This is a genomic window from Kibdelosporangium aridum (assembly GCF_900176515.1).
GTDB classification, from domain to species: Bacteria; Actinomycetota; Actinomycetes; order Mycobacteriales; family Pseudonocardiaceae; genus Kibdelosporangium; species Kibdelosporangium aridum.
Genome location: NZ_FWXV01000001.1, coordinates 916,687 through 971,967, shown reverse-complemented (window position 1 = coordinate 971,967; position 55,281 = coordinate 916,687). Strand labels below are relative to the sequence as shown.

Here is a 55,281-nt window from a genome sequence, read left to right as displayed (position 1 = left end):
CTCACTGCCGCGAGCGTCGTAAAACCACTTGGGAGGCAGGGTTTTCGGGTTCGCGGCCAAGCCGACCCGCGCGTCGGCGGCGAGTGCGCGGGCGGCGTGGTCCTCGGCCAAGTGAACGTCGACCACCGGTTCAGTCATGGTTTCCCTTTGGTCGGGCGCCGAGCGGATGCACGGCGAGCGAAGGCGGCCCCGGGATTGCCGTGGCCGTGACGATGTGGTGATCCGGGACGGGTGTCCAACGCGGATCGGTGTCCCACGGCTCGGACGCGAACACCACCGAGTCCTCGGTGACCAGCGTGACGAGCGAGTGGGTCCAGGCGGTCGCGACGAGCGTCCGCCCATCGGTGAGCATCAGGTTGAGTCGTGAGTCCGGAGCCAGCTCCGCGACCTCCAGCACGGTATTGGCGACGGCGTCGCACGGCCCTTGCCCGTCCCGCAACCGGGCACGGACAAGCGCCCACAGCAGAGCAGCGTCGGTCGGCGCGTCGAGCGTCATCAGATCGGTCACGGGCAAGCCCGCGGCCAACGAGGCGATCGACGACGGCCAACCCCGCACGACTCCGTTGTGGCTGAACAACCACTCACCGTCGGTGAAGGGCGCGGCCGCGGTCTCGACAACCGGCATGCCGACGGTCGCCGAACGCACGGCCGCCAGCACACCCGTCGCCTGAACCGGTTTGAGCAGCCCGGGCAGCGCCGTGTCAGTCCACATCGGACTGGCGCGGCGGTACACGACGGCCCTGTCGCCTGCGAACCACCCAACACCGAAGCCGTCGGCGTTGATCGTGCCGCCGCCGCGCATGTCCGCGGGCGCCCAGCTCTGCCGCAGCAACGAGTGCTGCGGCTCGAGTACCAGACCGGCCACGGACACGGCGGGGCCGAGGTAACCCAGATGGCGGCACACTTCTCAGCGCAGTTCGTCGGGCCTGGGGTCCCGGGCGAGCCGGAATCCACTGAAGATCTGCCTGCGGATCGGGTAGTCCCAGTTGCGGAACGTGCCACGGCAGGCCGCCGCGTCCGCGCCGAACGACCCACCGCGCAGCATCTTGTAGTCCGGACCGAAGAACACTTCGGAGTACTCGCGGTACGGGAACGCCACAAACCCCGGGTAGGCATGGAAGTCGCTGCTCGTCCACTCCCACACGTCACCGATCATCTGCGCCACCCCGAACGCGGACTCACCGTGCGGGTACGCGCCGATCCGTGCCGGACGTAGGTGCGCCTGCCCGAGGTTGGCGTGCTCGGGCCCGGGATCCTCGTCGCCCCACGGGTATCTGCGGGACCGTCCGGTGTCCGGGTCGAAGCGCGCGGCCTTCTCCCATTCCGCTTCGGTGGGCAGCCGCTTGCCCGCCCATGCCGCGAACGCCTCGGCTTCGTAGAAACACACGTGCACAACGGGTTCGTCGAGCACGAGTGGTTCGACCGCGCCGAAACCGTTGCGCAGCCAGCGATCCCCGTCCCGCACCCAGAACCTCGGTGCGGCCAGGTTGGCCTTCTGCCGGTAGGCCCAGCCTTCCTCGCTCCACCACTGCTGCTGGTCGTAGCCGCCAGACGTGACGAACTCCAAGTACATCGCGTTGGTCACCGGGTACTTGTCGATGACGAAGGCGTCCACATGCACCTGATGCGCCGGGCGTTCGTTGTCCAAGGCCCATGGCTCGACCGAGGTCCCCATGGTGAACGGACCCGCGGGCACCAGTATCTCGCGGTTGATCACCGGGCCGGGCGGTGCGGGTGGTAATGGCGCGTGCAGCACCGGGTCGCCGGTTCGCAGCTGATGCGTGGCAAGCATGGTCTCGTTGTGCTGCTGTTCGTGTTGCACGATCATGCCGAACGCGAACGCGTTCTCGACCAGCTTGCGGCCTTCCAGCGGCGTGCTGGCCAGCACGTCCATCACCTTGTCCCGGACCTCACGCACGTACGACCGCGTCTCGACCGGTGACAGCAACGGCAGGGCCGGCCTGTCAGCACGGGGATGCTGGAACGCGTCGTACATGTTGTCGATGTCCTCACGGACCGGCTCCCGGCCGCCGACGTCACGGACGAGCCACAGCTCCTCCTGGTTGCCGATGTGCGCGAAGTCCCACACCAGCGGGGACATCAGTTTCGAGTGCTGACGGACCAGGTCGTGCTCGTCCACCGCGTCGGTCAGTGCGGTACTGCGGGCGCGCGACCGGGCCAGCTGCTGCGCGACCCGATCGCGCATCTTCTCCGTTTCAAGCTCGCTGAACGCGGTCATCCCTGGTTCCTCCCGTCCCGCAACCTGCGTTCGATATCGCTGGTCACCAGCTGCGCGAGATGCGGCGGCAGTCCGGTGACGCCGAGGGCGCCCAGGCCCAGCTCGGCGATCCTGGCGGCAGTACGGGCAAGCTCAGGATCACGCAGCCCGTCGCGCGCCGCGGTCAGCCAGCGGTCCGCGACCGGCATGCAGATGTCGATCACCTCGTCGACCTTGCTGAGCAGGGCGACGAGCAGGGCGGCAGGGGCGAGCCAGCGGTCACCTTCCTGCGCGTCGATGTACCGGACCTCCAGGTAGCCGTGCGCCCGCACGGGCGGGAACAGCGTGGAGATGTGGTACTCCAGATCGGCGATGGTCGGCACCCGGCCGAGGTCGGCCCGCCCGGTGACCCAGTCGGAGAACGTGACAGCGGGCGGCGCGTCCCAGCACTCGTCGTCGCGGCGGACGCATAACAACGGCGTCTCCAGCACGCGACGCGCCCAGTTGGTGGCCGGATCGCCGGTGATCTCACTCGGATACGTGCGGACCGGGTCGGTGCCCAGCACCGTGCGCAGCCGGTTGGACACCCAACCGGTTCGCCGGCCGAGCATCTGGGGCGAGTTGGCGAACAGCGCACTCAACGGCGGACCGAGCACGTGCACGGCCGTCCACCGCGCGGCATGGTCCTGCTGTTCGCCTGCGTCCACACACACCTGGAATCCGGCGGTGCTGCACATCATTGTGACGCCGTCGGTGCCCAGCGGAGCGAACGCCTTCTCCATCGCCTTGTAGCGCGGCGTGCCGAGAATTCGCTGAGGAGTCCGATAGGGATCGATCGCCGACGTGCCCAGCGCGAGGCCATGAGCCGCGAGCAGGCCCGTCAGGTATTCGGTGTCCTGGGTGACGGTGGCGTACAGGTCGGTCAGGGAATCCTCCGGCTGAGCCGAGATCTCGACCTGACCGCCGGGCTCGGCGGTGAGCGGTGAGCCACCTGGCAGGGAAATTTGGGGACTGTCTGCACGCAACGTGGGAGGTGCGTGGTCGCCGAGTGCCTCCCGAAGCACTTGGGCGGTCAGCTGACGCTGGGGATCATCGACGTAGTGGACTGTCCATTCGAGCTCGACGCCGATGAGCCTCGGTGGGCCGTGCTTGAAACAGACGGAAGCGACGTAGGCCTCGGCTTCCACCCGCTCACGCAGCGGGCGAAACTCCGGCCCGTTGATGGGCGTGTCCCGCAATATGGTCACTCTTGCACTCCTTCGCTCAGACCGCCTCCGACGCTACCCCCGGGGTACGACAAAAGCATTGCGAAGAACTTACGAGCGCCCTCGGTCCAGCGGTGATTACTCAGCGCATCAGGAAATCGGCGGTACGGAGCAACGTGTCACGCGGAAAGACCATCCCTGGCCGCATGGTTGCTTGGCCGACCAGTCGCGCGGTGCCCGCGACACGCTGGGAAGCCTTGCGGCGCAACGAATCGTAGCGACGCAGCGCCTGGTCCGTGTCGGACATTGTCGCCAGACAACGGCCCAGCACAGCGCCGTCCTCCAACGCCTGACAAGCGCCCTGCCCGAGGTCGGGAGTCATGGCGTGGGCCGCATCACCCACCAGGGCAACACGATCCCGCACGTACGAGCGCAGTCGTGGCCCGACGTAGTAGAGGTCGTGCCGGATGATGTCCGATTCGTCCGTGGCCGCAAGGATTTGCGGAACCGGGTCACACCACTTGCCGAATATCCGGTGAAGTTCCGGCAAATGCCGGTCGGCATGACGCAAACCAGCGGGTGACCATACCGGAGCGAACCAGTTCGTCCGGCCACCCTCCACGCCGGTGACCCCGAACTTGGCCCCACGGCCCAGAATCTCGCCGCTGGGGCCGTACTCGCCTGGCACGATGCCGCGCCACGCCGAATATCCGGAGTACCGAAGTCCATACGCGTCACCGAAACACGTCTTGCGCACGACGCTGTTGATGCCGTCGGCGCCGACGACGACACCACCGGAGGCGGCCAAACTGTCCACATCAGACACTTCGATCCCGGTTCTCAGCACTTCGGACGGCAATGCATCATGCAGCAACTGGGTGAGCGCGCCGCGGGATATCAGCACAACGGCATTCCGTGGCCGAATTCGGGCAAGCGGACGGCCATCCGGCCGTCGGAACACGGCTTCCGCTTGCACCACACCGATTTGACGGACTTTGTCGCCCAACCCCAGCCCGTCCAGGGCGCGTAAGGCGTTGGGCCACATACCCAGCGCAGTCCCCGCGTCCGCTAACGCGTCACGGCGCTCCAGCACACGTACTGGGCGCCCCGCCTTGGTCAGCGCGACTGCGCACGCCAACCCGCCGATCCCGCCGCCTACCACGGTAATGTCCATGAACCGAGGCTACTACAACCATAGTTCGGCTCGTAGTATGATCTGGGCCATGCGAGCCGAACGCCTGGTCGCCCTGCTGTTCACGCTGCAGAGCAAGCGCAGTGCGACGATCGCCGAGCTGGCCGAGGCGCTGGAGGTGTCGGAGCGGACCATGCACCGCGACATCGCCGCGTTGCAGGCCACCGGCGTGCCCATCTGGACCGAACCAGGTCGCAACGGCGGCGTGCGGCTGGTCGACGGATGGCGCACCAGGCTGGACGGCCTGACCTCGCGGGAGGCCGTGGCGATCTTCGCGATGGGCGTCCCCCGGGCCCTGGCCGAACTGGGCCTGGGCACCGCCGTATCGGCCGCGCACGCCAAAGTGTCGGCCACGCTGCCAGCTCCGCTGCGCGACCATGCGCAGCACGTGGCGCAACGTTTCCACCTCGACGCCCCGGGTTGGTTCAAACGCGAGGAGGAAGCCGAGCACCTCGCCGACGTCGCGCGTGCGGTATGGGAGCAACAGCAGATCCGCATCACCTACGGCGAGCGCAAGGTCGAACGCGTACTCGACCCGCTCGGGCTCGTACTCAAAGCAGGTGTCTGGTACCTCGTCGCCCGCGTCGAGGGCAGCGTCCGGACCTATCGCGTCAGCCGGATCGCCACGGTCGAAGAACTCGACGCACGCTTCGACCGGCCAACGGACTTCGACCTGACGAGCTGGTGGCAACAGTCGTCGGCCCAGTTCGAACGCTCGCTGCAGCAGGTGAAAGTGCGCGTACGGCTCAGCCCGGTCGGTGTCCGCGCGCTGCCGGTCGTCGTCGACCCCGACGTGGCATCGCAGGCGCTGGCCGAGGCCCAGCCACCCGGCCCGGATGGCTGGACCGAGGTCGAACTGGGCCTGGAACGCCCGGACATCGCCGCGGGCCAGCTACTCGCCCTGGGCATCGAGGTGGAGGTGATCGAGCCGCAAGCCGTGCGGGCCGCCTTCGCGGACGCCGCACGGCGGATGTGGGACCGTCACCGGTAACCGGCCGGGTCCGGGTCCTTGCCCAAGTCCTGCACCTCGTCGATGTACCGCCAACAGTCCGGCCTGCTGCCGTCGACGTCGTCGATCTGGTAGATCTTCGCCAGCTGACCGCTGCTGAGCGTCTGACCGGAGAACCGCGTCTTGTCCGGGTCCGCCGCCAACGCCGCGACCGTGCGACCGGTGAACGTCGGCGTCTCCGAGATCACGAAGTACGGCACCTTCTTCGTCGCGTCACGCCAGTTGTCCTCAGTCACGCCGTACGCGTCCAGCATCGCCTCGGACCGCATCCATCCTGGTGTCACGGCGACGACAGTCGTGCCGTATTCCTTGGTCTGGAACGCCTCCCCTTTCACCAACGGATGCGACGTCGCCTTAGCCAAGTAGAAGCCCAACGACCCGTACGCGCGATAGTTGGCGTTGTACTCCTCCGTGCCATCGGTCATCTCCACGACAAGACCACCCGGGTTGCGGATGATCAGCGGGAACAGGTGGTGGCTTGTGATCAGGTGCGCGTCGATTCCCAGCCGGATCATCCGGAGTGTCTCGTTGAGCGGCTGCTCCCAGATCGACTTGCCCCAGCCGAGGTAGGCGTCGCCGCCCCAGATGCCGTCGACGAGGATGTCCAGCCGTCCGTGCTCCCGGTCGATCCGCTGGGCCAGGCCCTCGACCTGGTCACGTTCCAGGTGGTCGACCCGGATGGCCGTGCCCTTGCCACCCGCCTGTTCGATCAGCTCGAGCGTCTGCTCGATCGTCTCCGGACGGTCCACTTCGGAGCGGTTGGTGCCCGAGCTGCGGCCGGTGACATACACGAAAGCGCCGGCACGACCGAGTTCGACAGCGATCGCCCGGCTCGCGCCGCGGGTCCCGCCCGCGACCAACGCCACCTTGCCCTTGAGGTCTGTCATGGCTCCCAAGATGGACACGAACCCTGACAGGTGCTGACATGGTTCACGAAAACTACAAATGCAGTACTATTCACGGGTGCCTACCCGCCGTAACGAGATCCTGATCGGGGCCGTGTCCGTGCTGGCCAGGGGCGGGCCGCGGGCGCTCACCCACCTGTCCGTCGACGCCGCGGCCGAACTGCCCAAAGGCAGCACGTCCAACCACTTCCGCACCCGAGACGCGCTGATCCAAGGCGTGCTCGGGCATCTGGTGAAGACCGAGCAGTCGCTGCTGGGCGACCTGCTCGGCAAGGTCGAAGGCGTGGTCGACCGCGAGGCGTTCGCCCGCAGGCTGACCGACATGGTGCTGTACATGACCGACCAAGCGAGGGAGTTGACGCTGGCGCGGCGCGCGATCTTCCTTGAAGCCGCGTGGCGCCCGGAGATCGCGGATCAGATCCTGGGCTGGTCGGTGCGGTACTGGCAACTCGGTGGTCGCTGGCTGGACCGGCTGGGTTCGCCGGATCCAGAGGGGCATGCCCGGATCCTGCTGGCCTGTTTGGACGGTCTGATCACCGAGGTGCTCACGCGTCCGTTGCCCGCGCTGGACATCCAGCGGGCGACCCGGATCATCGTGGACGGGTTGCTGGACGAGCGCGAGGTTTCCTGAGTGGACTCGCCAGACCCGGTTCGCGCGGGTCCCTGCGACGCGCGGACACCGGGCCTGGCGAAAACTACCGGGTGCTCGGGTGACCGGATCGCCGCCAAGGTCCGGCCACCCGAGCGTCTCAGGTCGAGGCGTTTGACCGTCCCCTCAGGACGGTGTTCGCCCCGCTGTTGGCGACAATCGCGTTCTGGATCACGTCAAGCCCGCTGGACGAGCTGACGCCAGGCAACGTCGCCACGTTCACCGAGTACAGCGTGAACGTGTACGGGTTCGTGCTACCGCCAGGACACGGGCCGAAGTACTTCTGCGAATTCGCTCCGCTGCCCATGGCCTTTTGCTTGGCGCTGCCCTGGTTCGGCACGTTGAAGCCCGCGCCGAGGTTCTCCGGCAACGACTGCGTGGTCGCCGGGATGTCCCAGATGATCCAGTGCCGCTTGTTCCCGTTGTTCACGCGGTCAGAGAACACGATCGCGTAGCTCTTCGCGCTTGCCTCGGTTCCCCATGCCAGTGGCGGCGAGGGGTCCTGGCCCGCCGTGCCGTCGCCCGCGCACGTGTACTTCGCTGGAATCATCGCGTTGTCGGCGAATGCCGGACTGCTCAACGCGAAGTCACTGCCTCCGGTGTACTGGATGTCCACGTGCAGGATCCGGTCGTTGTTGGGGGTGCCGTCCTTGTCGGTCGACGTGGTCAGCCAGATGTCGCCCTGGTGGTCGACTTCGACCGTACGCAACCGGTTGTAGGTGTTCTGGAAGTACGTTTGCTGTTCGACCAGGTTGCTGCTGCTGTCGATGCGCATCCGGTAGACGCGTTGGCCGACCGTGGTCGCGACGAACACGTAGTCGTTGATGATGGTCAGGCCGCTGGGTGAGGCCTGGCTGGTCGACCACGTCTTCTTCGGTGCGATGAACCCGCCGCAGCTGCCTGATGTGCCTTCACAGCTGGGCCAGCCGTAGTTCCCGCCACGGGTGATCAGGTTGACCTCGTCCTGTGTGCTGGCACCGAATTCCGACGACCACAGGCGGCCCTGCGAGTCGAAGTCCAGGCCCTGCGGGTTGCGGTGTCCCTTGCTCCACACCGCGTTGCCGAACGGGTTGTCCGACGGGATCGTGCCGTCGGCGTTGATCCGCAGGATCTTTCCGTTGAGTGAGTTGTTGTTCTGCGCGCGGCTGGTGTCCTGCGCGTCCCCGGCCGTGGCGTAGAGCTTGCCGTCCGGGCCGAAGCGCAGGCGGCCGCCGTTGTGGAAGCGGCTCTTGCCGATGCCCTGCACCAGGATCTGGTACGAGCTCTGCACCAGCTGGCCGTTCTCGTACTTGATCCGGATGATCCGGTTGCCCTCGGACGCCGTGTGGTACACGTACACCCAGTTGTCCTGGGCGAACGTCGGCGAGAGCTCGATGCCGAGCAGGCCGCCTTCGCCACCGGTGCCGACTGCCTGCTCAATCTTGCCGGCCAGCTGTTTGGTTCCGCCTTCGGCGATCCGGTAGATGTTGAACGAGTTGCGCTCGCTGAACAATGCCGAACCGTCCGGCAGGAACGCGATCCCCCAGACGACGTCAACGCCGCTGGCGATCGTGGTCACTGGGCCGGGGTTCGGCACGCCGGTGTTCGGCGGTGCCTGATTTGTCCTTACTGTAACGCTGTTGCTAGCCGGGGACGCGTTGCCCGCAGCGTCCTTAGCCACAACCGTCCAGGTGTATTCGGTGTCGGGCTGCAGGCCGCCGACGTTCGCAGTCAACCCGCTGACTGTCTGTACCGTCTGCCCGTTACGTTGCACGTCGTAGGCGGTGACGGCGATGTTGTCGCTGGCCGCGTCCCACGCGAGCGCGGTCGTGTTATGGGTCTTGCCTGTGGAACGCAGGTTGGGTGGCGCCGTCGGCGGCTCGTTGTCCGGAACGTTCACGATCAGTTTGTCCACGTTCGGCCCGCCGTTGGCGGTCGTGGCCGTGGCGCGGATCTTGTTCTCGCCTGCCGCGAGGGTCGCCCGGGTGGTCTGGGTCTGCCAGGTCGTCCACGCTCCGGTTCCGTTGAACGCCAAGCCCGACGCGACAGCCGTGCCGTTGACCGTGACGTCCATCGGCCGGTTGACCGTCGTGCCGTTTGCGAACCGGAAGGTCAGGTCGACGGCCCCAGGTCCGTTGACCGTCCACTCGACATAACTGCCGGTCTGGTTGTTGTAGTTGACGAAACCACGGCCGGTGAACCCGGCGTGGTTGGACTCGACCACGCCTTGGACGATCGTCGCGTCCTCTGCTTCATAGTCGGCGAGCACGGCGGGCGCGGCAGCGGCGACAGGCGCTAACGCGAGCACCGTGACGCCGGCCGCGACGCAGGACAACGTCCCACGCCATCGGGAACGGGGTGCCACTGAAGCCTCCTACAGGGATTGTCGGGGCGGAGGTACTGCGGCGGAGTTCCTGAATTAGATAAGAAAGTTTCCTATCTATGAGGGGGATCACACACCCTTGGCGGACCCTCTGTCAATCCCTGTTACTCTTTGTAAAACCCCGGAGGTATCAATCCGTACGTACGGATTGCAATAAATACCCAGCACATGGGACGATTGTTCGATGCCACGGGTCAGCCAGGACCACCTCGACGCCCGCCGCCGCCAGATTCTGGACGGCGCGCGGACTTGTTTCGCGCGTTTCGGCTACGAAGGCGCCACCGTACGCAGGCTCGAAGAGGCCACCGGCCTGTCAAGGGGTGCGATCTTCCACCACTTCCGGGACAAGGAGTCCCTTTTCCTCGCGCTGGCCGAGGACGAGGCGCGCCGGATGGCCGACGTGGTCGCCCAACAGGGTCTCGTCCAGGTGATGCGCAACCTCCTGGCGGCGCCTGCCGGGCAGGATCACCCGGCCGACTGGCTGGGCACCCGGTTGGAGGTATCCCGGCGACTGCGCACCGATCCGGAGTTCCGCGGCCGCTGGGCCGAGCGCTCCGAGGCGTTGACCGAGGCGACCCGGCAGCGTCTGCAGCGGCAGCGCGAGGCCGGGAACCTGCGTGACGACGTCGACGTCAAGGTGCTGACCGCGTTCCTCGAGCTCGTGCTCGAAGGCCTGGTGTCGCACCTGGCCATGGGCCTGCCCGCGGACGACCTCGAGCCGGTGCTCGACCTGGTCGAGGAAAGCGTCCGCAGGCACCGGCGCAGCGTGGAGATCTCCGACTAGGCGGCGACCGTGGTCCGCAGTTGGTCCCACCACCAGGCGATTCCCGGTGGCGGAGTGAACGGCCCGACGACGTGGTCCGGATCATCCGTGACCGCGATGGTCGGGCGGTCCGGGCGGCGGTAGCGGGCGGTGTTGACCGACCAGTCGAGGTTTCCCCGGATCCACGCGGAAAGCCCGCCGATGTACCGCATGGTCTCCGGCCCTGCCACGACCTGGTCGCGCAGCCGCAGGAACAGATCCAGCACGGCGTCGCGAAAAGCCACGGCCTCCGGCAAAGCCTCGCCCGGGCTGACCCCGCGTTCGTGTGCGATCACGTCCACGAGGTTGAGTTTGTCGCCGCTGCGTTTGTGTTCCTTGTAATACGAGGCGATGTCGTTGTCCCAGCCGACCAGTGAACACGCCATTTCCATCAGTGCCCGTACGTCGGGCTGGTCGATTTCGTCAGCCGGAACTTCATATCCCTCAGCGATGTCCAGGGTCATCGCACAGACTTCCATGCTGCCGTTGCGAATCCGTGCGACGGCGTACTGGTCGATCGTGGGCATCGTGTTCGTGCTGCGGTACGCCGCTTCCCAGACCTGATACCCCAAATAGCCCTTCATTGCCTGCACCCAGCGAGCCGTCGGCGCGGGCGTGGTCAACGTGTCGAGGCGTTGGCGCAGATCGGCGAGGGCACGGGCGAGCGGGCTCCTCGAAGTGGTGCGGCCGGTCTCGGCGATCCGGATCATCTCGGCGACCAGCATGGCCATTGTGGACGGACTGTGGCTGTACCGGCCTTCGTCGCAGTAGGCGTCGTCGAAGGCGAACAGCCACATCAGGCTGTCGGTCGAGAACTGCGCGCCGGGCGGGTCGACGGAGGTCAGAATCGTCCGTCCGGCCAGCTCACCGGCGATGATGCTGTGCAGCCTGCCCTGTTCGCGTTGTTCACCGTCGAGGTCGAAGCTTTCCATCCAGGCCACCGTGTCGCGTTCCCACTGCCGCCAGTCCGGGTGGATACCGGGCGGCATCGGGCACCACAGCACAGTCGTCTCAGTGATGTCCATAGTGGTCTCTTTCAGTGATCGCGGGATGTGATCATGCGGGCCAGTTCGTGCAACGCGATGGCGGCGTCCTGCTGGCAGTCCGCCAAATTGTCCAGCGCGGCTGCCATTTCCTCATCCGCCTTGGCTCGCGCCCAGTCGCGCCCTCCCGATTGTTCCACCAATCGAGCGGCCCGCGCTGGATCGAAATCCTCGAACTGCTGGTACAGATCGAAAAGCTCCTCCCCCGCCGCCGTTGCGGAGTTCAACGCGGCAACGACGGGCAAGGACTTCTTGCGGCGCACCAAATCGGCGTGCACGGGCTTGCCGGTGACCGCCGGATCGCCCCAGATTCCCAGCAGATCGTCGACGAGCTGGAACGCCATACCGAGGTGACGGCCGAACGACTGCAACTTTCGTGCCCGGCGGCTGTCTCCGCCGCCAAGCAGCGCGCCAAGCGTGCACGCGCACGCGAGCAACGACCCAGTCTTGAAGGACACCATCTTGCAGCACTCGGCCAGCGAAACCCGGTCGCGCTGCTCGAATTCCACGTCCCACGACTGCCCCTGGCACAGCTCGACGACGCACCGGCTGAGCACTTCGACGGCAGGCGCGTTGTGCGAGACGGTCAACGTCGCCAGCGCCAGCATCGCGTCACCGGCCAGGATCGCGTCGGCGACGCCGAACACCGTCCACGCGGTCGGCCGGTGGCGGCGGACCGGGTCGTGATCCATCACATCGTCGTGCAGCAACGAGAAGTTGTGCACAAGTTCGACCCCCACCGCGGCGGGCACAGCCGCGGTGGGGTCTCCGCCGGACGCCTGCGCTGCGAGGAGTGCCAGCGCGGGGCGAACGGCCTTACCGGCGACGGTGCCGGGAGTCGGTGCGCCGGTGGAGTCCCACCAGCCGAAGTGGTATCCGGCGATCCGGCGCATGGACGACGGCAGCTTGGCGACACAGTCACGCAGCGCCGGATCGGTCATTTCCCGGCTCCACGCCAGGACCTCCGTGGCGGAGGACAGCTGAACCGTCCCGTTAGAAGTCATCACGGGCCACCAACCGGACCTTGAGGTCGCGCGGCGTGAGCAGCAGCGACATCCGCTCGAGCGGCCGGATCCGCGTCCCTGCCGGTTCGACACGCCACTTCGCCGCGATCAGTGCGAGCACCAGCGGTGCCTCGACCATGGTGAACGTGTCACCGATGCACTTGCGCGGACCTTCACCGAACGGCACGAACGAGCCCTTGACCGGGCGTTTCGCGTGCCGATCCGGGTCGAACCGGTCCGGGTCGTCGAACAGGTCACTGCGGTTGCCCAGCAGGAACGGGCTGTAGATGACCGTGCTGCCTGCCGGGATGTGCACGCCGCCGAGCATGCTGTCCTTGGTGGTCATCCGGGTCAGCAGCCAGCCAGGCGGGTACATCCGCAGCGACTCGCTGATGATGCCCTTGGCGTAGGGCATCTTCGCGAGATCCTCCAGGGTCGGTGACGGCCCGATGGCGTCGACTTCGGCGTGCAGCCTGTCCTGGATCTCTGGGTGCAGGGCGAGCACGCACAGTGCCCAGCCCAGCGTTGAGGCCACGGTCTCCACGCCACCGAGGAAGAGCGTGACGACCTGGTTGGAGATCTCCTCCTCCGACAACGCACCGCCGTCCTCGTCGCGAGCCAGCAGCATCGACATCAGATCCTGGTGGTCCACACCCGCCGCGCGGTAGTCGCTGATCAATTGATCGGTGATCTCCCGGATTCGTTTTCTCGCGCGGTCGTAGCGGATCTTCGATCGGGTCGGCAGCTTGTCGAGCGGAGGTGGGATGAGCATGCGTTTACCGGCACCGGTCATGATTTCGTTCAGCGCGTCATAAGCGTCTTCGATCAGCGCGGCCGACGCGGGCGCGGCGAACATCGTCCGGGCGGCGATCTTCGTGGTGATGGCCTGCATGGCGGCGTACACATCGAGCACTTGACCGTGTTGCCAGGAATTGGTGACAACGACGGTTTCCGTTTTCATCAACTCCGCGTAGTGGGTGAGCCTATTCGGGTGAAACGCGGGCTGCATGAGCCGTCGCTGCCGCCGGTGTTCTCCCCGTGGGCATGTGGACACGCTTTCCCCGATGAACTCGCGCAGCCGGTCGACGAACGGCCCGCCCTTGTCGAAGACCCGGTCGTTGACCAGGACCTGATGCGTCAGCTCCGCGTTGCAGACCAGGTAGGCCCTGCTGGTGCCGAGCCGGATCCGGACAAGATCTCCCTGATCGGGCAAGGACATCAGGAACCCGCGTGGATCGCGCAGCAACTTGCCGACGTGACCGAGGACCGGCAGCGCGCCTTTTGCCTCGGCGAACGTGAATGGGCTGGTCATTGTGGCCGTCATGGCGCGAGTGTGGACTGGCCGGAATCGCCGGGTCCATGTCTCGTTCTGCCGCACGGAACACGCCGGTCGACCGGCGGTCAACATCCGCTCGCAAAGTGGACAAACGCGCTCTAGGCTCGGCTCGCGACTTTTCTCTCCCTTTCCCGGGTGGTGGAGATGCGACGCGGCAAGAACCGGCAGTCACGACCAGTGGACGGCGGGCGCCTGGCCACCGGGTTGACCGTTGTCGCGGCATTCGGATTCGTTCTGCTGATGCCGCCGTTGCTCTCCGCTTTCAGCACCGGTGGTCAGATTTTCGGTCTTCCGGTGGTGTGGGTCTATCTGTTCGTGGTGTGGGCGGTGATCATCGGGGTGGTCGCCGTACTTGTCGGAAAGTCAGGATGACGTGGTGTTGCAGACCTGGGTCGTGGTCGCGGCCTCGATCGCCTACCTGGGCATTCTGTTCGCGGTGGCGTTCTACGGCGACCGGCGCGCCGACTCCGGCCGCAGCGTGATCAACTCGGGCACAACGTATGCGTTATCCCTGGCGGTTTTCGCCACCTCATGGACGTACTACGGCAGCGTCGGCCGCGCGGCGACCGACGGCTTCGGCTTCCTCACCACGTATCTGGGTCCGACGCTGATGATGGCGTTGGGCTGGCTGGTGTTACGGCGGATCATCCGGATCAGCAAACGCAACCGGATCACCTCGATGGCCGACTTCATCTCCGCGCGCTACGGCAAAAGCAGCTCGCTCGGCGGGCTGGTCACGGTCATCGCGGCGATCGGCATCGTGCCGTACATCGCGCTGCAGCTCAAAGCGGTCTCGGCGACGTTCGAGATCATCAGGGGCCAGCCAACGGCCGGGCACGTGCCGGTGTTCCAGGACACCGCGCTGTACGTGGCACTGTTGCTCGCCGGGTTCACAATCCTGTTCGGCACAAGGCATCTGGACGCCACCGAACGACACGAAGGCATGGTGGCGGCCATCGCGTTCGAGTCGGTGGTCAAGCTGGTCGCGTTCGTCGCGGCCGGCATTTTCGTCACTTTCGGCCTCTACGGCGGCTTCGGCGACCTGTTCAGCCAAGCCGCGCGGGCAAATCTGTCCACATTGTTCACACTCGGCGAACAGACCGGGACGTGGGCGTGGCTGATCGTGTTGGCCGCGTTGGCAAGCCTGTTGCTGCCGAGGCAGTGGCAGATCGGTGTGGTGGAGAACGTCGACGAGCGGCACCTCAAGCGGGCGATGTGGATGTTCCCGCTGTACCTGCTGGTCATCAACATCTTCGTGCTGCCGATCGCCGCGGGAGGGTTGCTACGCCTGGGATCCGAGGTCAACCCGGACACGTACGTGCTGACTCTGCCGATGGACGCCGGACAGGGCGCGTTGACGTTGCTCGTGTTCATCGGCGGGCTCAGCGCGGCCACCGGGATGATCATCGTCGAGATGGTCGCGTTGAGCACGATGGTCTCCAACTCGCTGGTGATGCCGGCCTTGCTGCGCGGCGCGCCGAAGTTCGTGCAGCGCCGCGACCTCGCCAAGCTGATCCTGTTCGTCCGCAGGGCCACGATCGTCCTGGTGATGCTGGCCGGGTACGCGTTCTTCCGCTTCGCCGGTGAGGGCTCGGCGCTGGTGTCGATCGGGTTGGTTTCCTTCGCCGCGATGGCCCAGTTCGCGCCCGCGGTCCTCGGCGGGTTGTTCTGGAAGGGCGGGACACGCGACGGCGCGCTCGTCGGCCTGGTCGCCGGGTTCACGGTGTGGGCGTACACCTTGTTGTTGCCCGCTTGGCTGCCGGACACGTTCCTGCGCGACGGCCCGTTCGGGATTTCCGCGCTGCGTCCGCAGCAGTTGTTCGGCATCAGCGGGATGGACAGCGTCAGCCACGCGATGTTCTGGAGCATGCTCGTGAACATCGGCGGGTACGTGTGTGTTTCGCTGATACAGCGACCGAATGTCGCCGAACGCGCACAGGCTGTGTTGTTCGTCGACGCGCTCGCCGACCCCGCGGAACCCCGGGCATGGCACCGCGCGGTCACGATCGGTGAGTTGCGTTCGTTGTTGGAGCGGTTTGGACGGACAATCGACGGACCGTCGAACGCCGACGCGGATCCCGAGCAGATCCGGCAGGCCGAGACCGAACTGGCCGGGTCGATCGGCATCGCGTCCGCGCGGATCATGATCGCGTCGGTGGCCGGCGAGGAACGGCTGGGCGTCGAGGAGGTGATGGAGATGATCGACGAGGCCTCGCAGGTCGCGACACTGGAGGAACGCCACCGGCTGGCCCGTGAGCTGCACGACTCGGTCTCCCAGGCACTGTTCTCGATGACGCTCTACACCCGCGCGGTCGAACTCGCCGCACAGAAGGAAGGCGCCGACCCCGACGGTCCTGTCGCGCGTGGCCTGGCCGAGCTGCGCAACCTCACCCAGGGCGCGTTGGCGGAGATGCGTGGCGCGTTGTTCCAGCTGCGGCCGGACACGCTGCACGAGGAAGGCCTGGTGTCCGCGATCCGCAAGGGCGCGTCGGCGATCGCGGTACGGGAGAACCTGCGGGTCGAGGTCATCGCGCCGGAGGAACGCCTACCGCTCAGCGCTTTCCGCGAAGAAGAGCTGTTCCGTGTGGTGCAGGAAGCGATGCACAACTGCGTGAAGCACGCCAGCCCGAGCCGGATCGAGGTTCGGCTGTCACTCGACGGCGACCTGCTGATCGAGGTGGCCGACGACGGTACCGGCTTCGACCCGTCCGCACCGCACATCGCCGGGCTCGGCCTGACCGGGATGCGCGAGCGGATGCGCCGGATCGGCGGCCAGCTGGTGATCGACAGCCGTCCGGCCGGACCGACCACTGTCCGTCTGGTGGTGCCGGACGCTGCCAAGCCTGACGCGACGGAGATGCAGGAGCGCGCACGATGAGCCCGATCCGGGTGTTCCTTGTCGACGACCACGCGGTGGTCCGGCGGGGCATGCGCGCGTTCTTCGAGATGCTCGACGACATCGAGGTACAGGGCGAGGCCGCCGACGGCCAGGCGGCCCTTGACCAGCTCGCCATCGCCGCCGCCGCGGGTGATCTGCCTGACGTCGTGCTGATGGACCTGCTCATGCCCCGCCTGGACGGCATCGCGGCGACCAAGGCGATCAAACAGCGGTATCCGGGAGTCGAAGTCGTCGCGTTGACCAGCTTCAGCGAGGCAGAACGCGTCCACGTCGCGCTGGAAGCGGGCGCGGCGGGCTACCTGTTGAAGGACGCCGAGGCAGACCAGGTCGGTGCCGCGGTGCGTGCGGCCAAACGCGGCCAGGTCCACCTCGATCCCGCCGTCGCCCGCACGTTGACCCGGTCGCTGGTCTCGCCACACCGCACGGCGACCGCACTTACCCCACGGGAACGGGAAATCCTCATCCTTGTCGCAAAAGGACAGTCCAATAAGGACATCGCGGACGCCTTGATGATCAGTGAACGCACCGCGCGCACACACGTCAGCAACGTGCTGTCCAAACTGGGCCTGACCTCACGAACCCAGGCCGCTCTATGGGCTGTCCGAGAGGGACTCGTCACAGGGCCATGAGGCCCTAGGATCAGAAGCATGCTCACCGACGAACAAGTGGCGGCTCGTACCGACCGGGCGCGGGACGCCGCGGCCGACGCGGGCCGCGACCTCGGGCTCACGGTCACCGAGCCACAGGTCCTGTACAACGTGTTCTCCGTCATCGTGCACCTGAAGCCCTCACCGGTTGTGGTGCGCGTGCCGACGGTTCTCCCGTCGTGGCAGACGGCTGAGGAGCAGACACGCAGCCAGCAGCGGGAACTGGAGGTGGCCGGGTGGCTGGCGGACAAGGGCCATCCCGTTGTCCCGCCGAGCCCGCTCGTCGCGCGTGAGCCGGTGAGCCGCGACGGGTTCTCCATGACGTTCTGGCAGTTCGTCGAGCAAGCCGAAGGCGTGGAGATCAGCGTGGAGCGATCCGCGCAAGTCTCCGCACAGTTGCACAAGGCGCTCCGGGACTACCCCGGCGACCTGCCGTTCATGGACTTCCTCGACCCGTTCATGGACAAGTCCTTCGAGTTCCTCGCCGACCGGCCCGACCTGGTCGAGCCCGCCGACCTGCAGCGCGCGGTCAAGGAGTGGCAGGCGGTCAAGCCGACAGTCACCGACGAGGCCGCGTTCGCCAAGGAGTTCCCGCAGGCCGAAGTGCGGCCCATCCACGGTGATTCGCCGGTCTACAACCTGATCGCCACACCGCAGGGCGAGCTGTGCTCGGACTTCGAGCTGGTCACCCGCGGCCCGGTCGAGTGGGATATGGCTTTCGTCGGCCCGGAGGCCGAGCAGGCGTACGCCGCGGAGGCCGGAAAGCCTTTGGACGAGCGCTTGCTGCGTCTGATGGAAGGCATCCGGATGCTTCAGCTCGTTGCCTGTTACGCACAGGTCCCGGACATGCCATCGCTCGGCGAGGGCATGCGGCCCGCGTTGGAGATGTGGCGCTCCACGAAGCCGGTCACCGCCTGGATCTAGGTCGCATGCCGGGCCCGGGCGACGATCGGGCCCGGCATGCGCATTACGCGACGCTGGCGCGTTTCGACGCCAGGACAACGGAAGCCGCCCGTGCCGCACGGCGCAGCCGTTCGACGACAGCCTCCGGCTGGAAGCGTCCCGCGGGACCGCTGATCGAGATCGCGGCGATCGCACGGCCCTTCGCGTTCACCAACGGCGCGGCGACACACTTCACTTCAGGATGGGTCTCCCCACGGTCGTAGGCGAGGCCATGCCGCCGCACGGTCGTGAGTTCGGCGGCGAGCCGCAACGGCTGCACGATGGTCGCCGGCGTGAACATCGCCAACTCGGACGTCAGAATCGCCCGCTGCGTCGCCATCGGTGAATACGCCAGCAAAACCTTGCCCAGTGCGGTCGAATGAGCCGGGAGCAGGCCGCCGACCCGCGAGCACACCGGCGCGCGGCGGTGCCCGTAGATCTTCTCCACACAGTGGATGTCCACGCCGTCAAGGACTCCCAAGTGGATGGTCTCGTGCGTCAGCTCGTACAGGTCCTGCAGGAACGGCAGGCTGACCTCGCGCAGGTAGGTCGGGATCCCCGCACTCAGCACGCCGGAGATACCCCGGATCCGGTTGCCTAACCGGTAAGTGCCTGCGAGGCGTTCGACCACGCCTGCCGCTTCGAGGATGCCGAGCAGCCGATGGCTGGTCGACTTGGGCAACCCGGTTCTGCGGGAAAGCTCGGACACACCAAGGGTCTCGCCCCGGTGGTCCCAGCCCTCCAAAATCGTGAACGCCTTCGCGACCACGCCTGTGGCCTGCACTGCTGTGTCGCTCAAAGTCATCGTCTGCACACCTCTGCTTGATCAGGCCGCCTTCGCGGCGGCGAGGCTTGCCTGGCATGCGGCCAAAAGCCGGACGGTGGCGGCACTACTTCCTCCGCCGCAGCGCGGACAACGCATTGCTACGGTCCGCGCCAGTTCGTCGACGGTGACGGTCAAGACCATTGCGCAGTCACGGCACCAGCGGTGACGCGTGACTGGGTGAGCATGCAGTGGCGATGACACACATTGATGGATCCACTTGCCGTGCACATGGCACGTGAGCCGGTCATCAGGGGACAGCCGCTCGGCTCGTTCCGCCTCGTCCTCGGCGGCGAGCCGGCCGGCCAGCGCGGCCGTCACGCCGCCTGCTCGGTCCGGCACGAGGCAGCACGCAGTTCAAGCCTGCGGGCGTGCTCGTAGCTCGCTGCGGCGTACGCACGTTCCTGTGCCGCGTCGTGACCTGCGCATTCGGCGAGCCGTTCGTGCATCCGGCCCTTTGCCCGATACCACTCGGCGACCGTCTCGTCCGGTGCTCCGGGCTGAGGGCGCTGGTAGAACAGCTTGGTCATCTCGATCATCGCGTTCATCTCAGCCTCCCAGCGATGACAGTGCTCCACATCACGCCGGGATACATCGGACAGTCGACCGAACCTGTCCGATCCGTTGCGGCAATGTCGAATATGACTCGTGTCGCGTTCGGGCTACGTCATCTGACGTAGGGCATCAAGCAGGAACTCGGGCACACTCGCCTTGTCGAGGAACCGCGACGCACCCGCGGCCAGGGCACTCTGCCGCACGGCAAGATCAAGACTGATCGCCACAACCGGGACTTTGAGCTCCATGAGCTCACGCAACAGCGCCAACCCGTCGTCGATGCCCGGCAGGTGCATATCGACAACGGCGACATGTGGCGCCAACGTCCGGGCGATCTCCAACGCGGCTGCGGACCCGGCAGCCTCACCGACGACGTCGAATCCGGCATTCGCATCGAGGAAAGCGCGCAGCGCCGACCGGACCCGCAGGTCGTCGTCGACTATCAGCACCCGGATCATCGTTCCCATTTCACGCCCGGGAGCAGACGCCGAACCAGGACCCGATGACCCGGATCGATCGCGACAAATGACGTAGCCACGGAGTCAGCGGTCGGAAAACCCGTCGCTCGCGCCAGTCCCGGAGCTCTACAGTCCCCCGAACTCGATGAAGGAGGCTGTCATGGACGAGGTGTTGTTTTGAGCGGACCAGCAAGCGTCGCCGGGGGTTCCCTCTAGCGAGGCCAGGGTCAAACGCGGCCACCGCGTGGTCGGCGAGGACACTGAGCTGATCGAGAAACTCGGCGGCAAGGACCCGTGTCCTTGTGGCTCAGGGCGGCGGTTTCAGCCGGTGCTGCCGAGCGAGCGGCCGGTTCGACGACACGATGGGCCACTACTACGTCCGTGATTGAAGGGAAGCGGCTGTTGTCTGTGCCCCCGATGAAGAACCTGCTCGTTGCCCACGCTCCTTCGCGGCGGCGTGGTGGGCCTGCCACGCCGTAGCCATCCTCCGAGCAAACGGTTAGCATAGGAAACTATCGTCAGATTTTCGATGCATCGTCAGCGTGAAGAAGATCTCTGTTGCAATCGATTGCCCGTGCAGTAACGTCGGGTTATGCGGGCGATCAGGCTGTTGCAGCTCACAACGTTTGTGAGCACGCTCGACCGGTTCGTGATGCCGCCGATGCTGATCTCCATCGCTGCCGATATGGGTGCTTCACTGTCCGAAGTCGTGCGCGCGGCCAGCGTCTACTTCCTCGTCTACGGGCTGATGCAGCTCGTGTGGGGCACCGTCTCGGACGCGCTGGGGCTGGTCAGGACGATGCGGCTGACGATGCTCGCCGCGGCGGTCTCGACGATTGCCGCGGCTTTCGTCGGCAATCCGCTCTGGCTCGCCATCAGCAGGGGCTTCGCCGGTGGTTTCTTCGGTGCGGCCTACCCGGCGAGCCTGGTCTATCTCGGGGACACGATCCCCGCCAAGGAACGTCAGCCGGAGATCACTCGCTTGATGGTCGGCACTGCCATGGGCATCGGGCTGGCGTCGATCGGTGCGGGCCTGATCGCCGAGCTTCTGTCGTGGCGCGCCGCTTTCGTCGCCACCGGGATCGCGTCCCTCGTTCTGTTCATCCTGCTGCGCAAGCTGCCGCAGCCTCCACTGACCCGCAAAGGCAGCAGTGTCGTCAAGGCGATCGTGTCGGTCGGCCGGACCAAGGCCGCTGTCTTCGTTCTGCTGCTGGCGTTCACCGAAGGCGTTGTGCTGCTTGGCGTTCTGACGTTGCTTCCCCCTGCCGTCGAGCAATCCGGTGCCACGCCGACGATCGCCGGAGCGGTCACCGCGGTGTACGGGATCGCAGTGTTTCTGATGACGCGGGTGGTCGTGAACCTGACCACCCGGTGGCATCCGGCCAAGCTCATCGGCATCGGCGCGGGCGCGGGCGTTCTCGCGTGCGCGTTGCTGTCGATCGAGCAGACACCGTGGATCACGGTCATCGCGGCTGTCCTGTTGGGACTGGCGTGGACCGCGATGCACTCGTCGCTGCAGACGTGGGCGACCGAGGTGGTGCCGGACGCGCGCGCCACCATGATCTCCCTGTTCGCCACCGCGTTGTTCGCGGGCAGCGCTGTCGCCGCCGCCGCGGTCGCCGGACTGGTCGAGGCGGGCGCCTACGGCACGATCTTCTTCATCGCCGCCGCCCTCACTGTCCCCTTGGGACTGTTCGCCACTGTCAGCCGTGCACGGTGGCGTGAACCTTGATCGGCAGCTTGTTCAGGCCACGCAGGTTGATCCGGTTGTTCACCTCAATCTCCCCGTCCAGCGCCAGGTCTGGGAACCGTTGCACCATACGGCCGATCGCGATCTGCCCCTCGAGCCTTGCCAGCGCCGCGCCCAGGCAGTGGTGCGGCCCGCCGCCGAACGACAAGTGATGCCGGGCTTCCTTGCGATCCAGCCGTAGCTTGTCCGCGTCCGGGCCGAACACCTTCTCGTCGCGATTGGCAGCCGCCAGGCACGCGATCACGAACGCACCGCGCGGGATCTGGAGACCACCGGCTTCGTGCGGCGAGATCATGATCCTTCTGGTCTGCTGCACCGGCGAGTCGTAGCGCAGGAACTCCTCAACGGCGTTGGCCGTGAGGTCCGGCCGCTGCCTGAGCAGCGCGTGCTGGTCAGGATTGCGCAGCAGAGCCAAAGTTCCGTTGGCGATCAGGTTGACCGTCGTCTCGTGGCCCGCGACGTACAGCAGGACCACCTGCGAGACCAGCTCGTCCTCGTTGAGCACTTGGCCTTCGTGCTCGGCCGCGATCAACGCGGTCAGCAGGTCGTCAGCCGGGTTGGCCCGCTTCCACGCCACCAGGTCCCTGGTCAGCGTCTGCAGCTCGACCGCAGCGGAGAAGATTGCCTGTGCCGTCTCCTCGTCGGCGACGGGTTCGAGCGAGCGCACCAGAGTCCCGGACAGGTCACGGATCCGCGCGTTGTCGACCGGGGGCAGGCCGAGCATCTCCGAGATCACCGCGAACGGCAGCGGGAACGCCAGCTGCTCGACCAGGTCCGAACTCCCCCGCTCGGCCATCTCGTCGAGTGCGCGGTCGACCAGCTCGGTGATCCGCGGCTCCAGCGCGGAGATCGCCCGTCGGGTGAAAACCTTCGTCACCAGCGCCCGCAGGCGGGTGTGGTCGGGTGGATCGCGGTCGAGCATCGACGCGCTCAACGCCGCGGCACCCGGGCCCGAGTCGAGCGTGGCGCCCGGATGCGCAGGCGGGACGTCGGATATGTTGCGGATCTCGACTGACTGGCCCGCCCGAAGCAGGGCCAGCACGTCGTCGTACCGGCTCAGGAACCAGAAGCCAAGTGGGTGATCTTGGACGGGGTGTTCCTCGGACAACTGCTTGTAGTGCGGGTACGGATCGTTGAAAAACCCAGGTAAGAACGGGTTGAACCAGACCCTCTCCTGCTCAGCCACAGGCCCTCCCACATACGCTCTGTCGGTCACATACACAGCGTATGTCTTATGCTTTGCGCATGTCCAGAGTTGCCAGCCGGCGCGAGCAGTACTCCCAAGCGACAAGGGCGGCACTACTGGCCGCGGCCACCCGCCGGTTCGCCGAACAAGGCTTCGCCAAGACGGCACTCGAGGACATCGCCGCGGACATCCAGGCCACCCGCGGCGCGATCTACCACCACTTCGCCAACAAGACCGCGTTGTTCGAAGCGGTCTTCGAAGAGCTGGAACACACCGCACTGCAGGAGTCCGCTGAGGCCGCCGCGTCGGCGAGCGATCCGTGGGAAGCGGCTTTCCGCGCGCTCGACGTCTTCCTTGAGCACTGCTGCGATCCGGTCTACGGAAAGGTCGTCTGGCAGGAAGGACCGATCGCCCTCGGCTGGCCGCAATGGCTCGCGGCGGAGGAGGCGCTGGCGTACGGCTTCATCCAGCAGTTGCTCAGCGACCTGATGGACACGGGCCAGTTGGAACGGCAGCCGTTGGAGACCACCACCCGGCTGGTCTTCGGCATGCTCACGGCGGCGGGCATGACATTGGCAGACGCGGCGGAATCGGCGAAACCGCAGCTGAAAGCCGAGTACCTGGCCATGATCGGCAAGCTGGTCGGCGCGCTTCGGCCTGCGCCGAACCCGGCATTCGGGTGACCGAGCACTCCAGGGGTGGCCGCGGCTCCGAATAGTCGGCGTGACCACTCAGCAGCCACAACCCGCGCCAGCCACCCGGTGCAAAGAAACTGCAATGGGCCGGGCGAGAATTCCGGACATGACCGGCGACCGATTACCTCCCGTGACAGTGGTGGTCGCCGACCGGAGCCCCATAGTGTCCACAATGGACGGTATCACCGTCGTCGGCAGCGCGCAGACCGGCCCGCAGGCGCTCAGTGCGGTCCTGCGGCACCGACCTGACGTGCTCGTTCTCGATCCCCACGACGCCGGAATGAACACCATCCGAGATGTCGTGCGCGCCGCTCCCGACACCGCGGTGCTCGTGGTATCCACGCTTGACGACGACACGTCGATCCGCACGGCCGTGCAGGCAGGCGCCCGCGGCTACCTGGTCAAAGGCACCGAAAAAGCGAGCATCGTGCCCGCGATCCGTGGCATGGCCGCCGGTGAGGTGATCTTCGGTGCCGGGATCGCCGCCCGGATCGGCTCATTGCTGAGCGGCACGGACGAGTTGACGGCCAGGGAACAGCAGATCATGCGAATGCTGCGGGCAGGGCTCTCCACCGGGGCGATCGCACGCGAACTGCATGTCGCGCCCAAGACCGTCCGCAACAACCTGTCGTGCATCTACGCCAAACTCAGGGTTTCCGGTCGCGCCGAGGCCATCGCCACCATGACCGAGCCGGCTCAGCCGGTGGCGCGGGCGGTGGTTTCGGGCGGCTCGCCCGCCATCGCGCCACAACCTCTTCGACATCCACCCGGCCGACGCGAAGGATGAACGGGCCGGACGGCGCCCGCAGCCACTCGACGATTTCGGCGTTGAGGTCGACGACCAGTTCGCGGACCTCACGTTCGGACCTCAGCTCACGAACGGTTTCCGGGAGCCGCTCGATTTGCTTGCGCAGCCGCAACGGCGTCGGCAGCAGCGTCTCGGCGGTGAGCCCCTCGCGTTTCATGTAGTCCTTGAGCCACCAGTCGTCCTCCACCTGTTTCCCGGCTCCGGGCAACGGCTTGCCGGTGCCGGGCAGGTCGTCGAAGTCGCCGCGTTCCCGCGCCATCCTGACCTGCCGGTCGACCCACGTCTCGAAGGAGATGTCGGACGGCTTGCGTTCGGTCATAACCCCATGTTACGGACGGAACTTGTCGTCGATATCCGGAATCCAGAACGCGACCTCAAGAGTGCGCATCCGCGCCCAGTGACCAAGCATCCGCCCTTGGACGACCAAAGCAATACCGCCGATGAGAAACAGCACGGCACACGTAATGGCGAAGACCGGGCTACGACCGGCGAACAACTCCACGATCGCCGCGACAGCACCGAAAAGGACAGGTGGCGCACAGTTGCGCAGCATCAGTCCGGTGGCACGTACCCGGGAGGCGTCCGCGCCCACTTCCGCGTCCTGCAACTGAATGGCCGCGAGCAGGAGAAACGGATCGGCTTGGACGAATGGGCGGTCCTTGGCGGACGGATTGCGGCGCAGGAATTCCGCGGTGACGTCACGCTTGCGGCGCTTCGGCAGGATCTTGTGCGCGAGCAAGCCGAGAGGATAGGCAAGGTAGCCGAGCAGGTAGCTCAGCAGCACGACGACGATGACCAGCAGGAACGACGGTGACTTGAGCACGGCGGCCAAGTCGATCCATTGCGCCCGGGCCGCGATGTAGGTGAAGAGGGCGACATAGAGCGAACCCGGGATGGCGTAGGTGAACAGCTCGAAGACACCGACTGCGATGGTCACCGGGGCATTCAAACAGAAGCAGCCGCGTGCTCCACAGTGGCGTTGGGCTCCCCTGGATGGCGAGACTGTCGCGTGGGGGTGTCAGAGCGGGTTGGCCGTCGGTGGGCCTGAGTCCGGGGCCGCACCGGGCACGGCGAACCACAACACGAACGTGCTTCCCTGGCCAAGCCTGGAAAATACTGCTACGCGACCACCGTGGGACTCCACGATCTGCCGCACGATCGCCAACCCGAGCCCGGTGTGCCCATCGCCCTTCTGCGGCCCGCGCCAAAACCGGTCGAACACCCGGTTCTGGTCCTCCCCCGCGATCCCCGGGCCGTTGTCCGCCACCGCGATCCACAGCCACGACGCGGAACGCCCGGCACCGATGGTGATGGGCGCTCCCGGAGAAGACAGCCGGATCGCGTTGGACAACAGATTCCCGACCGCGCGCCGCAACCCGTCGTGATCACCGATCATCAACAGCGACGGCTGCACCTGGTAGTCCAGCCGGAGCTGCTTTTCGGCCGCGAGCACCGCGAACTCCTCCCCTGCCTCGAACGCGATCGCACCGAGGTCCACGTCGGCGTCGGCGAGCGATCCCGCGTCGCGCCGGGCGGTGGCGAGCAGGTCCTCGACCAGGCGGGACATTCGCGACGTGGCTCGGTCGATCACCTCGACCGCTCTGGTCTGCTCCGCCGGGCTGGCCTGAGTGGACTTCAGCGACGCGTCGAGATGCGCCCGGATCACCGCCAGCGGCGTGCGCAACTCGTGGGACGCGTCGTCGATGAGCTGGCGTTGTGCCCGGAACGCGCCGTCGAGACGGTCGAGCATCGCGTCGATGGTGTCGGCCAGCTCGCGCAGTTCGTCTTTGGTGCCACCGAGATTGATCCGCCGGGACAGGTCCGTCGCCTGGATGTCCTGTGCCGCGCGGGCGATCGACCGGGCCGGGCGAAGGGCTCGGCCGGACAGGATCCAGCCGATGCCCAGGCTGGCCACGAACAGGCCGCCGAGTGCGTATCCGGAGTACGTCCGCATCGCGTTCAGCGTCCGCAGCGTGATCTCGGACTCGATCTCCTGCACAGACGCCACTTCCATGGTGCCGAGCGGGATCTCGGTGCCGTCGGCCCGCCGTTTGACCAGCTCGGCCTCGTACCGTTTGGTGATCGCCTGTGGATCGGTTGTGCGCTCGACCGCGACGTATGTGACCAGCAGTCCGCCACCGGCGAGTACGAACAGCAGCGTCGAGTACAACACCGTCAGCCGGAACCGGATCGAGCGCACAAACCGCATCACACCTCCTTCAAGCGATATCCCTTGCCCACCACGGTTTCGATCATCGGTGGTTCGACGCCGAGCTTGCGCCGCAACGTCCCCACGGTCACCCGCACGGTCTGCGTGAAGGGGTCGATGTTCTCGTCCCACACGTGTTCCAGCAGGTCCTCTGTGGACACCACGTGCCCTGGCCTGGTCATCAGGTACTCAAGGACAGCGAACTCCTTGGGCGAGATGGCGACCTTTCGTTCGCCGTACCAGACCTCGTGCTTGGCCGTGTCCACGCGAAGCGGACCATGGGTGAGAACCGCTGTGCTGCCACGGGTTTCTCGGCGCAGCACGGCACGGACCCTGGCGAGCAACTCGTCCAGCGCGAACGGCTTGACCAGATAGTCGTCCGCGCCCTGGTCAAGGCCGCGGACACGGTCGGGCAACCCGCCGCGCGCGGTGAGCATCAGCACTCGCAGGTCACGGCCGCCGACAACAGGCATCGAGCCATCCCGGATCGCCTTGCACACCTCGAAACCGTCACCGTCGGGCAACATCAGGTCCAGCAGCAGCATGTCGTACTCGTTGACCGTGAGCCGTTCGTACGCGGCGGCCACGGTTGTCGCGTGGTCCACCGCGTACCCGGCCCGCCGAAGTCCGATCTGCACGGCCTCAGCGAGATCTTCCTCGTCCTCGACGAGCAACAATCGCATGGATCAACTCACCTACTGCTCGAGATGATGCGTTCGGCGACGCTCGCGGCCCGGTCGACCGGGATGGCGAACCCGACCCCGATCGACCCGCCGCCCTCAAACGTGGCGATCGCGGTGTTCACGCCGATCACCTCGCCACGCGAGTTGACCAGCGGCCCACCGGAGTTGCCCGGGTTGATCGACGCGTCGGTCTGCACCGCCGACTGCTGGCTGCCGCCGATGCGAGCCTGCCGGTCGACCGCGCTGACGATGCCCGACGTCACCGAGCCGGCAAGGCCGAGTGGCGAACCGATCGCGAGAACCTGTTCACCGACCCGGACATCGGCCGACCGGCCGAGCACGAGCGGGTGCAGACCCGGGCCTGGTTCGACACGCAGCACAGCTATGTCGCTGCTTGGATCGGTGCCGACAACTGTGGCAGTGCGCCGCGTGCCGTCCGCACCGGTCACGGTCACCGACGACGCCCCGGCGACAACATGGCTGTTGGTGATGATGTGCGCCCGGTCGTCGATCACGAACCCAGAGCCGGTCGCGGTCCGGCCGCCTCGCGGTGCCTGCACGGACACCACGCCCGCCCGGACGTGCTCGGCCACGCTCACCAGGCTGCCGGGCGGCGCATCAGGAGCCGGTGCGGCGCGAGTGACTGTCGCCGTGCCTGGTTCGCCGGAGCCGCCCGCGTACCACCCGGCAAGACCGCCGGTGCCCGCCGACACCGCCACGATCAGCACGCCCGCGCCCACGATCCGGCCCCACCGGCTGGGTGCTTTCGGCCCGGCCAGTGCGGGTGGGATCTGCGGCGGAGGCGCCGCGTGTGGCCCTTCGGCTGACTGGAAATCCGGACCTCGCGGTTCGCCCAGTCCATTGTGGGTAGTGGTCATCCTTGGCCTCCTACGGGATCCGCGAGAACCAGAACATCGACGCCGCGGTCGTGCCCAGTGCGAGCAGCAGCCCGATGCCGATGAACCGGCTGGAGATGTCGCGCTGTTCGGTGTCGTAGCCGACCGAGGAACCGATGTCGGCGTAGACGTCACGCAATTCGGTCGCGGTCGAGGCCTCGTGGTACGTCCCGCCGGTCTGCTCGGCGACTGCACGCAACGTCTCACCGTCAACCGGAACCGCCTGCTGGGTGCCGCCGATCTCGACAGACCCGTTGGCAGTGCCGACCGAGATGGTGTCGACCGGGATGTTCGACTGCGCCGCCTCAGCGGCCGCCTCTTCCGGCTCACGCCCGGTGGTGTTGGCACCATCGGAGAGCACCACCGCACGAGCGGGCGGCGGATCCTGCGCCGCCGAGTCGTCCAGCGACCGCACGGCTTGCAGCGACGCGGTGATCGCCTCGCCGATGGCCGTACCACTCGACCCGGCCGAGCCCAACGTGAGCCGGTCGATCCCCTCCCGCAGTGCCGTCCGGTCAGTCACCGGAGGAACTACGACGGAAGCATTGCCGGCAAAGGCAACCAGACCGACGTTGAAGCCGTCAGGCAACAGCCCGACGAATTCGTGAGCCGCCGCACGGGCAGCCGCCAACCGGTCAGGCGCGACATCCGTAGCGCCCATTGACCGTGACACGTCAACCGCGACGACCACGGTCGCGCGTTCCTTGGGCACCTGGACCGCAGCGGTCGGCTGGGCGAACCCGACGACCAGAACCGCCAACATGGCAAGGAACAACCCGGCAGGAACATGCCTGCGCCAGCCGGGCTTCTTGGGCGCGACCTTGTCCAGCAACGGAAGGTTGGTGAACCGCACCGCGTACTTGCTGCGCCGCCGCTGCACCACGATGTAGGCGACGAGCAAAGCGGCGACGGCGGCCAGCAACCACAACCGGCCCGCTGATAAGAACGTCATCTTCTGCCTCCCAGAGCCAGCCGACGCTGGGCGTGTACGTGCCGCACGATGTCGGCGACCCAGTCCCGTCCGGTGCTGAGCGCCACGTGCGCGGCACCGGCCGACCGCAAACCCTGTTGCACCGCAAGGCGTTGCTCGGCCGCGGCGGCCGCGTACCGTTCCCGCAGCGCACGGCTGCCGGTCGCGATCTCGCGTTTCCTCCCGGTCTCGGGATCGACCACAGTGAGCAGCCCGACGTCCGGCAGCTCCATCTCACGAGGATCGGTCACCTCGATCGCGATCACCTGATGCCGGGTGCCGAGCCTGCGCATCTCCCGCGCCCAGTCGCTCTCGTCAAGGAAATCCGAGACGATCACGACCAGCGCGCGCCGACGCAGAGCCCGATGCAGGCCACGGATCGCGTCCGCCAACGGAACTTGCTGCCCTTCCTGCGCACGCGGCAGCGCAAGCAGTTTGCGCAGCAAGCCGATCAGGTGCACACGGCCTGCCCGTGCCGGATACCGGCGAACGCCTTCGCTGGTGAGAATGCCCGCGCCGAGCCGATTCCCGGCGCCCGCGGTGAGGAATCCGATCGCCGCGACAGCCGCGACGGCCAGCTCCCGTTTCTCCAGCTCGACAGTGCCGAAATCCATGCTCGGCGTGGCATCCACGAGCACATGCGTGGACAACTCGTGCTCTGCCACCGTTTCCCGGATGTGCGGCATGTCAGTACGTGCCGTCACCGCCCAGTCCATGCGGCGTACCTCGTCCTCACCCGGCCGGTACTCACGACTGCCGGCCAGCTCGCTGCCCGCACCGGGCAACAAGCCCGCGTACTCGCCGCGCAGTAATCCGTCGAGCCTGCGGGTGATGGTCAGCTCCAACTGCCGGATCCGGCGATCCGGCATCAGCTGGCTGACGCTGGTCATGCCACGCTCGCCTGCATCGGGGTGATCTGCGGAACCGGCACGCTGGCAACGATGTGCCGCACCACGGACTCCGCGGAGACACCGTCGGCCAGCGCGTCGAACGTCAGCACAAGGCGATGTGCCAGAACGTCGACAGCCAGCTCCTGGATGTCCGCCGGGAGCACGTAATCACGCCCGCGCAACAACGCCAGAGCCCGCGCGGCAGCGGCCAGGCCCAGAGTCGCACGTGGACTGCCACCGAAAGCGATCTTGTCGGCGAGCCCGACCCGTTCCGGCTGACGCGAGGTCAGCACGAGCCGCACGATGTACTCGGCGAGAGCGTGGTGGATGTAGACATCCCTGACCTGCTCCTGCAGCCCGAGAAGGGTCTGCGGATCGAGCACCTTGCGCGGTACGGGCCTGCGCACGCCCATCCGGTACAGGATCGCCAACTCGTCCGACTCGGTCGGGTAGTCGACGATCACCTTCATCAGGAACCGGTCCCGCTGAGCCTCCGGCAGGGCGTAGACCCCTTCGGACTCAATGGGGTTCTGCGTGGCCAGCACCAGGAACGGCTTCGGCACCTGGTAGGAGTGGTCACCGATGGAGACCTGGCGCTCGGCCATGGCCTCCAGCAACGCCGACTGGACACGCGCGGGTGCCCGGTTGATCTCGTCCGCGACCACGATGTTCGCCATGATCGGGCCGAGTTCGACGTCGAACTCCTCGCGGGAGGCCCGGTAGATCCTGGTGCCCACGATGTCCGATGGCACCAGGTCCGGGGTGAACTGGATCCGGGCGAACGACCCACCGGCCGCCGTGGCCAGCGTCTGCGCCGCAAGGGTTTTCGCGACGCCCGGCATACCTTCGAGCAGGCAGTGCCCGTCGGCGAGCAATGCGACGACGAGCCGCTCGACCAGCCGGTCCTGTCCGACGATCATGCGCTTGACCTCGAACAGGGTCTGCTCGAGCGGCCCGGCAGTGGACACCGTCGTCACAGGGTCTCCGCGCTCGGCGCCGGTGCCGCGTTGCCGTCCGCGCCGCCGCCGTTCTTCTCCGGGCAGTCACGCTGGGGCTGCTGCTGATCCTGCTGGGGCTGCTGCTGATCGGGCTGCGTGGGCTGCTCCTGCTGAACGATCCGCACGCTCGGCGTGGGCTCGTCGGCGGTGCTCGCCCATGCGACTCCACCGACGGTTCCCGCCATCACGGCCGCTCCAGCAACGAGCAGTCCAACGGTCCTCTTCCTCATCTGCTGATCCCTTCCGTGATTTCACGCTCAGGATCACTATTGCAGCAGGAAAGACCGAAAAACCCGCGAAGCAAAAACCGCGTTAAGTGCGACAGTGAATCGACAGCTGCACAGAGTTAATTGACCAGGCCACGCCGATAAGCCTCGAAAAACCGACGGGGAACCGACAGTTTCCGGCCGTCGGGAGTGGTGACCACGACGAGGTCGGCGGCGCTCGCCTTCCATTGCGCGCGCCGATGCCTGGTGTTGCTGCGCGACTTCTTGCGCTTGGGGACAGCCATCAACGCCTCCTGTCGCCGTAGCGCTGACGGAACTTCTCGACCCGGCCCGCGCTGTCGACGAGCCGCTGCTTGCCGGTCCAGAACGGGTGCGAGTCGGAGGTCACGTCGACCACGATCAGCGGGTAGGTGTTGCCGTCCTCCCACTCGATCGTCTTCGTCGATGTGGCCGTTGACCTGGTCAGAAAGGACTTGCCGGTGGAGCCGTCCTTGATGACCACCGGATGGTAGTCGGGGTGGATGCCTGGCTTCATGACCGGGACTATACGCTTATCGACAACGGTTGTCGTTTTCAGGAGGTCGGTGTGGCCAAGAAGTCGAAGATCGCAAGGGACAAGCAGCGCAGGGAGGTCGTGGCCCGGTACGCCGAGCGGCGGGCCGAGCTGAAGGAGATCCTGCGGTCGCCGTCGTCATCCGAGGAGGCACGGGACGCCGCGTGGGCTGAACTGCAGAAGCAGCCGCGGAACGCGAGCGCCACACGGCTGCGAAACCGGGACGCGGTCGACGGACGCCCGAGGGGTTATTTTCGGGCTTTCGGCTTGTCCCGCGTCCGGCTGCGGGAAATGGTCCACAATGGGGAGTTGCCCGGGGTCCGCAAGTCGAGCTGGTGATCAATGACAAGACTGGCCGTAGCGATCTGGCCGCCGCCGCGAATAGTGGCGGCGGTGCGAGAGCTGCCACGGCCAGCGGGTCCGGCATGGGCATCCCCTGAGCAATGGATGGTGAAACTGCGCCCGCTCGGGCATGTGCCCGCGGATCTGGTCGCCGATCTGACCGAAGCACTCGCAGCGGAACTCGAAGACGCCGAAGAGGCCAGCTGTGTCCTTGGTCCCCAGACCCGGATGCTGGGCGGCCAATGGCTGGGAATTCCCGTGGCGGGCCTGGACGACCTGGCCGCCACGGTCTTCGACGCGACGATTCCCATCGTCCCGGTGACCCATCCCCAGCCCTTCAAGGCGGACATTGTCATCGCCCGGGGAAAGGTCCCGAAAACCCTGGCCGGAGAACCGGTTTCCGGGACCTGGCAGGCTTCGGCAGTGCACCTGGTCGCGGACCGGTCCAGCCCACGAGGACCGAAGTTCGAGAACCTGGCCGAGTTCCGGCTCAGCTCCCCGTCTCACACCTCGAACCGCTGTCGCGACTGACCGACCCACGAGCGTTCGACACCGTGACGGTGATGCTTGCCTGGTTGTCGGATCCGCACCGGTGAGTCATGAACTTGCTGTCGTTCTCGTCGGGAACCGCGAACCCGTCGACGACCCACCGGACCTGCACCTGCGCTGGCGTCGTGGCCAGCTCGCACTGAAAAGTGCCGCGCCCCAGCGATCCGCACTCCAGCTTGGTGATCACGGGTGGGTCGATCAGCGTGAAGGTGGCCGAGACGCTTTGCTGCCCGGTCATGGTCAGCGAGCACGTGGCGCCCTGACCGGCACAAGCCCCGCCCCAACTGGTGAACGTCCGGTCGTTCGCGGGATCGGCGGTGAGCTGGATCGACGTTCCCGCGTTGCGGGTCACCGAGCAGGTCGACGGGCAAGTACCCCCGCCACCGATGAGAATCCGCCCACCGGTGGGCGAAGCGATGGTGAGCGTCGCCTGCGGGACCGGCCGGGACTCGAACGTGTACGTGACGTTCTTCGCGGTATCCACGGTGACATCACAAGAGGCGCCGGAACTCCCCGAACAGGCCCCGCCCCAGCTGCCGAGCTGATGGGTCGCGTCGGGCCGCGCGGTCAGCGTCACCTGAGTATTCGGCTGCAGGTCCACCGAACACGTCGGTGGGCAGTCGATCCCGCCACCGCTCACACTCCCGCCACCCCCGGGAATGCTGACCGCGAGCCGGACAGTGGGCACCGCGAACACGTTGACAGTGACGGAAGTCGGCGCCTGCCGCCCATCTGGCAAGGTCGCGACCACTGTGATCATGTAAGACCCAGCCGTGGCCCACCGGTGAGTCGTGGTCGTGCCACCGCCAGTGCCGCCGTCCCCGAATGTCCACTGTGCACTGACAGGTTGGTCGCCGTTGAGGTTGTTGACTCGCAACGTGACCGTCTGGTTCGCCGTCGGTGTCGTGGTGCTCATCGTGATCTCAAGCCGCGGTTCCGCAGGTGTGGGAGGCGGCGAGCTGCTCGAGGACGGCGGAGGCGTCGACGAACCGGACGCTAGAGGCGTGGGCGGATCGGACAGATCGGAGCGATCGGGTACGTCCGGCTGGCCAGGACTGACCGGCACCTGGCCAACGGATGTCTGTTGAGCGACCTGAGTAGGCACCACAGAACCACCGCGCGATGGAGGAACAGCCTGGCTGGACCCGGTTTGCCGGGGCGGCGCGGAAGGCGTGACCGTGCCGTTCAACCCACGAGCCGGGTTCTTGGCGTCGTATTTGGCCGCGTTGACGACTGTCCCGTCGAGCTGGATCACACCTGCCCGCTCGGAGTTCGTGTCGTTGTAGAACACCACCCCGTCCCGGACCAGCAGTTCGAACCGGACATCCGGCGTGAGCACGGTCGGTTTGGCGATCACGCGGGACCGCTGCATGTCGATGATCCAGACCTGCCCGGTCTTGTAGTCGGGTACGAAAACCTGGTTACCCGACTCCACCGCGGGCCCGAACGCGTTGCCTTCACTCAACGATATGGCCTTGCCGCAATCACCGGCGGCAACGTCGCACACGTTCAGCACACCGCGGCTCAGCACCACATAAAGCCGGTCGTCATGCCGCGACCCGGAAACCTGCACGGATTCCGTGGCACCGATGGGCAACTCGATCGGATCGGCCGGCCGTCCGGTGTCACTGTCGATGCTGATTGCCTTACGCCCAGCGATATCCACGACCACTGGACGCCCGTTGACCATGACCAGTTCGGAGTTGCCGGGCTGGGCCACCTGGCGGCGGATGTTGAGTTTTCCGTCCCGCACATGGGACAGGTCGCCGGTACGCGCGTCGATCGCCCACAACGTGCCGTTGTCGTCAATCGTGGCCGTTCCCGCCGCGAACGTAACGGCGTCACCGCGCGGAGCCAGGTTCTTGGGATCGGTATAGGCGAGCATGCCCCGCCGTTTGTCCACTGTGTACACGACGTCACGGCTGGGTACAGCCGTGAGGCCAGCGGCAGCGTCGGGAATCGGCGACCGGGGTTCACTGAGGTCGAACGTTCCGCCGTCGACCCGCCGCACTGTTCCGGCCGTTTGATCGACGGCGTACGCGGTCGAACCTTGTTGTGCCACTTCAAGACTGTTGCCAGCGGGGGCGACTTGAACCTGGGCGGCGACCTCGACGTTGCTGCCGTCCAGCAACGTCACCTGACCAACCTTCGACGAGGTCAGCCATGCGGCACCGGACAACAGCCGCACATCCCGCACAGGCTCGCCGTCGTCCGAACCGATCACCACGATCACACCCAGCAGCAATGCCGCCACGACCGCCAACCCGACGCGTGCTAAACCACTCAACGCCCCTCCTCCGCCTGTGCCATAGCGGATTCGTTGCGGGGCATCAGGCGGTTTGGCCGGAGGTTATCAGTGCCAGTCCTGCCGGTCAGCCCACTCCTTCAGGGTTGTCGTGCCACGCCGGACAATCGCCTGGTCAAGCGGTGGCGCGGGGTTTTCGTACGACGCGGCGACGCCAGCAGCCGCCTCGGCGCCGATGAAAGGACGGAGCATTTCCCGATATTCGGCCGGAGCAATCGTCCGCCAACGAACGGACGAACCCAGCGCGGCAGCGACCTGTTCCCCCGTCAGATCCTCCGGCCCAGCCACAGCTTGTACGGACGCGTCGGCCGTCAGCAGATCCGTGATCGCAGCTGCCACGTCGCTTGCCGCCACCCACGGCACAGCAAGCTCGGTAGGCAGCGGATACACAACCTCACCCGCAGCGACCAAAGGAGCTGACCACGGCGCCCCGAGGTTCTCCATGTACGTCATGGCAGGCGCGACCATGGAGACGGTCCCGACAACGTCAGGCAACTGCGCGCTCACCAATACGCGTGCGTCGACGTAGGGCACACCGATCGCCACATCGGGCACGGCAGCACTCCGGTTGAACACAACCCTGGGCACCTTCGCTTTCTCCAGCGCCACGAGAACCGCCTTCGCCTGAGTCAGCGCGGTCTCGTCGAAAAGCAGAGGAAGCTGCAACACGACACCGTCCACCCCGGTGTAGGCAGCGACCAGAGCATCGACGTCGGCGAGGTCAGCGGCGACGGCCTCGACGCCCGCCAGATCTCCAGGTTTACGGGCCACCGCGCGAACTGTGTGCCCGGCATCGAGGAGGTCCCGGACGACGGCTGATCCTTGGGCGCCGGTCGCGCCGTGCACGACGATCTTCAACGAAGTCATGCGAGCGAAGTTAGTTCCCAGATTGAACTAGTACCCAGAAAGTGCCATAGTTTCACAATGGAAACCGTTGCTGAGCAGCAAGTTCACCCGGAACTCATGGCGGCGCGGACCGATCAGGAATGCGGGATCGGGCGGACGCTGCAGGTGCTCGACGGCAAGTGGACGACGCTGATCGTGCGTGAGCTGCTCACCGGGCCGCTCCGGTTCACCGAACTGCGCGCCGGAATCGGCCCGGTGAGCGCGAAGACGCTGACCGATCGACTGCGGGTGCTGGAGCACCAGGGCATCCTCACGCGCACGATCTATCCCGAAGTCCCGCCGCGCGTGGTGTACGAACTCACCGAACAGGGTCTGAGTCTGCAGACCGTTCTGCTCGCCATGCTCCGCTGGGGCCGCGCTCACCCCGCCTGACCCGCCAACTCACCACCCACCACCCGGCCCACGCCCACCCCACCTGACCCGCCAACTCGCCACCCTCCGCCCGGGCACCGCCTGACCGGCCTTCCGCATCCGCCTTCACGCCACCATGAAATGGGCGCCTGCATTCAGAATTCAATGCACAGCGCCCACACCCGCCTGCCCTCTGCACTCTGCATTCAGAGTTCAGCATTCAGCACGCCGAAAGCAGCGCTGCGCCCTGCACTCTGAATTCAGAATTCGATGTCAGCGCTTGCAGCAGCATGTCCTCCCAGTCGAACCCCGCGCTCGCCTCAGGCTCAGGCCTCCGTCTCAGCCTCCGCCTCAAGCGCCTCGGCCAACCCCCCGCTGCGCGTCGGCATAGCTCCTCGCCGCACTGTGCAGCGGCTCGATCGAAGCCGCGAGGGTGCCGGGCTCTCGGTCCGCGGCCAGGTGGCTCAGTTCGTGCAACGGGATCACGCTTGCCCAGAAGGCCGATGGCGTGTTGGACCGGACCGTCGGGACCCTGTCGTACATCGAGTCGATCACGTCCCGGTAGTACCAGTGCCCGGGAGCGTTGCGGATCAACGTCTCGCCGATGTACCGGACCGCGCCCACCACGAACGGATCATCGGCCGCCGCCTTCACCTCCGCCCGGCTGGCGAACCTCGAAGTGACCAGCGGTTCCAGCGCCGCCAGTGAACCGAGTGAGAAGTCGAAAGGGAAATCCCCCGGCAGGAACCGACCCCGCCAAGCAGTCAGCGCCGAGTCCATTTCGGACAACCACCGGTCCAGGAACGCCTTGGCCGGTTCGGTCATTGTCCGGCGGTCCTGCTGCATGTACCACTCCACGGTCTCCGGCTCGGCCGTGGGCGCGGCACCGCGCAGCGGATACCTCCTATCCAGGCTATGGAAGTCGAGGCCGAACTCATCCCGGAGTGTCCTCGCCTGTTGGGGTGTCGCCAGGACGTAGACATCGTCGTCGCAGCCCACCCTCTTGGACCGCTCCACGAGGTGAAACGTGCGCGGGTCATCACCGCCGGGGTCGACGTCGCTGATCTGTTCCGCCACCGCTCCTTGGTCCACGTAGTCCTCGGACAGGTGCTCCATGTGCCACCACACGGACTCGCCGTTGCGCCGGAAGTGCAGCTTGTCGGAGCCGCTCTCGCCACGTACAAGCGTGACGTCGGAGACGACCACCGCGCCTCCGGTCACGGCGGTTACCTCCTCTTCCAACATGTAGCTGTAGTAGTCCTCAACGAAGTCGACGTCGTCCCCGTGCACCGAGACGGCCACGCCGAACTCGGGCAGCCAGCTGATCAGACCGCGTTCGTCCAGGTCCTCGTCGAGGTGTTCGGCGTTCCACTCGGCAATACCCGCCAGCACCGCGGCGGCCTTCTCATCCGTCACCATGCCAAGGCTCGTCAACCGATCGGCCACTGTGCGCACTGTCATCCCAGCCATGCGGGGGATTGTGTCGAGATGAGCCGCACGCCTTGGCCAGTAAGACGCAGCTTTCAGCTTCCTGCAGCGAGAGTGACAACCGTGCCGGTACGGCGGGCGTGCTCGGCTGCCCAGACAAGCTGGTGCGACGCAAGGCTTTCCCGGCCGTCGGTCAAGATCAGCCCGGTGTCACCGGTGCGGACTGCCTCGACGAAGGCATCAACAAGCCCTTGATCACCGCCGCCGTGCCCGTCGGCGGCCGTAGCCCCACCGGCCGCTCCCGGGTCGACGATCTCCGGGCCGGTCAGGAAGTCGTGGATGGCGATGGTTTCCCCGTCGCCCTCGATCGAACCCCGGGTGCCGAAGATCCTCGTCTTGCGGTGTGAATAGGCGGCGAACGCGGTCATGGTGAACGACGCCGTCACGCCACCGGAGTACTCGATGTTGACCACCTGATGGTCGACCACGTCGTTGTCGCACGCGTACACGCAGCGGCCGTACGGTCCTTCGCGCAAGGCGTTCATCAGGCCATCGATAGTGCGGTCCGTGGTGACCACGGACAACGGCCAGTTCTTGTGCGGTTGTTCGAGGAACGGCATGTAGATCCGTGGCGCCGAGTACGGGCAGGTCGCCTCCACCGCGCAGTCCAGGCAACGGTCAGCGGCCCCTTCCGGCTTGCGTTCCGCCCGGAACTCGTACAGCCCGCCGAAGGACGAGACCCGCTCAGCCGGCCTGCCGATGATGTAGGCCAGCCAGTCCAAGTCGTGACAGGACTTGGTCATCAGCATGAAGCTCGACTCGTCCTCGCGGCGCCAGTTGCCGCGGACGTACGAGTGGGCCTGGTGCCACCAGCCCACCGGCTCCAGGTGTTCGACGCTGACGATGTCGCCGATCCGCCCACTGTCAACAATCTGTTTGAGAGCCCGTGAGTACGGCGTGTAGCGCAGCACGTGACACACCGCCAGCAGCACACCCGCTTCCTCCACCGCCCGCACGATCCGCTCGCAGTCCGCTTCGGACGTGGCCATGGGCTTCTCCAGCAGCAGGTGATACCCGCGGCGAGCGAGCTCGACGGCGGGCTCGACGTGGTACTGGTCCTGCGTGGAGACCACGGCGATGTCCGCCAGCCGTGGCCGGTCCAGCATGTCGCGCCAGTCGTCGAAGACCGCGTCGGCTGGCACGTCGTATCTCTCGGCGAAGAGCTTCTGTGCCGCCGGGCGCGGCTCGGCGACGGCAACGATCCGCGCGTGGCCCGTCTTCACCGCTCCGGCGGCGTAGTTGTTGCCGCGGCTGCCTGCCCCGACGATGGCGATGGTCACCGGATCCGACAAGCTCGACCTCCCGTGGATTGATCAGCCACGCTCTAGCATGGTCGGCTGCGGGTCACTGCGGTGAGAATTTCTTTGGCGGGGATGTCCGGGTGGCGGATCCTGCTTCGACGTCTCTGGCGTAACACCCCCAGAGAGGAGCGGCACCATGAAGTACATGATCATGCTGATGGGTTCGCAGCGCGACTACGACGTGCTGACCGGCAACACCCCGGCCGACCGCCAGGCCTGGACCCTCGAGGAGGTCCAGACGCTGCACAAGTTCATGGGCGACTGGAACAACGCACTGGTCGAGTCCGGTGAGTTCGTCGAGGCCCGTGGCCTGAGCGACCCCGCCCACACCCGCCGGGTCAGCGCCAAGGACGGCGTGCCCGTGGTGACCGACGGGCCGTACCCGGAGACGCAGGAAGTGCTCGCCGGGTACACGATCGTGGAATGCGAGAGCATCGACCGCGCGACTGAGATCGCGGCGCAGCTGATCAACACCCCGCACCCGGAGCACGCGCAGCTGGACACCGAGTGGTACGTGGACATCCGGCCGATCGCCGAGCACGCGCCCGAACCGGAGATCTGATGCCGGTCACCGAGCTCGAGGGCCTGCTGCGGACACTCGCGCCGCAGGCCCTCGGCGCGGTCGTCCGCCGCTACGGCCACTTCGACACGGCAGAGGACGCCGTGCAGGAGGCTTTGCTCGCGGCGGCGACCCAGTGGCCGTCGGACATGCCCAGCAATCCGTTGGGGTGGCTGATCACAGTCGCTTCCCGCCGGTTGACTGACCTGCTGCGCAACGAGCAGGCCCGTCAGCGGCGTGAGAACACTGTCGCCCAGCGGGTTCTGCCCGAGGACTGGCTCGCCCCGGCGGCCGACCGGCCCGCGTCGGACTCGGACGACACGCTGATCCTGCTGTTCATGTGCTGCCATCCCGCGCTGTCCGTGCCGTCGCAGATCGCGTTGACGTTGCGGGCGGTCGGCGGGTTGACCACGGCCGAGATCGCCCGGGCCTTCCTGGTGCCGGAAGCGACCATGGCCCGGCGGATCAGCCGGGCCAAGCAGAGCATCAAGGACAGTGGCGTTCCCTTTGCCGTGCCTCAGGGTTCCGCTCGGTCCGAGCGGCTCGGGGCCGTGCTGCACACGCTGTACCTGATCTTCAACGAGGGGTACGCGAGCACCTACGGCCCCGACTTGCAGCGGGCCGATCTCGCGGCTGAGGCCATCCGGCTGACTCGCCTGGTCCACCGGCTGCTGGCGGACGACTGCGAAGTCGCCGGGTTGCTGGCGTTGATGCTGCTCACCGATGCCCGGCGGCCTGCGCGGACCTCTCCCGACGGCGAACTGGTGCTGCTGGCCGAGCAGGACCGTGCCTTGTGGGACGCCGAGCTGATCTCCGAAGGCGTGGCGCTGATCAGCTCGGTGCTGCCTCGGGGCGAGGTTGGGCCCTATCAGGTCCAGGCCGCGATCGCCGCGGTGCACGATGAGGCCCAGTCATACGCGGAGACTGACTGGGCTCAAATCGTTGCCCTGTACGAGGTTCTGCTCAAGATCTCGGACAACCCGATGACTGCCCTTGGTCACGTCGTCGCCGTCGCCATGAGCCAAGGGGCTTCGGCTGGCATGCTGTTGCTGGACAAGCTCGCCGGCGAGATCGGCAAGCACCACCGGTTTCTCGCCGTCCGGGCTCACCTGTTGGAGATGCTCGGGGACGTCGACGGTGCTCGCGCGGCTTATCAGTCCGCCGGGGAGTCGGCCACCAGCGTTCCCATGCAGCGCTACCTCTTCGGCAAGGCGTCAGCGCTCTGACTGGCGCGCTTACTTCGGCGGGAGCCGCTTGGCCTCCCCGATCTCGCACTTGATCTCGCCCTTCAACGGGGTGTCACCGGGGATCTTCTCGGTGATGGTCTGCCCAGGGGTCATCCGGTTCTTGGCGAACCGGGCCTCGCTCTTGCCGCCGGCGGCGTCCGTGATGTTCACCCCGACGACGTACCGCTGGTCCTGAGCGGTGCTGTTGGTGACTTCCAGGGTGACGTCCTGCCCGTACGACTTGTTCAGGCACTGCGTGATCTTCACGTCCGCCGCCGCGGAAGTGTCCTCTTTGGTGTCGGTGGCCGCCGCCGAGGTGCCCGGCTGGTTCTGGTTCTCGTTCTGGACAGGCACGGGCGAGCCGGTTTCCTTGCTGCCGCAGCCACTCAGCGCGAGCGCGAGTAGCGCGGTCGGCACAGCCAGCACTGCCGGTCGGTTCATTGTGACGTCTCCCGGAAATCGCCCGAATGGATCTTGCGCCGGGGATTCTCACACACTCTTGACCTCATTTGGGTTCATGACAAGAATTCCGCAAGACGACCGAAAGCCTGGTCAAGGGCCTCAACCGGATCACCCTGCGGATCTTGTGCCCAGTCCAGCAGGGCGCCGAGGCCCACACCGATGACCGCGTCGGCGACGATCCGGGAACCGGCCCACCGGGCCTGCAGCGCATCGCCGAGCAGCCTGCGGCTCTTCGCGATCATTCCGAGGTTCGCCGCCCACACCTCGGGGATCGTCAGCATCACCAAGTCACGTTCGTAGCGCGCGGCCCGGTCCTGCGGGGACATCGCCGCGAACACGTCCCGCAAGGCACCACGCAGCACATCGATCGGCGGACCGTCCGGTTGTGACGCGATGGCGGCACCCAGCGAGTCGCCCATCGAGTGGTAGTCGTCCAGCACGGCCAGGTCTTCCTTGGTCGGGAAGTAGCGGAAGACAGTGCTCGGTGCGACTTCGGCAGCCGCGGCGACCTGCTCGACCGTCGTCGCCTGGTAGCCCTGCTCCTTGAACAGCCGCAGCGCATGCTGCTGGATGGTCGTCTTCGTTCTGGTCTTCTTGCGTTCCCGCAGCCCAGTCGCTGGTTGATCCACGCGCAGCAGGATAACTCCACACCGGAGAACTCTCTTCTTTGACAGTTGACTCTCAAATGAGAGTAGACTCCGAAAATATGAACGAGCCAGTGACACTACCGACTGAACGAGCCCCCGGCTGCCCCTTCGATCCACCGCCTGACCTCGTCAAACTGCCGCCGGTCAGCCCACTACGGTTCCCGGACGGCCACATCGGCTGGCTGGTGACGAGCCACGCCGCAGCCCGGACGGTCATGATCGATCCACGCTTCACCAACCGTCCCGAGCACAAGCACCCGCTGTTCGGCGCCGTCGCACGACCGGGTGGCGCGTCGAAGCCGGCGGCGCCTGGATGGTTCGTGAACATGGACGCGCCGGAGCACTCGCGGTATCGGCGATTGCTGATGAGCCAGTTCACGGTGCGCCGGATCAAGCAGCTGGAACCGCGGATCACCCAGATCACCGAGGAACACCTTGACGCGATGGCCAAGGCAGGGCCGCCCGTGGATCTGGTGCAGGCGTTCGCGTTACCGGTTCCCTCACTGGTGATCTGCGAACTGCTCGGCGTGCCGTATGACGATCACACGTTCTTCCAGCAGCAGACCACGATCATGGCCAATATGGCCGCCACACAGGACGAATCCTTGGCGGCACTTGGCCAACTCTCCCGTTATCTCGGTGAACTTGTCACCACGAAACGGTTGCACCCCAAGGACGATCTGCTCGGCAGCCTGATCACGGACACCGATCTGACCGATGAAGAGCTGACGAACATCGCGTTGCTGCTGCTCGTCGCCGGGCACGAGACCACCGCGAACATGTTGGGACTAGGGACATTCGCGCTGTTACAACATCCGGAGCAGATCGCCGCTCTTGACAGCCCGGACGCAGTCGAGGAACTGCTGCGCTACCTCTCCATCGTCCACCTTGGAACGCCCAACCGGGCGGCGCTCGAGGACGTGGAGCTCGAAGGCCGGATGATCAGGAAAGGCGACACCGTCGCGATCGGACTGCCCGCGGTCAACCGGGATCCGGAAGTGTTCCAGCAACCCGATATCCTTCAGCTGGACCGGCAGGACGCACGCAAGCACGCCGCGTTCGGCGGTGGCATACACCAATGCCTCGGCCAGCAGCTGGCCAGGGTGGAGATGCGAATCGGCTTCACCAGGCTGTTCGACAGGTTCCCGACGCTGCGGCTCGCGGTACCCGCCGACGAGATCAAGCTGCGTGAGAAGTCCGCCGCGTACGGCGTTTGGGCCCTTCCTGTTGTATGGGATGCATAGGAAAGTTCGTCCACTTATCAAGTGAGTTCTGACATATTTCAGTCGAAAGTAGGGTCCGCCGACTGGCGTTGAACAGCGACGATGTGGTCTGATCCGGCCGAGATCATCTTGCCCTGTTTGCCAGGAGACCCCGCATGTCGCTCGCCCGTCCGTGGCGCATAGCCCTGTCCTGTGTACTCGCCCTCGCCGCCGCCAGCTGTTCGGCACTGGGCGGTGAGTCCGAAAAGCCCAGCCAGACGGGCGGTTTGGAGCAGACCAAAGTGGTCGTCGGCACGTTGCCCATTGTGGACACGGTGCCGCTCGCGATCGCACAGCAGAAAGGCTATTTCAAGGAAGAAGGCCTTGATGTCGAACTGAAGTCACTGCCGGGTGGCGCGGCGGCGGTGCCCGGCCTTGCCAATGGCGAATTGCAGTTCGCATTCGGCAACTACGTCTCGTTCTTCACCGCGCAGTACAAGAACGTGCTGGACATCAAGCTGGTCGCGGACGCCTACCAGGCCGCTCAGGGCATGTTCCTGATCCTGACCGGCAAGGACAACGCGATCACCAAGCCCGCCGACCTGACCGGCAAGAAGATCGCGATCAACACCAAGGCGAACATCGTCGAGCTGACCGCACGGTCCGCGCTCGAGGCCAGCGGTGTGGACACCAAGACGGTGACCTTCACCGAGATCCCGTTCCCGGACATGCAGGCGGCCATCGAACGCAAGAACGTCGACGCCGCGTTCATGGTGGAGCCGTACATCACGCAGGCGCAGCGCAAGGCCGGGATGCTGCCGGTGCTGGACGCGGCGACCGGTGCCACTTTGGACGTGCCGATCGCGGTGTGGGCGACCAGCACCAAGTACGCGCAGGAGAACCCGAAGACCACCGCCGCGTTCCAGCGGGCGATCGTCAAGGGACAGCGGGACGCGGCCAACCGCACCCTGGTCGAGCAGACCGTGACCACCTACGCCAAAGTGGACAAGGACACGGTCAGCCTGATGCACCTCGGGACGTGGCCGACCGCGATGAGCCCGGTGCGCATGCAGCGGGTGATCGACCTGATGACGCAGTACGGCCTGATGGACAAGGCCAAGCAGATCAACCCGGAATCGATGATCTTCAACCCGCCGCAGGGTTAGTCAGCCGGTTTCGTTCGCCAGCGCGAGGTAGAGATCAACCCGGTCACCGAACCGATTGGGATCGCGCCCAGTCAGTTCGGTGATCCGGGTTATCCGGTACCGCAACGTGTTCACGTGCACGTGCAACTCGGCCGCGGCCAGCGTCCACGACCCGGAGTGTTCCAGGAAGACCCGCAGTGTCCTGGTCAGCTCCGACTTGTGTGTCGCGTCATATGTGGACAGTGGGCCGAGGATCTGGTTGCGGAACGACCGCCGCAGTTCGTCCGGGACGGCCGCGAGCAGCAACAAGTGCGACGCCACTTCGTCGCCCGCCATGACCGTGACACGGCCCGGTGATCGCTCCGCGAGCTTGCGGGCGTACCGCGCCTGCAGAATCGCTGTCCTGAGCCCTGTCGCATCTGTGCACCGGCCAAGACCGAGCACGAGACCCGTCGGGCCAAGCGCGGGTTCCATGGTCCGCACCATGGCTTTGATGTCGGCCGTGACGGGCTGGTCCGTGCCGAGCAACCCGAACGCCTCGTCCTCCACCGTGCCGACGAGCGCCGGTCCGTCGAATGCGGACAGCAGGTCGTCCACCACCGCCGCGGAGTGCTTGCTCGCCGAGACCGTCACAATCTCGGTGGAGTTGATCTCCGTTGCGGCGAGCTGTGACTGAATCTCGTTCAGCGTCGTCCGCTCGGAAAGCAGCAGTCGCAGCAACGGTTTCGCCGCCCGGTTCTCGATCCGGCGCGCCTCGTCCAGCCTGGAGCGTTCCAAGCCGATCAGCGTGGCGAACTCACTCGCCACGTCCTGGCGTTCCCTCTGCCATTGCCGGTGGTCCCCGGCCACCACCAGAAACCAGCCAAGCGCTCGTTCCTTCGCGGTCGTGGCGAACACCGACAGCCCACCGGTCACGATCGGCAGCCGTTCGGCGTGCAGGAACCGCTTGGTCAGCTTGGCGATGTCCGGCGGTTCGCCCGTCCCGGCGATGACTCGGCCAGCCGCACTGAGCACCCAGCAATCCGCACCGAGTTCCGTCTGCCCTGCCGTGACCAGCGCATCGAGGCCACCGCCAGCCGTGACGACCGCGACCAGGCGACGGTGCCGATCAAGGTTCGGTGTGGCCCGTTCGGCCGCGAGCCCCAGGATCACGCGCTCGCTGATGGTCGCGAACGCGATGTGCACGGGCACTACGAACAACGGCAGGTTATGCCGCTTGCAGGCGTCGACCACGTGCTCGGGCATGACGCCGCCTGATTCGGCCGTACCGGCTCCGAGCGCCGTCACTCCCGCTTCGGCAAGGCCCGCCACGAAGGCCTCGGAGTCCTCCGGGGCCTGCCACCACTCCATTCCGCTGAGCACCAGCTCACCGCCGGTCAGAAACCGGCGCGGGTCGCGCAGCGTCGCGGTGAAGACCCTGGTGATCTGCCGGTCCACCGCGTCCGCGCCGACGAGCAGCTCAAGGCCGAGATCAGCGGTCTGGAGCAACGTTTTGAGGTTCATCGCCGCTCCACGCTAGTCCAGTGCCGTTTGGAGGAAGCTACAAAAACGGTACTCCTCCGCCCACCCGCTTTCATGGTTTTCGCCGCTGGTGGGCACGCCTGGCCAGATTGTTGACTGGGTCACATGCTTCGACGACTGTCCACGACGGAACTGCTGGCGTGCTGTGCGTCGCGCCGGTGGGCGCTGCACATGGACGCCAACGCGCCGTACCCGGACGTGGAGAAGCTGCTGGCCACGTCGGACGCCGAGCTGGCCGCGCTGGCCTGGCGGGACATCACCGAGGCGTTGACCGCACACCCACGCATCGGCAGCCGGATGACCGGGTCGAGCCGGGAGGCCGAATGGTCACGGCATGAGCAGTCGGCGGCCGTCGGTGCCGATGCCGAGCTGGCCGCGGCGAACGCGGAGTACGAGCGCAAGTTCGACCGGGTGTTCCTGATCAGTGCGGAGGGCTTGAGCGCTGCCGAGGTGCTCGCTGAGCTGCGCAGACGACTGGACAACAACGAGGTCGTCGAGCGCGCCGAAGTGCGCCGTGAGCTCGCCAAGATCGTTCGTAGACGTCTATTGAGGTGCATGGAATGAGTCTTTCGACCCACGTTCTTGATGCGGCTTCCGGGAAGCCCGCGTGGGGCGTTGTCGTCCGGCTGGAAAGCCGGGACGGGACGGTCCTGGAGTCCGGCAAGACCGACAAGGACGGCCGGATCACCGGCTGGCCCGTGCCCGAAGGCGTGCACCGGCTGGTCTTCGAGGTGGAAGGGCCGTTCTACCCCGAGGTCGCCGTGACGTTCCGGGTCACCGACCCGGCCGAGCACTACCACGTGCCACTGCTGCTCAGCCCGTTCGCGTACTCGACCTATCGAGGCAGTTGAGAAAGGACCGATGATGGCCATCGTTCTCGGCGAGAACCAGTACGGGAAAGCAGAGAACCGGCTCGTGCGCGTCGAGCGCGACGGCGACGAGCACTGGTTGGTGGACCTGAACGTCAGCACCGCGCTCGCGGGCGACCTCGCCGACACCCATCTGACCGGCGCGAACGACAAAGTCCTCGCCACCGACACCCAGAAGAACACCGTCTTGGCGTTCGCACGCGATGGCATCGGCCAGATCGAGGCGTACGGCCTGCGGCTGGCCAAGCACTTCGTCGGGCAGCTGCCGAGCATTCACCGGGCGCAGGTGGAGATCGAGCAGTACCCGTGGACTCGGCTCGGCCCGCACTCGTTCTCCCGTTCCGGCGAGGGCACGCGGCTGGCGAAGGTGACCTACGACGGCGAAGCGACGGTCGAGGGCGGGATCAAGGACCTGACCGTGCTGAACACCACCGACTCGGAGTTCTGGGGCTATCCGCGCGACGAGTACACCACGCTGCCGGAGACCAAGGACCGCATCCTGGCGACCGCGGTGGACGCCCGCTGGCTGTTCTCGTCCACCGGCGTCGACTGGGGCAAGGCCTACGACACCGCCCGGGCAAGCCTGCTTGAGGCGTTCACGAACACCTACAGCTATTCGTTGCAGCAAACGCTTTATGCCATGGGCACACGTGTTCTCGAGACCGTGCCGGAGATCGCCGAGATCCGGTTGAGCCTGCCGAACAAGCACCACTACCTCACCGACTTGTCGCCGTTCGGGCTGGACAACCCGGGCGTGGTGTTCCACGTCGGCGACCGTCCTTACGGCCTGATCGAAGCAACCGTCCGACGGGAGCCGTGAATGGACTTCCTCAGCCCCACCACAGTGGCGGAGGCACTGGAGCTGAAGGCCGCCCGGCCATCAGCGGTGCCGATCGCCGGCGGCACAGACGTCATGGTGGAGATCAACTTCGGCCACCGGCGGCCGGACGCCCTGCTGGACCTCAACCGGATCGCCGAACTGCACGGGTATTCCACTGTGGACGGCCGGATCCGGATCGGCGCCTGCATGCCGTACAGCCGGATCATCACCGAACTGGGGACGAGCGTGCCTGGTCTGGCGATGGCGTCCCGGACGGTCGGGTCGCCGCAGATCCGCAACCGGGGCAGCGTCGGCGGCAATCTGGGTGCCGCTTCTCCGGCCGGTGACTCACATCCCGCGTTGCTAGCCACGGATGCGAGCGTGGAAATCGCCTCGATCCGGGGCGTTCGAATGGTGCCTGCCAACGATTTCTACGTTGGTGTGAAACGCAACGTGCTCAAACCGGACGAGTTGATCACCGCTGTGCACGTACCGCCGGCGACCGGGCCGCAGCAGTTCAGCAAGGTCGGCACGCGCAACGCCATGGTGATCGCGGTGTGCGCGTTCGCCATCGCCTTGCACCCCGAGCAGAAACGCGTCGGCACAGGTATCGGTTCGGCCGCGCCGACCCCACTACGGTCCTACGAGGCCGAAGAGTTCCTGAACACCGAACTGCCGTGGGGTTCCTCAGAGGCACTGTACGACTCGATGCTCCGGAGATTCGGCGAGCTGGTGGCGCAGGCGGCGTCACCGATCGACGACGTCCGGGGCACAGCCTCGTACCGGCGGCACGCGTTGGCCGTGATGGCCCGCCGCACTTTGAGCTGGGCGTGGAGCGAGTACAGGAGGTCCGAGCAATGCGCGTGAACGTGACCGTCAACGGAGTGCAGCGCCAGGCCGACGACGTCTGGCCCGGCGAGAGCCTGCTGTACGTGCTGCGTGAGCGGCTCGGGCTGCCCGGTTCCAAGAACGCCTGCGAGCAGGGCGAGTGCGGCTCGTGCACGGTCTACCTCGACGATGTTCCCGTCTGTTCCTGCCTTGTCGCGGCCGGCCAGGTGGAGGGACGGGAAGTCAGGACGGTCGAAGGGCTCGCCGACGATGAGCTGCACCCCGTGCAGCAGGCGTTTGTCGACAAGGGCGCGGTGCAGTGCGGGTTCTGCACGCCTGGGTTGATCGTTGCCGCCCACGACCTGATCGAACGGACAACCGAGCCGACGGACGCGGAAATCCGGGAAGCACTGGCCGGAAACCTGTGCCGGTGCACCGGGTACGAGAAGATCATGGACGCGGTCCGCGCGGCCGCGGCGAAGAAGGCTGGTGTCGTATGATCACCGGCGGCATCGGCGAAAGTCCACTTCGGCCGGACGGTCCTCTCAAGGTACGCGGGCAGTACGCGTACTCCTCGGATCTCTGGCTGGAGAACATGCTGTGGGGCGCGACCTTGCGCAGCCCTCATCCGTCCGCACGGATCCTGTCCATCGACGCGTCGGCGGCCCTCGCGATGCCAGGTGTCCACACTGTACTTACCTACAAAGACGTACCCGGCGAGAACGTGTACGGGCTCAAATTCCAGGACACGCCCGTACTCGCCGAGGAAGTCGTGCGATACCAAGGCGAGCCAGTGGCTCTGGTCGCCGCCGAGCACCCCGAGACCGCTCGGCAGGCGCTGAAGGCGATCAGGGTCGAGTACGAGGTCTTCCAGCCGCTGCTGGACGCCGAACTGGTCGCCCACTCCCCCGACCTGCCCAAACTGCACCCTGGCGGGAATCTGGTGCGGTACCAGCGAATCGTCAAGGGCGATCCCGACGCGACGGCCGATGTCGTGGTCACCGGGGTGTACGAGATCGGCATGCAGGACCAGGCGTTCCTGGGGCCGGAGTCGGGTCTGGCCGTTCCAGAAGGCGACGGGGTGCACCTGTTTCTGGCGACGCAGTGGTTGCACGTCGACCAGAAGCAAACCGCCAAGGCACTGGGCCTGCCGGTGGAAAAGGTCAAGCTGACCATGTCCGGCGTGGGTGGCGCGTTCGGCGGACGTGAGGATCTGTCGATCCAGGTACACGCCTGCATGCTCGCGCTACGAACCCAACGGCCGGTCAAGATGGCATACAACCGGCAGGAGTCGTTCTTCGGGCACGTGCACCGGCACCCGGCGAAGATGTACTACGAGCACGGCGCCACCTCCGAAGGCGACCTCGTGTACGTCCGAGCGAAGCTGTACTTCGATGGCGGTGCCTATGCCTCGAAGACTCCGGTTGTCGTCGGCAACGGCACGACTTTGGGTGTGGGACCGTACAACGTGCCCAACGCCAAGATCGAGGGTTGGGGCGTGTACACGAACAACCCGCCGTGCGGTGCGATGCGCGGGCTCGGCGCGGTTCAGCCGACGTACGCCTACGAGTCGCAAATGGACAAACTCGCGGCGGCACTGGGGATGGACCCAGCGGATCTCCGGATCCGCAACGCCATGAGCGAAGGATCGACAACAGTCACCGGCCAGGTAATCGACTTCCCGGCGCCGGTCGCCGAGTTGGTCCAGCGGGTGAAGGACATGCCGCTGCCGGAGACGTCCACTGAGGACATCCTGCAGCTGCCTGGCGGCGCGTCGAACACGACCCACGGCGAAGGTGTTGTGCGCGGCATCGGCTACGGCGTGACCATCAAGAACATCTCGTACGCCGAAGGGCTTGACGATTACTCCACGGCCCGGGTCCGGCTGGAGGTCATCGACGGCGAGCCTGTCGCGACCGTGCACACCGCGGCCGCCGAAGTCGGGCAAGGCCTGATCACCGTGCAGCAGCAGATCGCCCGGTCCGAGCTGGGCGTTCAGCGGGTCATCCTGCACCCCACGGACACCGACGTCGGTGACGCCGGTTCGAGCTCCGCGTCACGGCAGACGTACATCACGGGTGGCGCTGTGCGCAACGCGTGCCGAGCCGTTCGTGCGAAGCTCCAAGAGATGGCTGGGACCTCGGAGGAACTCACCTCCGATGAAATGGCCGCCGCACTGGGGTCGGCGGCCATCGAGGAAACCCGGGAATACCACCACCGCAAGACTTATCCCCTCGACCCGCAGACCGGCCAGGGCAATGCCCACGTGCAGTACGGGTTCTCGGCACACCGGGCCGTGGTCGACGTGGACACCGAGCTGGGCCTGGTCAAGGTCGTCCAACTGGACTGCGCGCAGGACGTCGGCAAGGCGATCAACCCCGACGCGGTCGTCGGTCAGATCCACGGCGGTTCCGCGCAGGGCCTTGGACTCGCCGTGATGGAGGAAATCCAGGTCACGGACGGCAAGATTCGCAACCCGTCGTTCACGGACTACCTGATCCCGACCATTTTGGACATGCCGCCGATGAACGTCGACGTGCTTGAACGGCCGGATCCCCATGCGCCCTACGGCGTGCGCGGAGTCGGTGAGCCGCCGACGATCTCGGCAACTCCGGCGATCGCCAACGCGATCCGCGCCGCGACGGGGCTCGAACTGCCCCGCGTCCCCATCCGCCCCGAGCACATTGTCGAGGAACACTGAAATGTCGGAATCCCTGTGGTTGCAGCGGTGTGTCGATCTGGCGACGGAGAACGTCGCTGATGGCGGTGGGCCGTTCGGTGCCCTGATCGTCAAGGACGGCCAAATCGTCAGCACCGGCGTCAACCTGGTCACGCCGACCCTCGACCCCACGGCACACGCCGAAGTGGTGGCCATCCGCCGCGCCTGCCAGGAGCTGAAGACCTTCAAACTGGACGGCTGCGTCCTGGTCACATCTTGCGAGCCGTGCCCGATGTGCCTCAGCTCGTCCCTGTGGGCACGCGTGGACCGCATCATCTACGCGGCGGATCGGCACGACGCCGCCAAGGCCGGGTTCGACGACCTGGCTTTCTACGAGCTGTTCGAACAACCCCGTGACACGTGGTCGCTACCCGTGACCCATGTGTCTGATGTGGACGGCTTCAAGCCGTTCACCGCATGGCTCGACCGACCCGACCGGGTCGAGTACTGAGCCACCTCGCGCTGACCGGAGTGCGTGCACAACCTCCAACGTTACCCACCGGCAAGGGAACGACCCATGACTCAAACGGACAACGGTGACCGTTTAACCAGGCGGATGCCGCCTGCCCTCGATCGTCTCTTCGACATCACCGGGCGGCGGACCACCGTCGCCCGGGAAGTACGCGGCGGGATCACCACCTTCGTCGCGATGGCATACATCGTCCTGCTCAACCCGTTGATCCTCGGAGCTTCCGCGGATATCACCGGGGCACGACTCGACACAACGCAAATCACCACGGCGACAGCATTGTCCGCCGCGGTGATGACAGTCCTCATGGGACTGATCGGCAACGCGCCGCTGGCATTGGCCGCGGGCCTGGGCATCAACGGCGTGGTGGCGTTCCAGATGGCGCCGACCATGACCTGGGCCGAGGCGTTCGGTTTGGTTGTGCTGGAAGGCGTCTGCATTGTCCTGATGGCCGCCAGCGGTGTTCGTGAGCGGATCATGAACGCCATCCCGATGCCGCTCAAGACCGCCATCACGGTCGGCATCGGCCTGTACATCGCCCTGGTCGGCCTGGTCAGCGCCGGGTTCGTGACCCGCGTGCCGGACTCGGCGAACTCGCCGGTGCCTGTGCGGCTCGGCGAAGGACACCTCTCCGGCTGGCCGATCGTGGTGTTCTGCATCGGCCTGCTGCTGATGATCGTCCTGGTTGCCCGCAAGGTCGCCGGTGCGCTGCTGATCAGTATCGGGATCACGACCGTGTTCGCGGTCATCCTGTTCGAGGTCTTCGGAGTCTCCGGGTGGGGACGCACGGATCCAGCCCTGCCGGATCACGTGCTCGGCGCCCCGGACTTCGGCCTCTTCGGCAACGTGGACCTGTTCGGCGGGTTCGTCTCAGCAGGACCGATCGCGGCGACGGTGTTCCTGTTCACGTTGGTGCTGTCGGGTTTCTTCGACGCGATGGGCACGATCACCAGCGTCTCGCAGGAAGCCGGGCTGTCCAAGAACGGCAAGGTCCCCGGCATGGGCCGGATCCTGTTCGTCGACGGCGCGGGCGCGATCGCGGGCGGAGTCACCGGTTCCTCCCCCAACACAGTGTTCCTGGAGTCGGCCGCGGGTGTCGGCGAGGGCGCACGGACCGGCCTGGCCAGCGTCGTCACGGGTGGCTTGTTCGCCATCACGCTGCTCTTCACCCCGTTGACCACAGTCGTTCCCGCCCAGGCCGCGGCGCCGGCGCTGGTCGTGATCGGCGGCATGATGATGGCGCAGTGCCGTGGAATCCCTTGGCCGGACAGCGATTACACCATCCCGGTGTTCCTGACCGCGGCGATCATCCCGTTCACGTACTCGATCACCAACGGTGTCGGCGCCGGCTTGATCTCCTTCGTGCTGATCAAGACGTTCACCGGCCGGTGGCGCGAAGCCGGGTGGCTGCTGACGATCCTCGCGGCGCTGTTCGCGGTGTACTTCGGCATCAACGGCATCGAAGCCCTGTTCAGTTAGGAAACCTATGGCGCACATGTTCCTCAACGGCGGCGCGATGCGCGGCGGACCCTTACACCATCTGCTGGACGACTCCCCACTCATCGCCTCGACGAGAACCGCCCCGAAATACCGGTTCTACTCGGTGGACGACGTCTGCCCGGCCCTGCATCCGGTATCCCACGGCGGCGCATCGGTGGCTGGCGAGCTGTACGACGTACCGCTGGATGTCCTGCGGGACAAGCTCCTGCCCGCCGAACCGCCCGCGTTGGAGCTAGGCGTCATCGAGATGGCCGACGGCAGCAGCTCGTTCGCGATGTTGCTGCGCCGCGGGTACTCCGGCGCGCTGGTCGACATCACCGCGCACGGCGACTGGATGTTGTACCGATCGAAGAAAGGGACCGATGTCTGACCTCACAGAGCTCACGGCGAACGGCACGGTCATGGCGGCGAGCGACGAGTTCTTCGCCGACAAGGAAAACCTGCTCAACCCGGCGCCGGCCACGTTCCAGCCGCACACCTTCACCCCCAAGGGCCAGCAGTACGACGGCTGGGAAACCCGCCGCCGGTTCGGCCGGACCGACGGCCACGACTGGGTACTGCTCCGGCTCGGGGCGGCCGGGGTCGTACGGTCCATCAATGTTGACACCGCGCATTTCCTTGGTAACTACCCGGAGTCCTGTTCGATCGAAGGTGCGTGCGCCGAGGGCTATCCAGGACCGGACGAGCTCACCTCGTGGTTCCCGCTCGTGCCGGTGTCGCCGTTGAAGGGCGGCTCGGACAACCTGTTCGATGTGGACGTTCCGTGGCGAGTCACACACGTACGGTTGAACATCTTCCCCGACGGCGGCGTCGCCCGGCTCCGCGTGTTCGGCGACGTGGTGCCCGACCCGCGGGATCTCGCCGATGTGCCGTTCGACCTCGTGGCCCTGCGCAACGGCGGCAAGGTGGTCGGCTGCAGTGACGGCTTCTTCTCCCCACCGTCGAACATGTTGCAACCTGGCGAATCCCAGTTCATGGCCGACGGCTGGGAAACCGCCCGCCGCCGCTCCCCCGCACACGACTGGGCAGCCATCAAACTTGCCTGCCCGGCGGTGCCGGTGGTCGCGGAGATCTCGACCAAGCACTACCGCGGCAACTCGCCAGATCGTGTGGCTCTTTCAGGTTCCACCGATGGGAAATCCTGGTTCCCGCTGCTGCCCGAGACCAAGGTCCAACCGGACACCGAGCACCGGTTGCGGATCGAGACCGACCATGAGGTTGCGTACGTCCGTTTGGAGAGCCACCCCGACGGAGGGATAGCGAGATTCCGGTTGTACGGTAAGCGCACATCTTTGGATGCACTCGCGGCTCAGTGGCACGCGACCACGCCGATTTAACCGATGATCCCACGTCCTTTATTGCTACTTCAGCGTTATCGACAAGGGGTAGCTTGATTCCGTTCGGGCGAGATGTGACTGTTGACACAAGTTGGGGTTAACGTCAGGATCTTGTCGAATCAGGGGCCGACGGGATCGAGGTCAGCGATGGCGGCACTTTCACGGCGACAGGTGCTCGGCTTGCTCGGCGCGGCCGGCGCGGCCACCGCACTGCCCGGATGCGGCAGTTCACTCAGCGAGAATCCCGGCGGCGGTGGCGGTTCCGGTGGTGGCGGAGCGGTCAAGGTCGGCCTGGTCATTCCGCAATCCGGTACGTACGCCGCACTCGGTACGGACCTCAAACGCGGCTGGGACCTCTGGTTGGAGCGCAACGGCGGCAAGTTAGGCGACTTCACAGTCACCACAGTCACCGCCGACGAAGGTGAGACCCCGCAGACCGGTGTGCCCGCGGTCCAGAAGGTCCTGCAATCTGACGGAGTCAACGTCGTCGTGGGGATCGTCAACTCCGCGACCGCGTTGGGCTCGGCACCTCTGGTGGCCGAGGCGAAGAAGCTGCTGCTCGTCTCGAACGCGGGCGCCGCAGCCATCACGGATCCGGCCAAGCTGAGCCCGTACGTATGGCGAACGTCTTTCCAGAACGCCCAAGTGGCGTCCGTGCTCGGCACCTACCTTGGCAGGGAGAAGAAACAGGACAGTGTCTACGTCATCGCCCCGGACTACGCGGCCGGAACCGAGGTCGTGAACGGCTTCACCAAGGCGATCCAGGCCGCGGGCGGCACCGTCGCGGGCAGCGCGAAACCACCCTTCGCGACCACCACTGA

The 55,281-nt window shown here is 66.3% G+C and carries 61 protein-coding genes and 1 pseudogene (2 of these 62 cut by a window edge); 29 read left to right on the top strand and 33 right to left on the bottom strand.

What is annotated here, in order from left to right:
* The 5 genes from egtD to B9C43_RS04015 all read right to left on the bottom strand — a co-directional run.
* A protein-coding gene (gene egtD, locus B9C43_RS04035) for an L-histidine N(alpha)-methyltransferase (RefSeq protein WP_033393425.1) crosses the window boundary here: on the bottom strand, positions 1–138 show its 5' end (the start). The gene continues 834 nt to the left of window position 1, outside the view; 138 of the gene's 972 nt are visible here — the first part of the coding sequence; its start codon is at positions 136–138; the stop codon falls past the left edge of the window.
* Entirely contained in the window at positions 131–904 is a 774-nt protein-coding gene (gene egtC / locus B9C43_RS04030) for an ergothioneine biosynthesis protein EgtC (protein ID WP_084424658.1), read from the bottom strand. The genes egtD and egtC overlap by 8 nt, the downstream gene beginning before the upstream one ends.
* 3 nt (positions 905–907) lie before the next feature.
* Positions 908–2,239 carry an ergothioneine biosynthesis protein EgtB gene (gene egtB / locus B9C43_RS04025; protein WP_084424656.1) on the bottom strand — a complete coding sequence of 444 codons (1,332 nt, stop codon included), beginning with the start codon at positions 2,237–2,239 and terminating at the stop codon, positions 908–910.
* Positions 2,236–3,465, bottom strand: coding sequence for an ergothioneine biosynthesis glutamate--cysteine ligase EgtA (gene egtA / locus B9C43_RS04020; protein ID WP_051897937.1), 1,230 nt, complete (start codon positions 3,463–3,465; stop codon positions 2,236–2,238). The genes egtB and egtA overlap by 4 nt, the downstream gene beginning before the upstream one ends.
* Before the next feature lie 100 nt (positions 3,466–3,565).
* Entirely contained in the window at positions 3,566–4,597 is a 1,032-nt protein-coding gene (locus tag B9C43_RS04015) for an FAD-dependent oxidoreductase (RefSeq protein WP_033393431.1), read from the bottom strand.
* 49 nt (positions 4,598–4,646) lie between these two features.
* Here B9C43_RS04015 and B9C43_RS04010 point away from each other — a divergent pair, with 49 nt between their 5' ends.
* Positions 4,647–5,606 (top strand): helix-turn-helix transcriptional regulator, encoded by a 960-nt coding sequence (locus B9C43_RS04010; RefSeq protein ID WP_033393435.1) that lies wholly within the window; start codon positions 4,647–4,649, stop codon positions 5,604–5,606.
* Here B9C43_RS04010 and B9C43_RS04005 read toward each other — a convergent pair.
* Positions 5,597–6,511 carry an SDR family oxidoreductase gene (locus B9C43_RS04005; protein ID WP_084424655.1) on the bottom strand — a complete coding sequence of 305 codons (915 nt, stop codon included), beginning with the start codon at positions 6,509–6,511 and terminating at the stop codon, positions 5,597–5,599. The two genes, B9C43_RS04010 and B9C43_RS04005, sit on opposite strands and share 10 nt — an antisense overlap.
* 76 nt (positions 6,512–6,587) lie before the next feature.
* Between B9C43_RS04005 and B9C43_RS04000 the strand changes: the two genes are divergently transcribed.
* Positions 6,588–7,160 (top strand): TetR/AcrR family transcriptional regulator, encoded by a 573-nt coding sequence (locus B9C43_RS04000; protein WP_143446101.1) that lies wholly within the window; start codon positions 6,588–6,590, stop codon positions 7,158–7,160.
* Positions 7,161–7,278: 118 nt separating this feature from the next.
* Here B9C43_RS04000 and B9C43_RS03995 read toward each other — a convergent pair whose 3' ends face one another.
* A complete protein-coding gene (locus B9C43_RS03995) occupies positions 7,279–9,522 on the bottom strand; it encodes a PQQ-dependent sugar dehydrogenase (RefSeq protein ID WP_084424653.1) in 2,244 nt (747 codons plus the stop codon).
* Between the two features lie 202 nt (positions 9,523–9,724).
* Between B9C43_RS03995 and B9C43_RS03990 the strand changes: the two genes are divergently transcribed.
* Positions 9,725–10,324, top strand: a complete 600-nt coding sequence (locus B9C43_RS03990; protein WP_033394039.1) for a TetR/AcrR family transcriptional regulator — start codon at positions 9,725–9,727, stop codon at positions 10,322–10,324.
* Here the strand turns inward: B9C43_RS03990 and B9C43_RS03985 are convergent.
* Genes B9C43_RS03985 through B9C43_RS03975 form a run of 3 tightly spaced genes read right to left on the bottom strand, consistent with a single transcriptional unit; the run spans position 10,321 to position 13,713 of the window.
* Positions 10,321–11,367, bottom strand: a complete 1,047-nt coding sequence (locus B9C43_RS03985) for a terpene synthase family protein (protein ID WP_084424651.1) — start codon at positions 11,365–11,367, stop codon at positions 10,321–10,323. The two genes, B9C43_RS03990 and B9C43_RS03985, sit on opposite strands and share 4 nt — an antisense overlap.
* Positions 11,368–11,378: 11 nt before the next feature.
* Positions 11,379–12,389, bottom strand: coding sequence for a family 2 encapsulin nanocompartment cargo protein polyprenyl transferase (locus B9C43_RS03980; RefSeq protein WP_084424650.1), 1,011 nt, complete (start codon positions 12,387–12,389; stop codon positions 11,379–11,381).
* The gene (locus B9C43_RS03975) at positions 12,379–13,713 is read right to left on the bottom strand and encodes a cytochrome P450 (RefSeq protein ID WP_160096305.1); all 1,335 of its coding nucleotides are present in this window, start codon (positions 13,711–13,713) and stop codon (positions 12,379–12,381) included. The genes B9C43_RS03980 and B9C43_RS03975 overlap by 11 nt, the downstream gene beginning before the upstream one ends.
* A gap of 156 nt (positions 13,714–13,869) precedes the next feature.
* On the opposite strand from B9C43_RS03975, the gene B9C43_RS03970 reads away from it, so the two are divergent.
* Genes B9C43_RS03970 through B9C43_RS03955 form a run of 4 tightly spaced genes read left to right on the top strand, consistent with a single transcriptional unit; the run spans position 13,870 to position 18,195 of the window.
* Positions 13,870–14,097, top strand: a complete 228-nt coding sequence (locus tag B9C43_RS03970; protein WP_033394036.1) for a hypothetical protein — start codon at positions 13,870–13,872, stop codon at positions 14,095–14,097.
* Positions 14,098–14,101: 4 nt separating this feature from the next.
* Entirely contained in the window at positions 14,102–16,603 is a 2,502-nt protein-coding gene (locus B9C43_RS03965) for a histidine kinase (protein ID WP_084425573.1), read from the top strand.
* A complete protein-coding gene (locus B9C43_RS03960; protein WP_033394034.1) occupies positions 16,600–17,253 on the top strand; it encodes a response regulator in 654 nt (217 codons plus the stop codon). Before B9C43_RS03965 ends, B9C43_RS03960 begins: the two co-directional genes overlap by 4 nt.
* A gap of 18 nt (positions 17,254–17,271) precedes the next feature.
* Positions 17,272–18,195, top strand: a complete 924-nt coding sequence (locus B9C43_RS03955; RefSeq protein ID WP_084424646.1) for a phosphotransferase — start codon at positions 17,272–17,274, stop codon at positions 18,193–18,195.
* A gap of 43 nt (positions 18,196–18,238) precedes the next feature.
* Here B9C43_RS03955 and B9C43_RS03950 read toward each other — a convergent pair whose 3' ends face one another.
* The 4 genes from B9C43_RS03950 to B9C43_RS03935 form a co-directional block, all read right to left on the bottom strand.
* Complete coding sequence (locus tag B9C43_RS03950) at positions 18,239–19,018, bottom strand: IclR family transcriptional regulator (protein WP_143446100.1); 780 nt, start codon at positions 19,016–19,018, stop codon at positions 18,239–18,241.
* A 21-nt stretch (positions 19,019–19,039) separates the two neighbouring features.
* Positions 19,040–19,357: a hypothetical protein gene (locus tag B9C43_RS03945; protein ID WP_235038421.1), complete on the bottom strand. Its 318-nt coding sequence runs from the start codon at positions 19,355–19,357 to the stop codon at positions 19,040–19,042.
* Complete coding sequence (locus tag B9C43_RS03940) at positions 19,354–19,584, bottom strand: hypothetical protein (protein WP_084424640.1); 231 nt, start codon at positions 19,582–19,584, stop codon at positions 19,354–19,356. Before B9C43_RS03940 ends, B9C43_RS03945 begins: the two co-directional genes overlap by 4 nt.
* 114 nt (positions 19,585–19,698) lie before the next feature.
* Positions 19,699–20,049: a response regulator gene (locus B9C43_RS03935; RefSeq protein ID WP_160096303.1), complete on the bottom strand. Its 351-nt coding sequence runs from the start codon at positions 20,047–20,049 to the stop codon at positions 19,699–19,701.
* A 244-nt stretch (positions 20,050–20,293) separates the two neighbouring features.
* Here B9C43_RS03935 and B9C43_RS60070 point away from each other — a divergent pair, with 244 nt between their 5' ends.
* Both B9C43_RS60070 and B9C43_RS03925 read left to right on the top strand, forming a co-directional pair.
* Positions 20,294–20,434, top strand: a complete 141-nt coding sequence (locus B9C43_RS60070; RefSeq protein ID WP_200825414.1) for an SEC-C metal-binding domain-containing protein — start codon at positions 20,294–20,296, stop codon at positions 20,432–20,434.
* Positions 20,435–20,641: 207 nt separating this feature from the next.
* Complete coding sequence (locus B9C43_RS03925; RefSeq protein WP_084424638.1) at positions 20,642–21,781, top strand: MFS transporter; 1,140 nt, start codon at positions 20,642–20,644, stop codon at positions 21,779–21,781.
* Here B9C43_RS03925 and B9C43_RS03920 read toward each other — a convergent pair.
* A complete protein-coding gene (locus B9C43_RS03920; protein ID WP_084424636.1) occupies positions 21,753–22,985 on the bottom strand; it encodes a cytochrome P450 in 1,233 nt (410 codons plus the stop codon). The genes B9C43_RS03925 and B9C43_RS03920 overlap by 29 nt on opposite strands.
* A gap of 59 nt (positions 22,986–23,044) precedes the next feature.
* Between B9C43_RS03920 and B9C43_RS03915 the strand changes: the two genes are divergently transcribed.
* Complete coding sequence (locus tag B9C43_RS03915; RefSeq protein ID WP_033393459.1) at positions 23,045–23,668, top strand: TetR/AcrR family transcriptional regulator; 624 nt, start codon at positions 23,045–23,047, stop codon at positions 23,666–23,668.
* Positions 23,669–23,762: 94 nt separating this feature from the next.
* Positions 23,763–24,299 (top strand): annotated as a pseudogene (locus B9C43_RS03910) (response regulator); the annotation flags it as partial.
* A 28-nt stretch (positions 24,300–24,327) separates the two neighbouring features.
* Here the strand turns inward: B9C43_RS03910 and B9C43_RS58330 are convergent.
* The 11 genes from B9C43_RS58330 to B9C43_RS03855 form a co-directional block, all read right to left on the bottom strand.
* Positions 24,328–24,807 (bottom strand): DnaJ family domain-containing protein, encoded by a 480-nt coding sequence (locus B9C43_RS58330; protein WP_084424634.1) that lies wholly within the window; start codon positions 24,805–24,807, stop codon positions 24,328–24,330.
* A 9-nt stretch (positions 24,808–24,816) separates the two neighbouring features.
* Positions 24,817–25,425 (bottom strand): hypothetical protein, encoded by a 609-nt coding sequence (locus B9C43_RS03900; protein ID WP_084424633.1) that lies wholly within the window; start codon positions 25,423–25,425, stop codon positions 24,817–24,819.
* An 81-nt stretch (positions 25,426–25,506) separates the two neighbouring features.
* Entirely contained in the window at positions 25,507–26,697 is a 1,191-nt protein-coding gene (locus B9C43_RS03895; protein ID WP_084424631.1) for a sensor histidine kinase, read from the bottom strand.
* Positions 26,697–27,380, bottom strand: a complete 684-nt coding sequence (locus B9C43_RS03890) for a response regulator transcription factor (protein WP_033393456.1) — start codon at positions 27,378–27,380, stop codon at positions 26,697–26,699. Before B9C43_RS03890 ends, B9C43_RS03895 begins: the two co-directional genes overlap by 1 nt.
* A gap of 8 nt (positions 27,381–27,388) precedes the next feature.
* Entirely contained in the window at positions 27,389–28,258 is an 870-nt protein-coding gene (locus B9C43_RS03885) for a S1C family serine protease (protein ID WP_084424629.1), read from the bottom strand.
* Positions 28,259–28,268: 10 nt separating this feature from the next.
* Positions 28,269–29,228: a VWA domain-containing protein gene (locus B9C43_RS03880; RefSeq protein ID WP_084424627.1), complete on the bottom strand. Its 960-nt coding sequence runs from the start codon at positions 29,226–29,228 to the stop codon at positions 28,269–28,271.
* On the bottom strand, positions 29,225–30,136 hold the full coding sequence (locus B9C43_RS03875) for a DUF58 domain-containing protein (protein ID WP_084424625.1): 912 nt from the start codon (positions 30,134–30,136) through the stop codon (positions 29,225–29,227). The genes B9C43_RS03880 and B9C43_RS03875 overlap by 4 nt, the downstream gene beginning before the upstream one ends.
* Entirely contained in the window at positions 30,133–31,113 is a 981-nt protein-coding gene (locus B9C43_RS03870; protein ID WP_268811550.1) for an AAA family ATPase, read from the bottom strand. The genes B9C43_RS03875 and B9C43_RS03870 overlap by 4 nt, the downstream gene beginning before the upstream one ends.
* Positions 31,110–31,364: a hypothetical protein gene (locus tag B9C43_RS03865; RefSeq protein WP_084424623.1), complete on the bottom strand. Its 255-nt coding sequence runs from the start codon at positions 31,362–31,364 to the stop codon at positions 31,110–31,112. Before B9C43_RS03865 ends, B9C43_RS03870 begins: the two co-directional genes overlap by 4 nt.
* Before the next feature lie 116 nt (positions 31,365–31,480).
* Positions 31,481–31,645, bottom strand: a complete 165-nt coding sequence (gene rpmF, locus B9C43_RS03860) for a 50S ribosomal protein L32 (protein ID WP_033392793.1) — start codon at positions 31,643–31,645, stop codon at positions 31,481–31,483.
* Entirely contained in the window at positions 31,645–31,896 is a 252-nt protein-coding gene (locus B9C43_RS03855; protein WP_033392794.1) for a type B 50S ribosomal protein L31, read from the bottom strand. The genes rpmF and B9C43_RS03855 overlap by 1 nt, the downstream gene beginning before the upstream one ends.
* Before the next feature lie 51 nt (positions 31,897–31,947).
* Here B9C43_RS03855 and rpsN point away from each other — a divergent pair, with 51 nt between their 5' ends.
* Both rpsN and B9C43_RS03845 read left to right on the top strand, forming a co-directional pair.
* Positions 31,948–32,253, top strand: coding sequence for a 30S ribosomal protein S14 (rpsN, locus tag B9C43_RS03850; RefSeq protein ID WP_084424621.1), 306 nt, complete (start codon positions 31,948–31,950; stop codon positions 32,251–32,253).
* Positions 32,254–32,256: 3 nt separating this feature from the next.
* Complete coding sequence (locus B9C43_RS03845) at positions 32,257–32,787, top strand: 2'-5' RNA ligase family protein (RefSeq protein WP_084424619.1); 531 nt, start codon at positions 32,257–32,259, stop codon at positions 32,785–32,787.
* Here B9C43_RS03845 and B9C43_RS03840 read toward each other — a convergent pair.
* Complete coding sequence (locus B9C43_RS03840) at positions 32,747–35,092, bottom strand: InlB B-repeat-containing protein (RefSeq protein WP_143446098.1); 2,346 nt, start codon at positions 35,090–35,092, stop codon at positions 32,747–32,749. The genes B9C43_RS03845 and B9C43_RS03840 overlap by 41 nt on opposite strands.
* 66 nt (positions 35,093–35,158) lie before the next feature.
* Complete coding sequence (locus B9C43_RS03835; RefSeq protein ID WP_084424615.1) at positions 35,159–35,977, bottom strand: SDR family oxidoreductase; 819 nt, start codon at positions 35,975–35,977, stop codon at positions 35,159–35,161.
* A gap of 57 nt (positions 35,978–36,034) precedes the next feature.
* Between B9C43_RS03835 and B9C43_RS03830 the strand changes: the two genes are divergently transcribed.
* Positions 36,035–36,388: a winged helix-turn-helix transcriptional regulator gene (locus B9C43_RS03830; RefSeq protein ID WP_143446097.1), complete on the top strand. Its 354-nt coding sequence runs from the start codon at positions 36,035–36,037 to the stop codon at positions 36,386–36,388.
* 330 nt (positions 36,389–36,718) lie between these two features.
* Here B9C43_RS03830 and B9C43_RS03825 read toward each other — a convergent pair whose 3' ends face one another.
* Both B9C43_RS03825 and B9C43_RS03820 read right to left on the bottom strand, forming a co-directional pair.
* Positions 36,719–37,837, bottom strand: a complete 1,119-nt coding sequence (locus B9C43_RS03825; protein ID WP_143446096.1) for a hypothetical protein — start codon at positions 37,835–37,837, stop codon at positions 36,719–36,721.
* Positions 37,838–37,890: 53 nt separating this feature from the next.
* Positions 37,891–39,147, bottom strand: coding sequence for a Gfo/Idh/MocA family protein (locus B9C43_RS03820; RefSeq protein ID WP_143446095.1), 1,257 nt, complete (start codon positions 39,145–39,147; stop codon positions 37,891–37,893).
* A gap of 145 nt (positions 39,148–39,292) precedes the next feature.
* Between B9C43_RS03820 and B9C43_RS03815 the strand changes: the two genes are divergently transcribed.
* Positions 39,293–39,718 carry a YciI family protein gene (locus tag B9C43_RS03815; RefSeq protein ID WP_033392806.1) on the top strand — a complete coding sequence of 142 codons (426 nt, stop codon included), beginning with the start codon at positions 39,293–39,295 and terminating at the stop codon, positions 39,716–39,718.
* Entirely contained in the window at positions 39,718–40,941 is a 1,224-nt protein-coding gene (locus tag B9C43_RS03810; RefSeq protein WP_084424610.1) for an RNA polymerase sigma factor, read from the top strand. The genes B9C43_RS03815 and B9C43_RS03810 overlap by 1 nt, the downstream gene beginning before the upstream one ends.
* Positions 40,942–40,950: 9 nt before the next feature.
* Here the strand turns inward: B9C43_RS03810 and B9C43_RS03805 are convergent, their stop codons facing one another.
* Complete coding sequence (locus tag B9C43_RS03805; protein ID WP_084424609.1) at positions 40,951–41,382, bottom strand: hypothetical protein; 432 nt, start codon at positions 41,380–41,382, stop codon at positions 40,951–40,953.
* Positions 41,383–41,456: 74 nt separating this feature from the next.
* Positions 41,457–42,032 carry a TetR/AcrR family transcriptional regulator gene (locus B9C43_RS03800; RefSeq protein WP_235038420.1) on the bottom strand — a complete coding sequence of 192 codons (576 nt, stop codon included), beginning with the start codon at positions 42,030–42,032 and terminating at the stop codon, positions 41,457–41,459.
* Positions 42,033–42,109: 77 nt separating this feature from the next.
* Here B9C43_RS03800 and B9C43_RS03795 point away from each other — a divergent pair, with 77 nt between their 5' ends.
* Positions 42,110–43,294: a cytochrome P450 gene (locus B9C43_RS03795; protein ID WP_143446094.1), complete on the top strand. Its 1,185-nt coding sequence runs from the start codon at positions 42,110–42,112 to the stop codon at positions 43,292–43,294.
* 134 nt (positions 43,295–43,428) lie between these two features.
* Positions 43,429–44,418, top strand: a complete 990-nt coding sequence (locus tag B9C43_RS03790) for an ABC transporter substrate-binding protein (protein WP_084424606.1) — start codon at positions 43,429–43,431, stop codon at positions 44,416–44,418.
* Here the strand turns inward: B9C43_RS03790 and B9C43_RS03785 are convergent, their stop codons facing one another.
* Positions 44,419–45,900 (bottom strand): PucR family transcriptional regulator, encoded by a 1,482-nt coding sequence (locus tag B9C43_RS03785; RefSeq protein WP_084424605.1) that lies wholly within the window; start codon positions 45,898–45,900, stop codon positions 44,419–44,421. It lies immediately after the preceding gene.
* 123 nt (positions 45,901–46,023) lie between these two features.
* On the opposite strand from B9C43_RS03785, the gene B9C43_RS03780 reads away from it, so the two are divergent.
* From B9C43_RS03780 to B9C43_RS03730, 11 genes are all read left to right on the top strand, one after another.
* Entirely contained in the window at positions 46,024–46,482 is a 459-nt protein-coding gene (locus B9C43_RS03780; RefSeq protein ID WP_084424603.1) for a 2-oxo-4-hydroxy-4-carboxy-5-ureidoimidazoline decarboxylase, read from the top strand.
* Positions 46,479–46,769, top strand: a complete 291-nt coding sequence (gene uraH, locus B9C43_RS03775) for a hydroxyisourate hydrolase (RefSeq protein WP_033392813.1) — start codon at positions 46,479–46,481, stop codon at positions 46,767–46,769. Before B9C43_RS03780 ends, uraH begins: the two co-directional genes overlap by 4 nt.
* A gap of 13 nt (positions 46,770–46,782) precedes the next feature.
* Complete coding sequence (pucL, locus tag B9C43_RS03770; RefSeq protein WP_084424601.1) at positions 46,783–47,607, top strand: factor-independent urate hydroxylase; 825 nt, start codon at positions 46,783–46,785, stop codon at positions 47,605–47,607.
* A complete protein-coding gene (locus tag B9C43_RS03765; RefSeq protein WP_084424599.1) occupies positions 47,608–48,474 on the top strand; it encodes an FAD binding domain-containing protein in 867 nt (288 codons plus the stop codon). It abuts the gene before it with no gap.
* Complete coding sequence (locus B9C43_RS03760; protein ID WP_033392827.1) at positions 48,465–48,935, top strand: (2Fe-2S)-binding protein; 471 nt, start codon at positions 48,465–48,467, stop codon at positions 48,933–48,935. The genes B9C43_RS03765 and B9C43_RS03760 overlap by 10 nt, the downstream gene beginning before the upstream one ends.
* The gene (locus B9C43_RS03755) at positions 48,932–51,136 is read left to right on the top strand and encodes a xanthine dehydrogenase family protein molybdopterin-binding subunit (protein ID WP_084424597.1); all 2,205 of its coding nucleotides are present in this window, start codon (positions 48,932–48,934) and stop codon (positions 51,134–51,136) included. The genes B9C43_RS03760 and B9C43_RS03755 overlap by 4 nt, the downstream gene beginning before the upstream one ends.
* A gap of 1 nt (position 51,137) precedes the next feature.
* Entirely contained in the window at positions 51,138–51,605 is a 468-nt protein-coding gene (locus B9C43_RS03750) for a nucleoside deaminase (RefSeq protein WP_033392818.1), read from the top strand.
* A 66-nt stretch (positions 51,606–51,671) separates the two neighbouring features.
* The gene (locus tag B9C43_RS03745) at positions 51,672–53,102 is read left to right on the top strand and encodes an NCS2 family permease (RefSeq protein ID WP_084424595.1); all 1,431 of its coding nucleotides are present in this window, start codon (positions 51,672–51,674) and stop codon (positions 53,100–53,102) included.
* 7 nt (positions 53,103–53,109) lie between these two features.
* A complete protein-coding gene (locus B9C43_RS03740; RefSeq protein WP_033392820.1) occupies positions 53,110–53,493 on the top strand; it encodes an allophanate hydrolase-related protein in 384 nt (127 codons plus the stop codon).
* Positions 53,486–54,460: an allantoicase gene (gene alc / locus B9C43_RS03735; RefSeq protein ID WP_084424593.1), complete on the top strand. Its 975-nt coding sequence runs from the start codon at positions 53,486–53,488 to the stop codon at positions 54,458–54,460. The genes B9C43_RS03740 and alc overlap by 8 nt, the downstream gene beginning before the upstream one ends.
* Positions 54,461–54,607: 147 nt before the next feature.
* Positions 54,608–55,281, top strand: the 5' portion of a protein-coding gene (locus tag B9C43_RS03730) for an ABC transporter substrate-binding protein (protein WP_084424591.1). 544 nt of this gene lie beyond the right edge of the window; 674 of the gene's 1,218 nt are visible here — the first part of the coding sequence; the start codon lies at positions 54,608–54,610; the stop codon falls past the right edge of the window.

Coding starts and splice junctions, on each gene's coding strand:
- egtB (WP_084424656.1), bottom strand. CDS start 2,239: ATGACCGCGTTCAGCGAGCTTGAAACGGAGAAGATGCGCGATCGGGTC.
- B9C43_RS04015 (WP_033393431.1), bottom strand. CDS start 4,597: ATGGACATTACCGTGGTAGGCGGCGGGATCGGCGGGTTGGCGTGCGCA.
- B9C43_RS04010 (WP_033393435.1), top strand. CDS start 4,647: ATGCGAGCCGAACGCCTGGTCGCCCTGCTGTTCACGCTGCAGAGCAAG.
- B9C43_RS04005 (WP_084424655.1), bottom strand. CDS start 6,511: ATGACAGACCTCAAGGGCAAGGTGGCGTTGGTCGCGGGCGGGACCCGC.
- B9C43_RS03990 (WP_033394039.1), top strand. CDS start 9,725: ATGCCACGGGTCAGCCAGGACCACCTCGACGCCCGCCGCCGCCAGATT.
- B9C43_RS03985 (WP_084424651.1), bottom strand. CDS start 11,367: ATGGACATCACTGAGACGACTGTGCTGTGGTGCCCGATGCCGCCCGGT.
- B9C43_RS03980 (WP_084424650.1), bottom strand. CDS start 12,389: ATGACTTCTAACGGGACGGTTCAGCTGTCCTCCGCCACGGAGGTCCTG.
- B9C43_RS03975 (WP_160096305.1), bottom strand. CDS start 13,713: ATGACGGCCACAATGACCAGCCCATTCACGTTCGCCGAGGCAAAAGGC.
- B9C43_RS03970 (WP_033394036.1), top strand. CDS start 13,870: ATGCGACGCGGCAAGAACCGGCAGTCACGACCAGTGGACGGCGGGCGC.
- B9C43_RS03960 (WP_033394034.1), top strand. CDS start 16,600: ATGAGCCCGATCCGGGTGTTCCTTGTCGACGACCACGCGGTGGTCCGG.
- B9C43_RS03955 (WP_084424646.1), top strand. CDS start 17,272: ATGCTCACCGACGAACAAGTGGCGGCTCGTACCGACCGGGCGCGGGAC.
- B9C43_RS03950 (WP_143446100.1), bottom strand. CDS start 19,018: ATGACTTTGAGCGACACAGCAGTGCAGGCCACAGGCGTGGTCGCGAAG.
- B9C43_RS03940 (WP_084424640.1), bottom strand. CDS start 19,584: ATGAACGCGATGATCGAGATGACCAAGCTGTTCTACCAGCGCCCTCAG.
- B9C43_RS03935 (WP_160096303.1), bottom strand. CDS start 20,049: ATGATCCGGGTGCTGATAGTCGACGACGACCTGCGGGTCCGGTCGGCG.
- B9C43_RS03925 (WP_084424638.1), top strand. CDS start 20,642: ATGCGGGCGATCAGGCTGTTGCAGCTCACAACGTTTGTGAGCACGCTC.
- B9C43_RS03915 (WP_033393459.1), top strand. CDS start 23,045: ATGTCCAGAGTTGCCAGCCGGCGCGAGCAGTACTCCCAAGCGACAAGG.
- B9C43_RS58330 (WP_084424634.1), bottom strand. CDS start 24,807: ATGACCGAACGCAAGCCGTCCGACATCTCCTTCGAGACGTGGGTCGAC.
- B9C43_RS03895 (WP_084424631.1), bottom strand. CDS start 26,697: ATGCGGTTTGTGCGCTCGATCCGGTTCCGGCTGACGGTGTTGTACTCG.
- B9C43_RS03890 (WP_033393456.1), bottom strand. CDS start 27,380: ATGCGATTGTTGCTCGTCGAGGACGAGGAAGATCTCGCTGAGGCCGTG.
- B9C43_RS03885 (WP_084424629.1), bottom strand. CDS start 28,258: ATGACCACTACCCACAATGGACTGGGCGAACCGCGAGGTCCGGATTTC.
- B9C43_RS03880 (WP_084424627.1), bottom strand. CDS start 29,228: ATGACGTTCTTATCAGCGGGCCGGTTGTGGTTGCTGGCCGCCGTCGCC.
- B9C43_RS03875 (WP_084424625.1), bottom strand. CDS start 30,136: ATGACCAGCGTCAGCCAGCTGATGCCGGATCGCCGGATCCGGCAGTTG.
- B9C43_RS03865 (WP_084424623.1), bottom strand. CDS start 31,364: ATGAGGAAGAGGACCGTTGGACTGCTCGTTGCTGGAGCGGCCGTGATG.
- rpmF (WP_033392793.1), bottom strand. CDS start 31,645: ATGGCTGTCCCCAAGCGCAAGAAGTCGCGCAGCAACACCAGGCATCGG.
- B9C43_RS03855 (WP_033392794.1), bottom strand. CDS start 31,896: ATGAAGCCAGGCATCCACCCCGACTACCATCCGGTGGTCATCAAGGAC.
- B9C43_RS03845 (WP_084424619.1), top strand. CDS start 32,257: ATGACAAGACTGGCCGTAGCGATCTGGCCGCCGCCGCGAATAGTGGCG.
- B9C43_RS03835 (WP_084424615.1), bottom strand. CDS start 35,977: ATGACTTCGTTGAAGATCGTCGTGCACGGCGCGACCGGCGCCCAAGGA.
- B9C43_RS03830 (WP_143446097.1), top strand. CDS start 36,035: ATGGAAACCGTTGCTGAGCAGCAAGTTCACCCGGAACTCATGGCGGCG.
- B9C43_RS03825 (WP_143446096.1), bottom strand. CDS start 37,837: ATGGCTGGGATGACAGTGCGCACAGTGGCCGATCGGTTGACGAGCCTT.
- B9C43_RS03815 (WP_033392806.1), top strand. CDS start 39,293: ATGAAGTACATGATCATGCTGATGGGTTCGCAGCGCGACTACGACGTG.
- B9C43_RS03810 (WP_084424610.1), top strand. CDS start 39,718: ATGCCGGTCACCGAGCTCGAGGGCCTGCTGCGGACACTCGCGCCGCAG.
- B9C43_RS03805 (WP_084424609.1), bottom strand. CDS start 41,382: ATGAACCGACCGGCAGTGCTGGCTGTGCCGACCGCGCTACTCGCGCTC.
- B9C43_RS03795 (WP_143446094.1), top strand. CDS start 42,110: ATGAACGAGCCAGTGACACTACCGACTGAACGAGCCCCCGGCTGCCCC.
- B9C43_RS03790 (WP_084424606.1), top strand. CDS start 43,429: ATGTCGCTCGCCCGTCCGTGGCGCATAGCCCTGTCCTGTGTACTCGCC.
- B9C43_RS03785 (WP_084424605.1), bottom strand. CDS start 45,900: ATGAACCTCAAAACGTTGCTCCAGACCGCTGATCTCGGCCTTGAGCTG.
- B9C43_RS03780 (WP_084424603.1), top strand. CDS start 46,024: ATGCTTCGACGACTGTCCACGACGGAACTGCTGGCGTGCTGTGCGTCG.
- uraH (WP_033392813.1), top strand. CDS start 46,479: ATGAGTCTTTCGACCCACGTTCTTGATGCGGCTTCCGGGAAGCCCGCG.
- pucL (WP_084424601.1), top strand. CDS start 46,783: ATGGCCATCGTTCTCGGCGAGAACCAGTACGGGAAAGCAGAGAACCGG.
- B9C43_RS03765 (WP_084424599.1), top strand. CDS start 47,608: ATGGACTTCCTCAGCCCCACCACAGTGGCGGAGGCACTGGAGCTGAAG.
- B9C43_RS03760 (WP_033392827.1), top strand. CDS start 48,465: ATGCGCGTGAACGTGACCGTCAACGGAGTGCAGCGCCAGGCCGACGAC.
- B9C43_RS03755 (WP_084424597.1), top strand. CDS start 48,932: ATGATCACCGGCGGCATCGGCGAAAGTCCACTTCGGCCGGACGGTCCT.
- B9C43_RS03750 (WP_033392818.1), top strand. CDS start 51,138: ATGTCGGAATCCCTGTGGTTGCAGCGGTGTGTCGATCTGGCGACGGAG.
- B9C43_RS03745 (WP_084424595.1), top strand. CDS start 51,672: ATGACTCAAACGGACAACGGTGACCGTTTAACCAGGCGGATGCCGCCT.
- B9C43_RS03740 (WP_033392820.1), top strand. CDS start 53,110: ATGGCGCACATGTTCCTCAACGGCGGCGCGATGCGCGGCGGACCCTTA.
- alc (WP_084424593.1), top strand. CDS start 53,486: ATGTCTGACCTCACAGAGCTCACGGCGAACGGCACGGTCATGGCGGCG.